We start from the raw sequence: 57,671 nt of genomic DNA on the forward strand, positions 1-57,671 counted from the left end.
TACTTATTGCGGTTTTAGCTTGGACAATAAAATTAAACGGAAAACACTTTCCGATTCAGAGATTAAACTGGAAGTTGAGGCATTAAAAAATATCGGATTCGACTATGTTTTATTGGTAACTGGCGAAGCAAATTATACTGTAAATATTAATTATTTTCTGAATGCCATTACTCAAATAAGAAAACATTTTTCGATTATTTCTGTTGAAGTTCAGCCACTTTCTACGGGAGAATATGAAAAACTTCATGAAGCTGGCGTATATTCTGTATTAGTATATCAGGAAACGTATCATCAGGAAGTTTACAAAAAGTATCATACTAAAGGTAAAAAATCAAATTTCGATTTTAGATTAGAAACTCCTGACAGAATTGGATCTGCGGGTATTCATAAAATTGGGTTAGGCGTTTTATTAGGTTTAGAAGATTGGCGTACAGACAGTTTTTTTAATGCTTTGCACATAGATTATCTTCAGAAGAAATATTGGCAAACAAAGTATTCCGTTTCTTTCCCGAGGTTACGTCCAGCCGAAGGTATCATCGAACCTAATTTTATTATGGATGATAAAGATTTAACGCAACTGATTTGTGCATACCGATTATGGAATGAAGATTTAGAAATCTCTATATCTACGCGTGAAAATGAAAAATTCAGAAATAATATCATTCCGATTGGAACAACAAGCATGAGTGCAGGTTCTAAAACAAATCCTGGCGGATACGTTGTTGATCCGCAATCATTAGAACAATTTGAGATTAGCGATGAACGTTCGGCTCAAGAAATAGCAAAAATCATTACCAATAGCGGGTATGAGCCGATCTGGAAAGATTGGGACAAAAGCTATAATAGTATTTTTTTGAGTAACAATTTCAACAATCTAAAATCAACAGTCTAAAATCTAAAATTTTATGAGTATTATACAAGATTTTTTACGTTATAACCGTCAAATGATGTTACCCGAAATTGGTGATATCGGTCAAGAAAAAATAAAACAAGCAAAAGTACTGGTTATTGGTGCAGGTGGCTTGGGCTGCCCTGTCTTACAATATTTAGCAACTGCAGGAGTGGGAACAATTGGTATTGCAGATTTTGATATAATAGAAATTCACAATCTACATCGTCAAATTTTATATACAGAAGAAGTTGTTGGTCAAGCCAAAACTTCGACTGCTAAAACTGTAGTCGAAAAACTGAATCCGTTAATTACTGTTATCCCTTTTGAAGAAAAATTAACTCCCGAAAATACATCTCAAATTATTCAGGGATTTGATTTTGTTGTAGATGGTTCGGATAATTTTAAAACTCGCTATTTAGTTAATGATACTTGTGTGAATTTAAACAAAACACTAGTTTACGGAAGTATCTTAAAATTTGAAGGACAAGTAGCCGTTTTTAATCATAATGGTGGTAAAAATTTACGCGATTTATTCCCTGAAATGCCCGATCCAAAAGATGTTCCTAATTGTAACCTTAATGGTGTTCTTGGCACATTACCCGGAATAATAGGCACGATGATGGCACATGAAACATTAAAACTAATACTGGGTTTACCTGCATTAAATAACGAATTAGTTCTTTTTGATACGATATACTGGAACTTTACTAAACTGAATTTCTAGAAAACTATAGTATCGCCAACATTAATAACAGCATTTTCCAGGCATATTAAATTTGTACCAAAGAAAACGGAATTATCTATTTTACGATACTTGCTCAATGTTTTTAATGGTTCTTTTTTTACAACGCCTTTACTAGGATCATTATTTACCATGATGCATCTTCCGCAAGGTTTTATATTTTTGAATTTACCATTTCCAATCTGAAATGCTTCAAAATTATCTTCTTCGTGTGCAACCGTAGTACTAATTACTATATTGGGTCTGAATCTTAAAACAGTTATTTTTTCTGCTAACTTTTCATTTAAATTATCCAAACTTTCGCTTCCTATTAATAAGTACGGATAACCATCGGCAAGGCTAACATTAAATGTGGTATCTAGTTTTGAACTAGTATGTTTTCTATCTCCAATATTAATGATTTTAACTAGTTTACAAGTAAATCCTAGTTGGGCAGTAAACCATTCTGAAGTAGTTTTTTTTACCTCAACAACTTCACTTTTATCATCCCATACCATCGAAGAAATAGGCGTGTCTAAATTTTCATCAATAAAAAATTCATGCTTTTTATCTAGATATGTTATTGTCATTTTCCCATCCGAAATTTGTGGGTAGAACTGACTTAAAAATGGATATTCTCTTTGGGTAATAAATTGATTAAACTCATCTACAAGCATCCATCTGCGGTCATTTTCAAAACCCATTTCTTCAGCCATAGCGCTTTTACAACTAATTCCTGCCAAACTTTTGATAGGATAGATATAAAGTTCTTTTACAATGTAACTAGTACTCATCATTATTTAAAGTTTGCATAAAAAAATCCCGTTCAATTTCTTGGCATCCTAAGCTTTCTAAATGCGGATTGTAAACCTGACAATCTAAGAGTTTATAATTCTCCTCTTTTAGTTTATTTACTAAAGCAATAAAAGCTACTTTGGATGCATTAGACACTTTTGAGAACATACTTTCTCCACAAAAAACATGTCCTAAATCTACGCCATATAAACCACCTACCAATACATCATTCTCCCATACCTCAACCGATTTTGCAAAACCCATCTCGTGAAGTTTACAATAAGATTCAATCATGTTATTAGAAATCCAAGTTCCGTTCTGTCCATCACGTTTTATCTTCTGGCAATTTGAAATTACATCTCTAAAATTCTGGTTGAAAGTTACTTTAAAAATATTTCGATTAAGAATATTACGCATGCTTTTAGTTACAATCAATTCATCCAAAAATAAAACCATTCTAGGATTTGGTGACCACCATAATATTGGCTCTCCTTCATTAAACCAAGGGAAAACTCCGCTTCGATAAGCTAGTTGTAATCGTTCTGGAGATAAATCACCTCCAATTGCCAAAATGCCATCATAATTGGCTTCTGAAACTGGCGGAAAAAATAAAACTTCGGATAAATGATACATTTTTAAGTAAAATATAAAACCCGACAAATTTGAAAAAATTGCCGGGTTTGTTTATTATAAAATCAAAACCTATTGATTAAAATGGTAAATCGTCTGGTTCGTCTTCGTTTAAGTTTGTTGCTGGAGCAAAAGCTTGTGCAGCAGGCATTGGAGGAGTTTGAGCTGGAGCAGCTGTATCTAATCTTTCGATTCTCCAACCTTGGATACTATTAAAGTATTTAGTTTCTCCTTGTGGATTAACCCATTCTCTACCTCTTAAGTTAATTGAAACTTTTACAGGATCTCCTGTTTTATAACTACTCAACAAATCGCATTTATCTTGAGTAAATTCGATCATGATGTGTTGAGGATATTGCTCTTCTGTAGTAACTACAAGTTCTCTTTTTTTGAATGATGCACTAACTTGTTGTTCTGGGTTAACAACTTTTACTTTTCCTGTAACTTCCATCTCCGTTTTTATTTAATTGTTATTTATTTTTTTTATTTTCTTAGCCAAAAGCACTTTCCAAGCCGATATTACATCGTTTTCATCAAGATACTTTTTTGCTTTTTGATGCACTTTGACCTCATCATCTGAGCTCAATACTCCCTTCACAGAAAAGTTTTCTTTCACAAATATACTAACTTCTTCTGTTGTAGGCAAGGCTTCAATATTACCTAATTTACCTAAATCATTCCCATCAAAAACAGGGCTTTCCTTTACATAATCAGGTATTGCATCTACTCCTACTCCTAGGGTTGTAAGTGGTTTTTCGACTTCAAAAAGTCCTTGGTTCGACCTTGAATACCAATTACTTCCTAAGCGAGAAACCAAATCAATTTTATGTTGATCAATCGCTCCGTTTTCATCTAAAATTGCTTCATGAATATGAATTTTTACCACTTCGCAAAGAATCAGATTTCCAGCTCCTCCTTCTGTTCCTAACGGAATAATTTGAGTTACTTTACATTCAAACTGTACTGGTGACTCTTTTACTCTATACGGTTTTACAATATCCGAAGGAATTTGTGTTAATCCAGATTTTATAAATTCGTTTACACCATCGGCATATTCTGTACTAGCAAGCGATGTTTGTTGTACAATATCATAATTAACTACGTTAATAACGACTTCGCGTGTAGCTTCGGCATTTATTAAAGTATGCTTTATAGAATTATCACGTACTCGACGAGAGGGTGAAAAAACCAAAATTGGTGGATTAGCGCTAAAAACATTGAAGAAACTAAATGGTGATAAATTCGGATTTCCGTCTTTATCTATAGTACTTGCAAAAGCAATAGGCCTTGGTCCAACTGCACTTTGTAAATAACCTTGCACTTTTGCGGTCGGAATTTCCTTTGGATCAATACTAATCATACTTATATTTTTCTAATCATTTTTAGAAGACAACAAAAGTACATAAATCGTTTAAGTTTCAAAAGAAGTCTATTCATTTTAAAAATAAAAATCTTTGTATGCATACAAAATATATACTGTGTTTATTTCGTTATATTTATACCACAAAATTTAATTTATGTTTTTTTCAGAAAGAAGAAATACAACCCGATGGATCATTATTTGCGCTTCCTTTTTGATTATTTCCTTAATTCTTTGGAATACTTATACCTTTTTTCAGATTTTTAAAAATGAAGAACGATTAAAAATGAATCTTTGGGCTAATGCTCAAAAAACATTGATTAATGCTGATGAAAATAGCGATGTCGAATTACCATTACAGATATTTAGCAACAACACTTCGATTCCTATTATTTTAACAGAAAAAGATAGTATCATAAGTGCAGTAAACATTGATGAAACTATTATAAAAGATAAACACAGGGCTAGTTCTATCTTAAACAAATTAAAACGAGAGAATGAAGCAATTGTAATCGAGTATGCTCCGGGAAAACATCAGGAACTCTATTACGGTAACTCTGAACTATTAAATAAACTTAAATATTACCCAATTGCTTTATTATTGATTATTTTCTTGTTTGGCGGTTTAGTTTACAACTTCTACAGAAGTACAAAAATGGCTACCCAAAATAAACTTTGGGCGGGAATGGCAAAAGAAACGGCACATCAAATAGGAACTCCTTTATCATCATTAATTGGTTGGGTCGAATTTTTAAAAACCGAAAATATTGATCAATCAATTACTTCTGAGATTGAAAAAGATATTGAGCGATTACAAACTATTACGGATCGTTTCTCTAAAATAGGTTCTACCCCTGTTCTCGAAAATAAGGATATTGTTCAGGAAACAGTAAATACTTATGATTATTTACAATCTCGTTTCTCTAAACAAGTTAATTTTTCCTGCCAGATGCCTGAGCATCCAATTATGGTTATGATTAACCCAATTCTTCATAGTTGGACTATCGAGAATTTGGTGAAAAATGCCATTGATGCAATGAAAGGAAAAGGTAATTTGTCACTAAAAATTGAGCAAGAGGGAAACTTGGTGAAAATAAATGTGTCAGACACAGGAATTGGGATTCCAAAAACCCAATTTAAAACCATATTCGAGCCTGGTTTTACAACCAAAAAAAGAGGTTGGGGATTAGGGCTTTCGTTAACTAAAAGAATTGTCGAGGAATATCATAGCGGCAAGATAAAGGTTTTACAATCTGAAATAGGAAAAGGAACTATTATCCAACTTAATTACAAAATAAATAATCTAACATAAAAAAGAAACCACAAATTCAATAATGAGTTTGTGGTTTCTTTTTATTTAAAAGGTACTTATTTAAGGCTATAAATTAGCCTGAATACTTTTAGCCAAAGCCTCAAATTCTTCTTTTGTAAGTGATACTTTATTATGGAAACGCATTTCGTCCATTTCGTTAAGCGGAATTAAATGTACGTGTGCATGAGGAACTTCAAGTCCTACTACTGCCATTCCTACTCTTTTACAAGGAACTGTTTTCTCTAAAGCTATTGCAACCTTTTTAGAAAACTGCATTAATCCTAGATATAACTCATCATCCATATCAAAAATCTTATTGATTTCTTGCTTCGGGATACAAAGCGTATGTCCTTTGGCATTTGGGTTTACATCTAGAAATGCCAAAAAATTATCGTCTTCGGTAATTTTATAACTTGGGATTTCTCCGTTTACTATTTTGGTAAATATGCTCATTTTATATTCGTTTATTTGGTTAATCGTTTAATCGATTTAACGATTAAACAGTTAAACTAAAAATTTAGTCTCTTGAAATTTCAAGGATTTCGAATTTCAAAACACCATTAGGAACTGTGATTTCAGCAACTTCTCCAACTGACTTTCCTAGTAAACCTTTCCCAATAGGAGATGTTACTGATATTTTTCCAGTTTTTAAATCAGCTTCACTTTCCGCAACAAGTGTATATTTCATTTCCATACCGTTGCTTTGGTTTTTAATTTTTACATTAGAAAGCACCAACGCTTTAGAAACATCTAACTGCGATTCATCGATTAATCTTGCATTCGAATACACTTCTTCTAATTTAGAAATTCTCATTTCAAGTAGGCCTTGTGCTTCTTTAGCTGCATCATATTCGGCGTTTTCAGATAAATCTCCTTTATCTCTTGCTTCGGCTATATCTTGGGATGCCTTTGGACGCATTACACTTTTTAAGTGCTCCAATTCATCTTTTAATTTTTTTAATCCTTCTGCTGTATAATAAGATACTTTACTCATAACTTCGTCGTTTATATAAATAGAAAAAATCCCATCGGGACGGGATTTCTTATTACAAAGATACTATTATTTTTAATAGTACATAATTATATGTTAATCATATAGATTTCAAATCTAATTAAATTAATTTTGTTTCACTAATTCTTTTTTTATAATAATGAAAAAATTCTGGCTTTTATCCCTGTTTGTTGTTCTGCTCATGTCTTGTAGTGATAGTCGTGACAGAAGTAAAAATCCTAATATTCCGAATTATTCTGTAAATCTTACTGTTGATACGAATTTGCCTGCCTATTCTAATCTTAAATTTATAAGTAATCCCGTTTATATTCCTAACTATGGAGCAAAAGGTTTAATTATAATGAAAGTTGGCGAAACTTCCTATAATGTTTTTGATGCAGCTTGTCCTAATCAACCTATATCAGAGTGTGTTGCCATGACGATTGATGGAATAAATGCTGTTTGTTCTTGTGACAAAAGTGCTTATAGTTTATTTACAGGATTGGGAGATAAAGAATACCCTATGAAACAATATCGTGTAGATATAGCTGGAAGTACATTACGTATATATAACTAAAAAAGAAAAAAAGAAAAGCCTGAAAGATTAAAATTTTCAGGCTTTTTTTATAATATAAAACTAAATTGATTTAAAACTTAAGCGTTAATCCTGCTAAGAAGTTAATTCCTGCCTGTGGATAATAAGATGGATAAATATCCCACATAGCTCCGTTTGAAACATATTTTTTATCCAGAATGTTATTTACCAAACCAGTAATTGTAATTGATCTAAAAATAGATTTTGGTTTTATCTCGTAAGCAATATTCAAATCGTTTGTAAAATAATCCGCTAGTTTCGCAGCTGGCAATTCTATATTATTCATGAATTGTTCTCCTACGTACTTTTGCAATAGCGAAACATACAATCCTTCTATTGGTTTATAAACAATAATGTTTCCTACTATTACTTCTGGTGAATAGGCAATACTTGTTGTACCATAATACTCTCCATCCACAGCCAAATCTACATTTTTGTTACTACTTAATGTAAAATTAGGTCTTATTATAAACTTTTCCGACAAGGCAATCGTAGCATCAACCTCTAGCCCTAAACGGTAACTTTTTTCGGTATTTGCACGGATTGGAGCTCCAACATCATCTAACCTTCCTGTTAAAATCAATTGATCTTTGTATCCCATATAATATACATTTGAAGTCAATTGTACTTTCTCTGAATTATATCTCCATCCTAATTCAAAGTCATTTAATTTCTCTGGCTTTACATTTCCTCCTTCATAATCTGTTCTATTTGGCTCACGATTAGCTCTTGCATAAGAGAAATACAAGGTGCTTTTTAAGTTGATTTCGTAATTCAATCCTGCTTTTGGATTAAAGAAATTAAAATTATCATCGACTAAACCAGTTTGTTTACTATTGGCTTTATACTGTACATTTCTATATTGCAAATCACCATAAAAACTAAATTTATCGGTTAATTGATAATTTGCTTTCGCAAAAATATTCCCGTCTGTTTTTACTGAATGATCATCGTAATAACGATCTCCTAGTTCTGTTTGAGCAGCATTTCTTGCCCAAATTACTTTACCAAAATGATCGCCTTCATATCTATTCCAGCCTCCTCCTAAAATTACATCTAACTTATCTGTAACATATTTTGCAGAAAAAGTAGTTCCATAAAAATCATTATCCAACCATTTCTGGCGAATTAAATCTGTTCCCGGAACTAATTCTCCTAAATCATTATACACCATCTTAGTAGGCTCAATTCCTCCGTAACCTTCAACTGGTTCATTATATTTATAATTCTCATAATATCCTTTCCCTTTTGTATAATGCGCAGCAAGATTTGTACTCCATTTTTCGGATATAAACTCACTCCAATGCAACTGATAATGGTTTTGATTATAATTATCGGTTTCATTATCATAAAAACGAATATTCCCTGATGCATCTTTAAACTTCCCTGCTGAGTTGTAGGTTCTGTTTGTATTTAGAGTTACTGCATCAATTCCGTTCCAAGCTTGGTACGTTTTTTCGGTTCCACCAAAAACCAAAGCTTTAATTAAAGTCGTTTTACCTACATAAGTTCCTTGCAAAAAATAAGATTTTAAATCGGTACTTGCTCTATCTATATATCCATCTGATTTTATAGTCGATAAACGTCCTGCAATTTCAAAATGGTCATTTAATAAACCCGTACTAAACTTAACTGTATTTTTTAATGTATTGAATGATCCAACCGAAGTAGCAATTTCTCCCGTAGCCTTTGTAGCATAACTATCGGTCAATAAGTTTAAACTTGCTCCAAAAGCGCTCGAACCGTTTGTTGAGGTACCAACACCTCTTTGTAGCTGTAAACTCTCTACAGAAGAAGCAAAATCAGGCATATTTACCCAAAATGTTCCTTGACTCTCTGCATCATTATATGGGATTCCGTTTATGGTAACATTTACTCTTGTAGCGTCACTTCCTCGTACACGTATTCCTGAATAACCTATTCCGTTTCCAGCATCCGAAGTCGTAACAACCGACGGCATATAGTTCATAAGAACAGGGATATCCTGACCTAAATTTCTGAATTTAATGTCTTTTTTATTTAAATTACTAAAACTAACAGGAGTTTTGGTTGTAACACGCACTGCCGAAACCAATACATTATCTAGCTGATTAACTTTGGTTGTATCTTGTACTTGTGCGAAAGAGTGAAGGGAATAGAAGAAAGAGAATAGAAAAAAGAGAGATGGCTTATAGTTTTTCAACTTTGAACCTTTGCAACTTAGTACCTCAGTACCTTTAATAAAAATAGTTTTCATCCGTAAATAATTACGAATAAAAGGGGGAATTATTCTTTTTGTTAAATTAATAAATGTTTCACGACAAAATATAGTGTGCACGCTAAAATTGTCGTTTTTTCCCTTAGCAACATTACTCGCTCAGGTTCTTTGGGTATGATCTCAGCTCGTTATTTAGAGCACCCCTTTGAGACGATGCAAAAGTAGAAAAGATTTTTAGATATATTAGATTGTTTGACTATTAGATTTTTTTAAATTGACTAAAATCAAAGAGCATTAATCTAAATCAGGCTTCCTACGAGATTGCTTTATCTCCGAAACGTTCTTTTTATCCTTGATACGTTTACGAATTACTGATTTTGGAACCTTAGTCGCTTTTCGAGGTTTCTGAATTATTAATGCATTCTTAATCAATTCTAAAAAACGTTTTGTTACAATACTTTTATTTTTTAGCTGACTTCTGTCTTCATCACAATTCAAAATTAAAACTGTATCTAAAGTTAATCTTGTCGCTAATTTTATTTCTAAAAGTATTTTTTCTTCTGCAGATAAAGCTTGTGAATTTCGTAAATCAAAGCTCAAAACTACCTTTGAGGATACTTTGTTTACATTCTGTCCGCCAGCGCCACTACTGCGAACAGCTTTATAAGTTAACTCTGTAACAATTTTTTCTATTTCCATTATTGTGGCTGATGAGCTGCTTTTAATAAATCGTTTACTGTTTTTACAGGATTAAAAGTAATTATCGGTACTGCAACAAAAACAGTTAACCATTTTGCCATTGCACCGTTCCACAGTCCTGGTAATTCGTAACTTTTTACCGTTTGTCCTAAATTACTCTTCTCAACTATAAAACCAGCATTATTATCTACAAATTGCATCAAATCAAATTTTTGGCTTTTATAATTTTTTATCCCACAAACTAAATCTACTGGGTTAAAATGAGTTGCATTTGCTAAAATAGCTGCTTGGTTTTTATCTTCTAAATCTACCTGTGAAGCTTCGACAATCTGAAGCGAAATAACTCCTTCTTCATCCTGAACCCAAAATGGCCCTCCTCCTGGTTCTCCTTCATTTTTTACCATTCCGCATACGCGAATTGGTCTATCTAGAACTTCTTTTATTCTATTTGCTTTATTTTCTAAAGTAAGTTCTTCAATATCTGCTCCTACTTCTATATTCAGATTCTGTTTTAAAAACAAAACTACCTCAGTAATCTTTTCTTCTGTTACTTCCTTATTTTCGATATCCCTTAAATATCCGAAAATCTTATTTTGTAATTCTATTAGAATCCCTGCCAAAGCTTTTTTATATAAAGCAATTTTCTCGATATGATTCTGGATTACATTATCGATGTTCTTAATAAAAATAACATCTGCATCTAGATTATTCAAGTTTTCTATTAAAGCCCCATGTCCGCCTGGTCTAAATACCAATTGCCCATCATCGGTTCTTACTGGTTTATTTTCTAAATCTACAGTAATTGAATCGGTACTTTTATTTTGATAAGAATAACTGATTCCGATTTTTGTTCCTGACTCTTTCTCAATTTTTGTTTTAACAGCATCAACACATTCTTCAAATTGACTTTGATGAATTTCTGAAACTGTAAAATGTAAATTTGAAACAGAATTTGAACTAGCGTAATAAGCACATTCATGCAAATGTTCCTCGATAGGATTTGCAATATGAGTTTTATATTGATGAAAAGGTAAAACTGCTTTTGGTTTATTAGCAAAATCAAAATAATCTGAAGCCAATAATATTTTTATAAAATAATAATTTTTATAATCTGTGCTTAAAGAATCAAAATCAGGATATACTTCTCTTAACTTTTTATCTACAGCTTCAAAAAAAGGAAACTTATCCATCCCTATAATAAAAAGAGATAACTGACTTTCTTTCTTTCTATTGATGTATGCATTAATACTCTCCTTTTCGATATTAAAATCATTTAGAAATGCACTCAAAAACTTAAACATCCTGCTTGCTGCTCCCGATGCTGGAACGAATTTTTTTAGCTTTAAATTCGATTTATTCCCATCAAATACAGCCGCTTTAGTTTCAAAATCAGCCTCCGATAAGTTCAAAATTCCGTTTAAAACTGTAGCTGGACTTATTAAGTTACTTTTGTTTATTCCGCTTTTAAAAATCTCTAATTGATTTTTAATTTTTTCAAAAGGAATTCCGTACTCATAAATCTGTACAAAATCGGCCGAAGAAAACCCTAATTCTTTAGCAATTGTCAAATTATTGATTATTTCTATTGCCTTAGCCAAGCGTAATTCTTTATTCCCTGATAAGGTTATATACGGTTTTCTAGTCTTTACTACTGTTTCTTTAAAAACTGAAAAAACAGATTCTCTTTCGTTTGGACTGTCCCGAATATCATCTTTCTCCCAAGGAACATCTATATCGGTAAGGAAAAATAAGTCGTATTCGTGTTCTAGTGCAGCTTCATTTAATAGTGGATTACAAAAACCATAGTACATCTCCGAGAATACTTTGGTTACCATAAGATTGGTATCGCAAAATAAATACTTATTTGCTAAAGCTAATTTTTCGTTTTCTAGTTTTGTTTGCCCATAAGCAATTGGCATCATATCTTCCTCAACACAAATATGCTGATTCTCTTCCCATCTTTCTTGAAGATAATCACGTGCAAACTCAGGAACCCACTCCGTTTCATAATACGAAGCAAGTTGCTTAGCCAAAGTTGTTTTACCAGTACTCTCGGGACCGAATAAAGCAAATTTTAATATTCTTGTATCTTGTTGTTTAAGATTTTCTTCCATTCTAAATAAGCTGAAATAGCCAAAATTGTAAAAATTAAATATTGGAATGATAACATTCCTAACCCACGATAAGCATATAAAGGCACCACAATAATGTCGCCAATAATCCAAAGGGTCCAATTTTCTATCTTTTTCTTTGCCATATACCACATTCCGGTAAAGAATATGCCTGAGGCAAGAATATCAATATAATTATCTTTATGTAACTCGTAATCGAAAAATTTATAGATACCAAAAACTACAAAAATTGTAATGACGAATAGTCCAATACCTATTATTTTTTCCTGATTATTGGTACGTGTAATTGGTAAATTATCTTCTTGATTTGTTCCTTTTGCCCAGTTGTACCAGCCATAAATACTCATAATCGAGAAATATCCATTAATCATCATATCGCCTAAATAACCTGCTATATAAAGCAAATAAACCGAAATTACTGTGGCTATTAATCCTGTAGGATATACCCAAATATTTTCTTTTTTAGCAAACCAAACACTTAAAATCCCAAACACAAAAACAAGAAACTCTAAGCCAATATGCCAAAGAGGAACATTTTTGTACGCATTAAGAAAAAAATCAATCATTGAATTTGTTTGTTTTTATTACTTAAATCAAGTTTTAGGATTCAAAAAAATGAACATCATTTTCAAAAGCTGTTCCTATAACTACTAGATCTGCCCCCATTTCATAGGCTTTTTGAATTTGAGACAAAGCTACAATTCCGCCGCCAACAATTAGTGGGATATTTATATTTTGAGAAATCAATTGAATCATTTCTAAAGGAACGGCTTGCTTAGCTCCACTTCCTGCCTCTAGATAAATTAATTTATTACCCAACATTTCGCCTGCTTGTGCTGTTGCTAATGCCAAATCGAGATTTGTTCTATCTAGAGGCTTAGTTTTACTAACGCGTGCAACTGCAGTTTCGTTTCCGCTTTCTATTAAAATATATCCTGTTGGAATAATCTCCAAATTCATTCTTTTTAATATTGGCGCTGCCTGAACCTGATATTCGATTAAATAATCTGGATTTCTACCCGACAATAACGATAAAAACAAAATTGCATCGGCTTGTGGCGAAATTTGCGATGGATCTCCAGGGAAAATTATAACGGGCAAAGTCGTTTTTAATTTTAACTGAAAAACTAAATCTTCGAGAATTGTACTTTCTACCAAACTACCTCCTACAAAAATATGTGTAGCGGGCGATTGATTTATTTTTTGCAGTAAGCAATCAAGATTTTGCCAAGTAATTTTATCTGGATCCAAAAGAATTGCAAGTAATTTTCGATTCTCGATTTTGGCCAATCGTATTTGTTTGTATATGTCTTGTACTTTTTGTTCCATAACGAGCGTAAAAGTAAAAGTTTTTTTATGCAAGAGAACTATTTCGAATCAATTATATTTGTGTATTCGCTTTAACTAACGAAAGAAACAAACCTATGATTGCTATTGAGTTACTGGAAAAATATGGTGCAGTACAGAAAAATTTCACAAAAACAGCTGTTATTTTTAAAGAAGGAAAACTTCCTGCATACTATTTTCAGATCCTTTCGGGCGAAGTAAAAATGAATAATTATAATGATGATGGTCGGGAATTTATTCAGGGCATTTTTTATAAAAACCAATCTTTTGGAGAACCTCCTTTATTCTTAAATCAAAATTATCCTGCTAGCGCTGTTGTTGTAGAAGATGCCGAAATACTTTGCGTTCCCAAGGAAAGTTTCATGAAATTACTAAATGAAAATCCTGCAATTAGCATTAAGATTATCGAAAACTTAGCACAACGTTTGTATTACAAATCGGTAATGGCTGCCGAAATATCTACTCATGAACCTGAACATCGTGTGCTAAGATTGATTGATTATGCTATTGCAAATTTTAATTTCAAGAAAGATTCAAACGGTTACCTCATCAATTTTACCAGACAACAAATTGGAGATTTATCTGGACTTCGGGTTGAAACTGTTATACGCGCTATAAAATCATTGGAGAAGAAAGGCGAATTAAAAATCATAAACAGGAAAGTATATCGGTAGTTTTGCTTTATGATTTGAGTCATAAATGTGAAGTATATGCAGGCAGTAACTTTGTTACTCTAAAATTATATATCATGACACTTTATAACTCAACATTCGAAATTTTTAATAAAAGTTACATTGGTTCTGCAACTATGGCAATTATAGGACAAAGCTGTCTTGGCGCTGCCGCAGCAATGTTTGTTCTGGCTAACGGAACTTCGGTAATACAAATGATTCAGCTTGGTGTAATTGTATTTGCTAGTATCATTGCCAATACTTCTATCCTGGCACAAATGAGCCATAAAACGGTTTTTAATCTTATTATAACAAGCGTCTTTTTTAGTATCTTGTTTATTATTATAAATAACATTTAGTTATGAGAAAACAAATAGAAAACAGGGAAGATATATCGCTTCTTGTTAACACTTTCTATACTAAAATAAGAGCCAATGATGAGATTGGCTTTTATTTTAATGATATGATTAAGGATTGGGAAGAGCACTTGGAGAAGCTAACTGATTTCTGGGAAACCAATTTATTTGCTGTCAAAAAATACAAAGGCAATCCTATTGAAGCACATAATAAGGTTGATGATCATTTTAATCATCAAATTTCATCGCATGAGTTCGGAATCTGGCTAAATGTGTGGTTTGAAACGCTGGAAGAACTTTTTGAAGGAGAAAATGTCGATACTCTTAAACGTAGAGCAAGAAAAATGAGTACGTTCCTTTATTTGAATATGTTTGAAAACCGTTCTAAGTCTTAGTTGTTATTGTGTAGATTATTACGCTAAGTTTCTCAAAGAAAGCACGAAGGGACACGAAGTTTTATTAAAGTCATATACTGAAAACTGAGACTTTTTTAGCACACAGATTTGGCTGATTTAGCAGATTATTATTTTGATTTCCTCTTATTGATTACTGCGACTGAAAACTGAAACTGTTTTTCACTGGAACTAAAAACTGCGACTAAAAACTACTTCTCCAGCGCGTAGACTAAAGTAAAATTCTCAATTTCTTCATAATACACTACAAAGTCTTTTACTAAATCATCAAAATGTAGGCTTGCTAATGTTTTACTTTCTTCTAACGAAAAGGGATTCACACGAATATGATCTTTAAAACTTATTCCTTTTTCGTTTCGGATTTTGAATATAGCTTCTTTTGCTCCCCAAATCACAGTAAGTTTTTTAATATATTCTTCTAACGAATCTGGATTTAAATAATCAAATTCTTTATCGACGAATTTATCGGCGATTCTTAGGATTTTTTCGCGTTGGAGTTCGATATCAATTCCTACGGTTTCTTCGCTAATAATTATTGCCGAAAAATTATGCGAATGCGTAATTGATATATGATTGTGACAGCTTAAATACGGCTTTCCGAATTGGTCGTAATGCAAATCCAGATCGGTAAAACCAGCTTCTTGCATTAGCATACGAACACTTAAGAATCCTCGTTTATGCAAATCAGATTTCATTCCGTTTAAACGAAGTTGTGTTTTTTCTTTTAAAACTACTTTATCAAGCAACTCTTCGAAAGACTCGGTTATCTTCCAAATTAAAATTTGTGTTGTTGGGTTAAACTGTATTGTTTGATATAAAGGCATTCGTTTTAATTGTGAATTATGAGTTGTTAATTATAAATTATGCATGGTATTAAAAATACGAAAATATAAATTATGTTTTCTAAAGCTTTTAAGTGATGTAAGTAAATTAATCCTTAAATTATATGAATTTAAATGACTTATATAATATGCTTAGGTCAATTTTAAATATATCTGGTCTTTCTAGCCCTGATGGTAACGGCATCCTATTGTGGCGGGGTTCGCCGCAATAGATATAGTGGACAGCAGGAAATAGCTTCGAATAAAAACCATTTAGCTAAAGTTCAAAAGATTAAGCAATTAAACATTTCACAAATCTTTTTAGAAAATAGTTAAATATAAAGTTATTACGTAAATTTGCAAAAAATTTATAATTACAAATATACTATAAATGAGTACTACAACTACGCCTTTTGTGGCTTTCAAAGTAAAAGATATCTCCCTAGCGGCTTGGGGAAGAAAAGAAATTGAATTAGCTGAAGCTGAAATGCCAGGTTTAATGGCTCTTCGTGCTGAATATAAAGACGAACAACCTCTTGCAGGTGCTCGTATTGCTGGATGTTTACACATGACTATCCAAACTGCAGTTTTAATCGAGACTTTAATCGCTCTTGGTGCTGAGGTTACTTGGTCTTCTTGTAACATTTTCTCTACTCAAGATCAGGCTGCTGCTGCTATTGCTGCTGCTGGAATCCAGGTTTATGCTTGGAAAGGTCTAGATGAGCAATCATTTGACTGGTGTATTGAGCAAACTTTATTCTTTGGTGAAGACAGAAAACCATTGAACATGATTCTTGATGATGGTGGAGATTTAACTAACATGGTTATTGACCGTTTCCCTGAATTGGTTCCTGGAATTAAAGGATTATCTGAAGAAACTACAACTGGAGTTCACAGACTTTACGAAAGAGTAAAAGCCGGAACTTTACCAATGCCTGCAATCAACATTAATGACTCTGTTACTAAATCTAAATTTGATAACAAATACGGTTGTAAAGAATCTGCTGTAGATGCTGTACGTCGTGCAACTGACTTAATGTTAGCTGGAAAAAGAGTTATCGTTTGTGGATATGGTGATGTTGGAAAAGGAACTGCTGCTTCTTTTAGAGGTGCAGGATCTATTGTAACTGTTACTGAAATTGACCCAATTTGTGCTTTACAAGCTGCAATGGACGGTTACGAAGTTAAAAAATTAAACACTGTAATTGCTAATGCTGATATCATCATTACAACTACTGGAAATAAAGATATCGTTCTTGGAGAGCACTTCGAGCAAATGAAAGACAAGACTGTTGTTTGTAACATCGGTCACTTTGATAACGAAATTGATATGGCTTGGTTGAACAAAAACCACGGTGCATCAAAAATCGAAATCAAACCACAAGTTGACAAATATACTATCGCTGGAAAAGATATCATCATTCTTGCTGAAGGTCGTTTAGTAAACCTTGGTTGTGCTACAGGTCACCCAAGTTTTGTAATGAGTAACTCATTTACAAACCAAACTTTGGCTCAAATCGAATTATGGAAAAACAGTGCTGCTTACAACAATGACGTTTATATGTTACCAAAACATTTAGATGAAAAAGTTGCTGCTTTACACTTAGCTAAATTAGGCGTTGAACTTGAAGTTTTACGTGATGATCAGGCTGCTTATATTGGTGTTCCGGTTGAAGGTCCTTTCAAACCAGAATACTACAGATACTAAATTGATTTTAGATTTAAGATTGTAGATCTTAGATTTTTAAAATTAAACTGAATATTAGAACCCTTGCAGAAATGCGAGGGTTTTTCATTTTAGATCCTTTTTCAAAATAAGTAAATCGTTTATTTGTATGCGCAAAAACATTTCTTATAAAAAAATTATACCTTTATAGAATAAGTACTTAATTTTAAAATAAAAATAAGTCTCAATTTCTCAAATACATAAACATTGTAATCTTGAAAAAAACATCTTATTTATTCGTCTTCTTATTTTTACTTATTCTCCCGCAAATTATTTTTTCTCAGGAAAAGAAACCCAAAGTCGTTTTAGTCTTAAGTGGTGGTGGAGCAAAAGGACTTGCACATATTCCGCTTTTACAAAAACTAGATTCTTTACATATCGTTCCTGATCTTATTGTTGGGAATAGTATGGGAAGCATTATAGGAGGTTTGTATGCAATGGGATATTCTGGTGATAGTATCGAGAAATTAACTAAAAATATTTATTGGGATAAATTACTTGGCGGAGGTCAGTCATTAAGATCTGCAAGTGTAGAGGAAAAAAGAGAATTCCAGAGATATTTAGTTGGAATAGGAATTAAAGATAAAAAACTAAACAGCGTAGGTTCGCTTTTAAATGATCAAAATTTAAGAGAATATCTCTCAGAATTAACTTATCCTGTATATAATATCAAAGATTTTGATAGTCTGTCAATACCTTTTAGAGCCATGGCTACTGATCTAGCCGAAGGAAAAGAGGTTATACTAAGCAAAGGTAGTTTAGCTTATGCCATGAGAGCAAGTATGTCATTGCCTGGTATTTTTAAGCCTATGCCATACGAAAAAACAGTACTAGTCGACGGAGGAGTACTGAATAATTTCCCGACAGATGTAGCCAAACAAATGGGTGCTGACATTATTATTGGTAGTGATGTAGGTGGCGGAATGGAACCAATAGATAAACTGAACAATCTTATAACGATATTGACTCAAACCAGTATGTTCCCGAGTAATATTAAGAATCCTGCAAACCGAAAGCTCTGTGACATCTTAGTAGATCACTTGCCAAACTTACGTTTTTCTACGGCAGATTTTTCTGATAGCCAAGAAATCTACAAAGATGGTAAAATTGCAACAAATGAAAATCTTCCGGCTTTAATCGCATTATCCGAAAAACTAAAAGGATATACTCAACGAACTCACGAATTACCAAACATTCCTTCAGAATTTGTTCTTGACACCATTGTTTACAAAAGAATCAGCCCCGAAAACCTTGCTCTGGTATTAGGAAGAATGAACCTTAAAACACATGTAAAATATACCACCAAAGATTTAATAGCAGGAATTAACAGAGCCATGGGTACCAATCTTTTTGACGAGATTACATACAACTATTTCATTAAAGACGGCAACAAACTAGGCGTTACAATATTTGGACATGAACGTGCCAAAAACCAACTAAATGCATCCGTACATTACGACACTTACCGAGGTGTTGGAATCATTTTTAATTACACCGCCAGAAATGTTCTTGCCAGAGCTTCTCGTCTTCTTGTAACCATCGACATAGCTGAGCAACCAAAAGCACGAATCAATTATCAGAAAAATTTCGGTAAAAATCGAGATTGGTGGTGGTCATCTGAGCTTTATGGGGCCTTATTAAGGGAAGAAATTTATTTTAACGGCAAAGCCTCAGATAATGTACTTTATAATTCTCTTGAATTTAATAATGAAATCAACAGAAATTTAAATTCCCTTAAAAGTTATTTTGGCTATGGTTTACACTATCAATACTCTAATTTAAAACCAAAATACGAAAGAGAATACAATCCTAACTCAATCGATTTTAAGGATTACTCCATAAACAACATAGAATTAAACATGCATTATTCTTATAATGATATGGATAAAGTTTTCTTTGCCGAAAATGGAACAATTATAAAAGCAAATGTAACCCGATCATTGTTTACAGATGTCTACATCTCTTTGAACGATCCGGATCAAACAAGCATATCTGGTTCAACCAATGGTTATACAAAATTTGGTTTCAGTTTTGAGAAGAGAGTACTCTTAAAAAAGAAAATTACAGGAATCATTGGGTTCGATTCTTATTTTATTTTTGAGGATAAACTTAATGATGATCAAATCTCATATTCGGATTTTGGTTATGCTTCAAAATATTTTTTAGGAGGAATTATACCAAGTTCTGGTAGTAATCGTTTTGCATTTCCTGGCCTTAATGAAGACGAGCTCAATGTTTCGCAATATATGGGCTTAAAACTAGCTTCTCAAATAAATCTTATGGGAAAAATCTATCTAACTCCCCATTTTAATATAGCAACTGTTGGTTTTGAGTCTTTTGATAAATACATAAACAACGTATTTACCCCAAAAGGAAAATGGGATGATGGCTTCGACCCTAGCCTAGTGATGTCTGGAGGAGCAGCTATTTCCTATCAGTCCATTTTGGGTCCTATTCATTTTGATACTTCCTGGATAAATAATATCGACAAAGTACGCTTGTTTTTTAGTGTCGGATTGTCACTTAATCCTTAAAAAACCTCATAAATCTAAAATTTATAATTTGGGCGTGCCACCATTAAAAAAAAGAGCCGATGAGCATTACGTTCATTGGCTCTTTTATTTAATGCTGTCGGGCTATCCGGGCTACTTTGGTAGCCTCCTCCTATCCCTCACGCGGCCGGTAAAAACTCATAAAAATTGATCAAATATTCTACTTTATTTTTGAAATTTAAGTATATTTTTGAAATCCAAAACCCAATTATGAGATCCCTTTTTATTACATTGATTATAATCATATTACCTCTTTTTACTAATGCACAAGCCCCTGAAATTTTTAAAGAGGCGTCAAGAAATATAGGACGCCAACAAGCAGAAAAGATTCTTTATCCTATGCAGAAACAGTATCCCGAACTTCCAAAAACACCTTCCTTCAAACCTCTTTATCGAAATCGCATAGAAAATGCAGAAGCCAAATTAGTAAGAGAAGAACGAAAACTGAAAAAACTAGAAAATCAAGCACAGGAAAAAAAAGATGATTTAAAAACAAATCAAGAAAAATTACTAAATCTTGAAAATGCTCCGAAGAATACTAATGATTCTGATTACCAAAAAAATATTGAAAGACACAAGGAGCAAATAGCTAAAATTCAGAATGAACTAAACAAAGTTAAAATCCTGATAGAATCAAGGTCAAAAAAAATAGCAGACCTTGAAATAGCGATGGAAGATGCTAAATTCAAAAGAGAAGAAGATTATTAATAATATCTCAAACCCGATAGTTTTTAAAAACCTATCGGGTTTTGTTTTTAATACAATTTCAGGAAGTAATTCCTAGATTATATTTATATATTAGCTATGAAACATTATAAAAGATAAAAAATGTTTTAAAATCAAATCAGGAATTAGTTGATGATATCAACATAATGAAATTGAATATTTTAAAACCTCAACCAATCTATAATGTAAATAAACCCGATTAGATTAATTACGATTAAAATATGATTAAAAAAGTTATATGTGAGCAACACGGCTCAAAAGATATGTCTTTTGCCTGTATTCATCTTGCGATGGCAATAGACAAAAAAGAAAAAGTTGGCTTTTTTTATTCCGAAGCAGGAGAAGACTTACCTCAAATTGCTTGGTGCGGATCATGCGAACAATGGCTACTAGATAATGGCGAAGAATGGAATCAAGCATTTGAAGATTTAGCCGATTTTAAAATACTATGCTCCGATTGTTACGACGAAGCCAAAGACATTCAATTCGCAACTGATAAAATATAAACAAACATGATTTCTACTGAAGATTTTAAATTATTACCTAATAAAAATTCATTACAAAATATCTGCAAAGCAATTTCGATTCTAGATGCCATTATTTGTCAAGAATGGGAATATCGATACTACTCCTACAATTCTAAATGGGGAGAAGGTGAAGAATTTTGCGAAATGAGAGATGGTTCTGGAGATTTAATAAATATTCTTTTTCTTGAAAATCGTTGTGTAATAAATGGTTTTGCACGCGAATATCAGCATAACAAAAAAAGTGATTTGACTAAGAACCTTCCTGAAATTTATAATGATTTCATTTTTGGTGAACCTGTTGCATCTTTTGGAACAACATTTTGTTTGTGGACAAATGAAACCGAAAATTGGGAAGTTGGAACAATTGAAGATTATAATGACAACTCCGCCGAATTCCTAGACATTTTTGATGGGAATCCGCAAACCTATATCAATTGGGCAAGCGAGTATTTTGATGAATCTTATAAAGAAACGGGAATCCCATTAAAAACTGTAACCGAAATTTATGAAGGTAAAATCTTGACTAAAGAAATGGTTTTGTCTATTGTAGACGAAATTGAAGATTGGAAATTACTAGAAGAAGATTTAAAAGAAATAAATTACGAATACGATTTTAAATAGACTAACCGCAATGAAACGCTTTTTTATCCTCTGTACATTTCTCTTTGTAAGCTGTACGTTATTTGCTCAAAATAATGATACCTGGACTGCCTTTTGGGATAAAGACACTACGCATACCGGATATAAAGATAAAAATGGCGTAATTAAAATTGAACCTAAATTTATAGGAATGACAATTGCCCATAAATTTGATGATATCATTGCAGTTTCAGAAGAAGAAGAAAATCAAAGCTGGAAGAATTATTACCTAACAAAGACTGGTAGAATAGTTGGTAGAGATAGTTTGTACATATTTGACAATGGCCCTGATTGCGAAAACGAAGGTTATATACGTTTTAGAGATCCTAAAACAGATAAAATGGGAATGTTTAATGGTAATGGAAAAATCGTAATTCCTGCTGAATATAATAACTTAAACAAAGTTAAAAACGGAATGATTATCGTTTTAAAAGGCGCCGAAAAAGTAAACGATACTCATGATGGAGGTTGCAATCACTTTAGTTGGAGTGGCGGAAATGATTACCTTATTGATACAAATAATAAAGTCCTAATTGAGAATTTTACATATAATAATGAACTCAATTTTTATTCTTTACAAAAATCAAAAGAACCAAGTTTAGACCCAATAAGAGAAAATTTTCTTGGTGTAGATGGGCAATATTATTCGTTTATAAATTATGACAAAGAATTTAAATTGTGGCTGAAAAACGATTTACTATCCGATTTATCCAAAAAGAATCTACTAAAACATTCCTATGAAGAAATCTTCTATTGGAAAGAACCAATTGGCTGGATAAGTGAACCAAAAACTAAGTTCATTAATAAAAACTACAAACTCATAAAAGATAAATTAGTAGAACTAAACAATCCTACATCTGATTATTTTGTTACAACCGATGGATTAAATCAATTTATCTATGAAGCAGACAAATACAATGAATATTTTAATAACTGTAACGAATCTAAAGACTGGAAATATCCAATAAAGAGTATTATTACTCAACGTGATAAAAAAAATTCCACACAAGATCATTTTGATTTTTTAAGAACCGAAAATGGGTATCAGCTGATAAGTGTTTCTATAGGAAAAGGGGAACTTAAATAGTTTTTAAATTATTGGATTTTCAGCATCCTTCTCAGCAAATAAAGTATGACAAAAGAAGATTTTAAAATCAACCTAGAAAAAGCCCTTGACGGTCTTATAGATTTTACACAGGAAATGGTAATAAACAAATTACCGCACGATTATAAATTCATAATTAAAACCAATTGTTCATACGATGGAAATGAACTAGAAAATGATGAAGAAATTTATCCCGATGATAAAATCGATGAATCAAATTCTATTAATCCCGCTACAAAATTGACTGCAATTGATTATTTATGGAGGAATGGTAAAGTCCCACAATGGATAAATGTTCAGGTTAGTAGTTGTGACTCCAATTTTAGCTATATAACATTAGAATGCTGCGGAAGATATTCGGCTTTTTTAAATCACAAAGATGGCCCTTTTCGTGGATTAGGACCTAGTATACCTTATCGCTATTATGATCCAATTTCTGAAAAACTGCTACAGAAAGTAGACTTAAATGAAATAAAACAAGCATAATCGTGTTTTATTATAGCTATACTTTTTTTTATAATCAGGAAATAGAGATTAAAACAGAGAAATATGAATACAAAAAATACCTATCAGGAAGTTACCAAAAAATCAAGAATCTATGTTGACTTTAATGAAATGATCGACTTCGATTTGGTTTTATTATCTCAAAAAAACACAAAGTTAAATTCCGAAGATATTGAAGTTGAACTAATTGAAGGAATGAAAATTGATATTTATATGGCAGATGAGCAAGCAGATGGTTTTAAAGACAATTTAATTGCAAGTGGAATTGTAGAAAGGAATCGTTCTGGTTTATTTGAAATCTCAAAATGGTGTTGCCGAATTGATGAAGATGGAATTCAACATGAAAGTGAGGAAATCGAAAAGAAATTAAGATCTAAAGACTCAACTAGAGTTATAAATACATTATTAGAAATAACTTTCCATAACCAAAACTGGGAATGGGTTCAGGATTTATGCATTGAATTACTCGAAAATAAAAATCCAGATATAAAAGGTTTGGCTGTAACTTGTATTGGTCATATTGCCAGAATACATGGAACTATAGATAAAGAAAAAGTTCTAAAAGCATTTGAAAACAGAAAGAACGACCATACTATTAACGGAAGAATAGAAGATGCAATTGATGATATTAATATGTTTGTGACAGATAAAAAATAAAGTAATATTCAACAAATTCTTCTTTTCACTAAAATACAAAGGCTAACTTTGTAAAAACGTGAATTATGAAAAACTTTTTATTTTTAGGAATTGCCATTATATTTGAAATCATTGCAACTTCGGCATTAAAAAAATCAGAACAGTTTACGCAACTTATTCCAAGCATAATAACATTTATAGGATATGCAGGAGCATTTTACTTCCTTAGTTTTGCTATAAGAACAATTCCTGTGGGTGTTGCTTATGCAATTTGGTCTGGAGTTGGCATTGTATTAATTACCATTATCGGAGCTGTATTTTTTAAACAAACTCCTGATTTACCAGCAATAATCGGATTGGCATTAATTATAATTGGCGTTGTTGTTATCAATGTTTTTTCTAAAACTACATCACATTAGGCTAAAAATTAAACTACAAAAAAACTTTTGATAGTATCAAATGATACTATCAAAAAGAATAAAATCATAATACATCTATCTTAAACATCTACTAATGAACTTAAGAAAAGCTACTATTTCTGACCTGAAAGAAATGCAGGAATTATATATCGAAACTATCAAACATGTTTGTAAAAACGATTATAATTCAGCTCAAATAGATGTTTGGATTTCGGGAGTTAAAAATACGGAACGCTGGGTTGACGTTATCAATACACAATTTGTTTTATTGGCTATCATTCAAGATAAAATTGCTGGTTTCGGAACTTTGAAAGATGGCAATTACATTGACTTCTTTTACATTCATAAAGATTTTCAGCGACAAGGAATAGCCGATAAACTCTTAACCGAATTAGAACTTGAAGCAAAAAAGCAACATACTAAAACAATAACATCTGACATAAGTATAACCGCCAAACCTTTCTTTGAGAAAAAGGGATTTATTGTAAAAGCCGAACAAAAGAATATCCGATTAGGTATTGAACTTATCAATTACAAAATGGAAAAAGAGTTACAGTAGCGCTACAAATCTCTCGCAAAGTCGCAGAGACACAAAGTTTTAATTTTAAAGTTTACCAATCTTTGCTGATTTTCTGTGTGGTCCTTCGACTTCACTCAGGATGACAATATTGCAAAAAAAACTTTGCGTCTCTGCGTCTTTGCGAGCAAAAAACATAGCATACTTTGCGCCCTTCTACTTCGCTCAGGATTACAATATTGCAAAAAAACTTTGTGTACTTTGCGTAAATCTTTGCTTACTTTGCGGTTAACAAAACACAATTCGCTTTCTGTTTAAAAAAACACAGCAAGTTTCGGATTTTATGCCCGCAAAAACCAATCGATATTTGCATTATAAAATTGAACGAAAATGAACACACAGGAAAACATTAATTATAATCGCATTACCGATGCAATAGATTATATCAAAGCTAACTTTAAGGAACAACCCAACTTAGATGAGGTTGCCGAAAAAGTACATTTAAGTCCGTTTCACTTTCAGCGTTTGTTTACCGAATGGGCAGGAACGAGTCCGAAGAAATTCTTGCAATATATAAGTGTTGAACACGCCAAAAAAATCCTCAAAGAAAACAATCAGGCCACTTTATTTGATGCCGCTTATGACACGGGACTTTCTGGAACAAGTCGTTTGCATGATTTATTTGTGAACATCGAAGGAATGACTCCTGCCGAATATAAAAACGGCGGTAAAAACTTAGCTATTAATTTCAGTTTTGCCGAAAGTCCGTTCGGGAATATTATTGTTGCTTCGACTAGTAAAGGAGTTTGTTATATGGCTTTCGCCGAAGATGAAGAAACCGGATTTAATCATTTACAATACAAATTCCCAAATGCAACATTCTCTCGAAAACTAGATTTAGTACAACAAAATGCTTTGTTTATTTTTCAGAACGACTGGAGTAAATTATCCGAAATAAAACTGCATTTAAAAGGAACTGATTTTCAATTAAAGGTCTGGGAAACGTTGCTCAAAATCCCTATGGGGCAACTCTCTACCTATGGTTCTATTGCCCAACAAATAGACAAACCTAATGCTTCCCGTGCAGTAGGAACTGCCATAGGTAGTAACCCTGTAGCATTCCTGATTCCGTGTCACCGCGTTATTCAATCATCAGGAACTTTTGGCGGATATATGTGGGGAAATACCCGAAAAACAGCCATTATCGGTTGGGAAGGTGTACAGGTAAATCCTGCAATATAAAGTCACACAACGTACATCTGTAGAGACGCACCGCAGTGCGTCTACGCAAAGATTGTTAACAAAGATTCTTCGTGGAAATACGTAATGTTAGACGCACTGCGGTGCGTCTCTACAGGATAAAAATTACGGTAAAATATATTACATTTTTTTTACACAGATTCTGCTGCGTTTTAAATCATTCTAATCTTTTTAATCTGTGGCAAAAATAGAACAATCTTTGCGTAGACGCACTGCAGTACATCTTTACAGATATACTGTATGTGAATGATTCGCCATGATAAATTCAATAACATCTAAAAAAATTTATGCAAAATATACAATCAAAAATTGCTTCTCTTAATTGGGAAAGCATCACCGAATCTATGCACGAAAATGGATATGCAATAATTCCTAATGTGCTTAATAACGACCAATGTGAAGATTTAAAATTCGATTATGATAATCCTAATTTATATCGAAAAACAGTTGTTATGGAGCGTTATCGTTTTGGTTTGGGCGAATACAAATATTTTAACTATCCGTTGCCTGATTTAATCCAAACGGTTCGTTCTACTATTTATCCTAAACTTGCTCCAATTGCAAATGCCTGGATGAAGGCATTAAATATAAACACTATTTTTCCTGAATCTCATGAAAAATTATTAGAACAATGTCACGTCAATAATCAACTTAAAGCGACTGTTTTAATTTTGAAATATGGTAAAAGCGGTTTTAATACCTTACATCAGGATTTGTATGGTGACATTTATTTTCCAATTCAGATTGTACTTTTCTTAAATGAACCTGATCAAGATTTTACTGGTGGTGAGTTTGTATTAACGCAACAAACTCCCAGAGCACAATCGAAAGCTATTGTCTTGAAACCTAAAAAAGGTGATGTTCTGGTTTTTACCACCAATTTTAGACCTGTAAAAGGTTCTAAAGGTTATTATCGTGTGAATATGAAACATGGTGTGAGTGAGATTCATTCTGGCGAGCGACATACGCTGGGGATTATTTTTCATGATGCGTTGTCTTAATTTTAAGGTTCAAAGGTGCTGAGGTACTAAGGTACAAAGGTTTTAACATACAGTATATCTGTAGAGACGCACCGCAGTGCGTCTAACATCACGTAAATTAATCCATAAGAACAATCTTTGTGTAGACGCACTGCGCGTCTACACAGAATAAAAATATAATAACATTATGATTGAGCACAATAATATTTCAAATTTAGATTTACGAAATAAGATTAAAAATGCAGAAATTTACTTTGGTGGAAACCGAAAGCTAAAAATTTACGGATCACTAAAATGCGCATCTGGTAAAAGAATGAAACGCGAAAACCGAGTTTTCTTTTTATCTGAAAATGAAGCCAAACAAAATAGCTTTAGGCCTTGCGGACATTGCATGAAAGCTGAATATAAAAACTGGAAAAATGGACTTATTTAATCCCGAAATAGACGAAACGACCAATTTATTACCTAAAGATGGAACTGTAAATTATTACGGAAAATTATTTTCCAGAGAAAATTCAAATCACTATCGAGATATTTTACTCAATACAATTGAATGGAGAAATGATGAAGCCATTATCTTTGGGAAATTAATAATTACAAAACGCAAAGTGGCTTGGTATGGAGATTCTCCTTTTGAATACACGTATTCTAACACTACAAAAAAAGCGCTTCCGTGGACAAAGGAATTACTCGAATTAAAAACTATTATCGAGGAAAAAACAGGCGAAACATTTAATTCTTGTTTGCTTAATTTATATCATTCTGGCGACGAAGGAATGGCGTGGCATAGTGATGCCGAAAAGGATTTGAAAAAAAATGGCGCGATTGCTTCGGTAAGTTTTGGTGCAGAACGAAAGTTTGCGTTCAAACATAAAGACACCAAAGAGACTGTTTCATTAATCTTAGAACACGGTAGTTTATTGGTTATGAAGGACACTACTCAAACCCATTGGTTGCATCGATTACCGCCAACTAAAACAATATCTAAACCTCGAGTAAACTTGACTTTTAGGACTATTGTTTCACAATAAAGTACAATTTATAATAATCCGCATTTTTTGTAGATATCTAATATTACTGATTCTTTTCCTAAAAGATAATTATCTATATCATGAGGAAATTTTTCTGCCATTTCTATTTTTATCTGGCTATATCTGTCCCTATCATCATCATTTAATCGAAGATGATTTCGGAAAGTAACATGTCTTTTTAACTCCTTAGATTCTTTGTTGCATACATATAAATGATGTTCCATAAGATGTTCTTTATTTTTATAACTAAAGGCATCTCTACCTTCAATCCCTAAATTGCCTACATGTTCGTAATCAAGCTCTTTAAGCTTTTGTTTCACTATCAAAAACTTATCACTCTCGACTACAATATCTATATCTATAATCGGTTTTGCATACAAGCCCTCTACAGATGTACTACCAACATGCTCTATTGATAATACCTCATCTTTTATAACTGTAAGTAATTCTCTTTCGATTTTTTTAAATTCATCTGCCCAAGTAGGATTGTACGGAACAACAATTATATTCCAATTTTCAGCACCAATCATATCTTTTTTTGCAAATATAATAATTGGTTATTAACGTTTCTTCGGTAAAACATTATAATAGGAAACTGACAATGCATCTTGTAACATGGACTCTGGAACTTTAACCAGATCTACAATTGTCCAGCCTTGTTGTCCCCATTTATTAGGAACTGGGTAAAAGAATTTTTCGCTTGAAGCGCAAAAAACAGATTGCTCGATTTCGTTAAATTTCAATACGCCTAAGTTTTTATTTACATCGAGTGTTGCAAATATTTTCTTCTTCACCCGAAAAGAAGTTTTTTCAAAGTGTGGTTCTTCCGTTGCTTCTGAGAATGATAAAGCTAATTTTCTAAATTCATCAATACTTACCATGATTTCATTTATTTATTAAACTTAACATGTTCTATCCCTCGCCTCCGGGAATACTAGGTCTGAGTTAAATATATTTTACCAACCTTGATTTAGTCCGTTTTTAAGAACCTCATCATATTTTTCTTTATCAAAAGTATATAAATTTGGAGCTTTGTGCGCTACATTACTTTTCTTTTCGTCGAGCTTATTCAAGATTCCGATGTTGGTAATTTTTCGGAGAAAGTTTCTTCTATCGAGTTTTCTGTCCAAAATCGTTTCATATAATTTTTGAAGCTCTGGAATTGTAAATTTTTCGGGCAATAAATTATATCCTACGGGTATTAAATTTAACTCATTTCGGAGTGTGATTAATGCTTTATCAAGAATTTCTTTGTGATCTAAGATTAATTCTGGGACTTCTTTATGATCAACCCATTCTATTAATTCTTCTTTTTTACTTTGTTGCGGAACTGTTTGCAAGAAATCGACCAAGGCATAATATCCTACGGTTACAAATCGCTGTGAAAGCCATTTTCCTGCTTCTCTGGGAATTTTCAGATGCTCTAAAATTGCATTGCCAAAATGGGTATCGTTTCTTTTTACTTTACCAAAAGTTGCAAATTGTCTCAAAAAAATACCTTCTACTCCTGTCCTGATTTTAAGTACTCTTACTGCTGCATCATCTATATCTTCATCTATTGGGACAAATCCGCCGGGTAATGACCATTTATTTTCATACGGGGTTTTAATTAGCAAAACTTTAAGCTGATTGTCATGGAAACCGAAAATTACACAATCGATAGAAAGTCCTGGCTGATAATCTTCATGAGTATATATAGTGGTATTTATCATGCAATTATTATTTGTTCAAATTTTATTCGACATAAAATAAGTGTGCAATTTAGCTTATTTTCAATAAAAGAAAATCAATCTTATTTTCTAACACTGTTTTTGCAATTAAAGCAAGCTATAGTACAGATTATTTATGCCTTAAAAAATCATAAATTAATGTCAAATTTACAATCAAATATAAAACGACTTAAAAAAAATAAGTACATTGCGTCATAATAACACATTTAATGCTTCGCTTGTTATTTTTCCTCAAAAAATAAATTAATAAGCTAATTATAAGACATTAATGTGCCGTTAAAGAATTACTGTTTTGTAACAATCAAATAAAAAGACAGTCATATAATTAATTGAAAACATAACTAATTATATTATGAGCATCCCAACTCTAGAAAAACTGAACAAGAAGCTTATTAGAAAAATATGTTCTTCTTTTGGATTAGTATCAAAAAACGATCTTTTAGAAGAATCGTTAAAATATAGCATTAAGCAGGAAAAAATTTCTGATCAACTTTTGAGTAATGTTGATCCTAAGGACAAAAAAGCAAAAAAAGATGCATACGAGCAAGCCATAAATGAATCCTACAAAGGAATTGGAGTTATGGATTTTATGAATACTTTAAAATAAAAAACGGGCAAAATATATGTTTTGCCCGTTTTTTATTATTGAAAATTGCTGTTACTATTTCACCAATTCGAAATCAGATTTCACACGAATATCTGCCGAAGATGACCCTATCATCAATTCAAAATCTCCAGGTTCTGAGCCCCATTCTATTTTATCATTATAGAAAGATAGTTTTTCGTTATCTATTGTAAACTGAATCGTTTTGGTTTCTCCTGCATTTAATTTTACTTTCTGAAAATCTCTAAGTTCTAAAACTGGTCTTACAACTGATCCAAATTTATCTTTTAAATACAATTGTACCACTTCTTCTCCTGCTACTTTTCCAGCATTTTTTAACTGAAAAGAAACTTGAATTTTCTCATTGCTTTTCATTTTGGTTGTAGATAATTTTAAATCAGAATAATCGAATTTAGTATAGCTTAATCCAAATCCGAAAGGGAATTTAGGACTGTTTTTTAAATCTGTATAAGCAGAAACATATCCTTTTGCATCGTCATCTTGTGCTGGTCTTCCTGTGCTATAATGATTGTAGTAAATAGGAATTTGTCCTACTTCTCTCGGGAATGTCATTGGCAATTTTCCTGAAGGATTGTAATCTCCAAATAATACATCTGCAATAGCATTTCCTGCTTCGCTACCTAACCACCATGTATAAAGAATAGCTGGTACATTATCGGCGGTCCAATTAAAAACAAGTGGTCTTCCTGCGTTAACCAAAACTACAACTGGTTTTCCTGTTGCCTGAATCGCTTTTACTAATTCTTCCTGAACTCCTGGTAAGTTTATGTTGCTTCGGCTTTTGGCTTCTCCGCTCATATCATGTCTTTCTCCAATACTCAAGATTACTACATCGGCTTGTTTTGCTGTTGCTATTGCTTCGGCAAAACCATCTTTGTTATCCCCTTCTACTTCACATCCTTTGGCATATAATAGTTTGGTATTCTTCCCTACTTTATTTTGTAATCCGTCCCATTGCGAAACCACCCATTTGTTATAATCTACTTCTGGTAATTCAACTGCCCAGAAACCCATATTGGCTTTGTACTCTTTTACCATTGGCCCTATAAATGCAATTGTTTTTGTGCTTTTAGAAAGTGGTAATATCGCATTGTCATTCTTTAATAAAACGATACTTTTTGCTGCAACTTCACGCGCTGCTTTACGGTGTTCTGGATTATTTAATTCTTGTTTCTCTCTATCTGGATTAGAGTATTTGTATGGATCTTCAAATAATCCTAACTCAAATTTCTTGCGCAAAATTCTTTTTACAGCATCATCTACTAAGTCTATCGAAACTTTGTTTTCTTTTATCAATGCTGCCAAGTTATATCTGTATGCATTACTTTCCATGTCCATATCGCTACCCGCAGTAATTGCAGCTAGTGCAGCTTCTTTAAGATCTTTAGAATAGCCATGTGCAACCATTTCTCCTATTGATCCCCAATCTGAAACTACAAATCCTTGAAAGTTCCATTTTCCTTTTAAAATATCTCTTTGTAAGTGTACATTTCCTGTTGCTGGAATTCCGTTAATATCATTAAATGAATTCATAAATGTTGCTGCTCCAGCATCTAGTGCTGCTTTAAATGGTGGCAAATAGGTTTCCCACAACATTCTTTCGCTCATATCTACCGAGTTATAATCTCTACCTCCAATAGCGGCTCCATAAGCCGCAAAATGTTTTACGCATGCCATTACTGAGTTTAAACTTCCTAGTTTATCGCCTTGAAATCCTTTTACTCTGGCATAAGCTATTCTGGAACCTAAATAGCTATCTTCTCCTGCTCCTTCCATTACACGTCCCCAACGCGGGTCACGACCAATATCGACCATTGGAGCAAATGTCCAATGAATTCCGCTTGCCGCAGCTTCGGTCGCTGCAACTCTAGCCGAAAGTTCTATCGCTGCCAAATCCCAACTTGCAGCTTCTCCTAACGGAATCGGGAATGTGGTTTTAAAACCGTGTATTACATCCTGACCATATAACAATGGTATTTTAAGACGCGATTGCATGGCCAATTCCTGATATTGTCGGGTGTATTTTGTTCCAACTACATTAAGCATTGAACCTACTAAACCTCCTTTAATTTCGGCTTGTTTGTTTGGGTTTATTGTAATAGGTCCTGTTGCAGCATTGTTACCTGTATATTGGTTAAGCTGCCCAATTTTTTCCTCTAGCGTCATTTTTTTTAACAACGCATCTACTTTCTGATCTATTGTTTGCTGTTGTGCTATCGCAAAAAACGAAATCATCAAACAAGTTAATGTGGTAATTCTTTTCATGAAATAAATATTAAATTGGTATTGATTTTTCTACCAAACGTAACTTGCCACCGAACCTGCGTCTAATGAAGTTGCTATTTGTTTTTGATTGTATTTAATGTTGAATGTTTCAGCTTTTTCGCCATCATTTTCAACTATTAAAACAATGTTTCCTTTTGGGGTTTTAAAAGCTACATTGTGTATGTTGCCACTTATATTACTCGCAATTCGTACGGAACCTTCGGGTACAAATTTGGATGCATGTGCAATAATATAATATCCTACTTCTCTCTTTATTACTCCATCTTTATCTATCATCAATGCGCCTTTGCACGTACTGCATCCGCCTGGAGTAAATGGTTTATAAAATTCATCATTGGCTAAGCCCCAAGAAAGCGCATTCTTGCTCCAATTACGCATCGAACTTATTACAACATTTTTTACATTCCATTTTAAATCTGTCTCAAAGCTGCTGCCTGATCCTGTATATTGTTCTGTAAAATAAATATTTTTATTGGGATATGCATCATGTACGGTCGATAGTGCGCTAATATCTCCTTCGTATAAATGAAAAGCCGAACCATCTACAAATGGTAATGCTTTTGCATCTTTTAAAATCGTTAAGGGATATTCGGGTTTGTTACAATTATGATCGTAAGTCACAATTTTGGTTTTGATTTTTGCTTTCGCGAAAGCGGGACCTAAATGATTCCCAATAAAATCTGCCTGCTGTTCTGCAAGCATTAATAAACTTGGATTATTTCCTGGATGTAATGGTTCGTTTTGAGGAGTTATGGCATCAATTATAATCCCTTCTTCTTTCATTTTCTGAATGTATTTTACAAAATAATTCGCATATACTTCGTAATACTGTGGTTGCAAACTTCCTCCTTTTGTACTTCCGTTATCTTTCATCCAAACTGGTGGTGACCAAGGCGATCCCATTATTTTTATATCTGGATTTATAGCAATAATTTCTCTTAAAAGCGGAACTAGCGCTGTTGCATCTGGACCTAGATTAAAATGTTCTAGCTTTAAATCTGTTTTTCCTGCTGGCATATCATCATAAGAGAATACCTCAGCATTAAGATCTGACGCTCCGATGCTAATACGGAGGTAACTAATTCCTACCGAATTATCTTTTGAGCCAAAGAGTTCTTGTAATAATGCTGTTTTTTTTGATTTCTCTAATTTATTAATGGCTTCGGCACTTCCGCCTGTTAATGAAAATCCAAAACCATCTATTGTCTGGAATTTCTTCGAAGCATCTATTTCTATCGTTGGGTTTGTATTTGTTACAGTAGTAAAAACTAATGCTTCAGTTTGTTTTTGAAGCTTTACCGATTGGTCACTTTTGGTAACCCAATATTCCACTTTATCTGTTTTGGATGTTGTAGTTGTAGTCGCATTTTTTGTTGAGCCGCACTTTATTTGCATTGCAATAAGTGGCAGCAAAATCAAAATTTGCATGGTATTATTTATTTTTTTCATGGTTTAGTTAATTTCTATTAAAACAGGGAAATGATCCGATGGGTATTTTAAATCTATTGAATCACTTAAAACTGCATGCTTTTTTATTTTTAGATTGTTATTTTTAGAAACAAAAATATAATCTAGCAATAGCGTAACTGGTTTGTCATGCTTAAATTCATTAAAGGTTCCTGATGGTCCAAATGGCTTTTCTTCTGAAATTTCACGGGTATCGTTCATTATTTTTTTCAAAGAAATAATACGTTCTTCATTGGGTTCTGTATTAAAATCTCCCATAAGAAATACTGGATATCCTTTGGTATTTACTGCTGTCATTTTGGAAAGAATTAGTTCTAATCCTTTGGTTCTTGCTTCTTCGCCTATGTGATCTAAATGTGTATTAAAAACCCAAAATGTTTTTTTAGTTTTTAAGTCTTTAAAAAGTGCGTACGTACAAACTCTATTATAAGCTGCATCCCAACCTTTTGAGATTACATCTGGAGTTTCTGAGAGCCAAAAGGTATTGGCTTGTTGTACTGTGAATCTATCTTTTTTATAAAATATAGAAGATGATTCGCCCTTTCCTTCTCCTTCGCGAGCGACACCTATATGATTATAACTTGGTAATGCCGTTGCAATATCATTAACCTGATTGGGCATTGCTTCTTGTACTCCAAAAATATCTGGGGCATAAAATTGTATTTGTGATGTAAAAAAATCTTTTCGGTTTGGCCATGCATTTTCTCCATCTGAAGCAATATCTAAACGGATATTATAAGTCATGATTTTTAAATTTTGTCCATAAATTCCATTAAAAGACAAAAACATTACAAGGGCGATTAGTTGGTTTATTTTTTTCATAATTAAAGGTTTTAATCCATTAAAGCTCCAGTTTTATCCGAAGCTTTTAATGGAGAAAACTAATCTAACAAAATATTAATTACAAACACTATTATAGGTTTTACTTTACGTTTTTTTAACAACTTACTTCTTTGTAATTGCAAAATCTAGGTAATTCAAATTGAATCCTCCTTTATCAAAAACAACTTTAATTTTGTTTTCTCCTTTTTTCAGCTTTACGCCCGAGAGTATAATTGTTCTCCAAGTTGTATCATTTCCTGTTGCCGGAAGGGTGATTGTTTCTGAGATTTTTCCTGTTTCATTCTCCAGATGTAATTTGCCTTCTTCTTTTTCGCTTGAGTATCTAATGGCAACATCATATGTTGCTGCCGATTTACTTGTTGCTGTAAATTGTAACCATTCGGTATCTTCGATAAATGATACCTGATATCCATTTGAGGAATCGTCTTTGCATGGCAATATATCAACTCCGTCATTTCGCATTGTTTTTCCTTTATTCCATTCTTCAAATGTTCCAGTTTCTACACGATAATTCACAAAATCTTTATCGGAATATGCAAATCCGTTTGTTCCCAAGTCATATTCGGTTGCAAATATTTTTGCAGGTAAAACTCGTTTTTTATAACTTTTTGTTTCATTTGTTTGTACTTGACGAAACATTGCGTCAAGTACGCCTGCCTTTATTGTGGTATTCTCTAACTTAAAATTTTCGGCTAATTGCATCAATGCTTTTTCTGCAAAATCGGGGCTTGGTTTTTCACCTCCATCTTTCCAATATAATCGTAGTTTTTCATACTCGGGTGTTTTGGTAACTGAAGCGATTCCTGCAATATTTTCGATTTTTTTCATTGGCCAAAATGCCCAACCTATATTATTTGTTTCGAATAAAGTAATGGCGTCTTTAAACCAAACATTGGAGTTTTCGCCACCTTCTCCCATCCATATTGGCACATTATATTGTTTTCTATAATCTAGCATTTTCTGGATTGATGCTGTCGTGTTATAATTCCAATATTTATGAAAACTCATTGCCATATTATCATCCCATAGCGGAAACATTCCGTTGTAATTATTTCCCCAACAATTTCCTTCGATAATAATCATGTGATTTTTATCGACTTCGCGGATTGCTTTTGTAATGGAGACTAATAGTTCACGTAAAGGCGCGTTTGAGGTTTCATCGCAACCATTTTTATTTGTTCCTGTAAAATTCCAATTTGGCTCATTTATAATATCATAAGCTCCCATCCATGGATTGTCTTTATAACGTAGAGCTAATTTTCTCCATAATGCGGTCATTTTTTTACGATTGGCTTCGCTTTCCCAAACTGATGGTTTTGTATCATCATAATCAGAGATTGCAGCATCTTTTCCTTGTCCGCCTGGTGCAGCATGAAGATCCAGAATAAGATATATTTTATTTTCAGCACACCACTTTAGCAAGTTATCGGTCATTGTAAAACCTTCTTCTATCCAAGTAATTTCACCGTTCTTTTCTGCTTCTATTGGCGGTGTGTATAAATTATAATGCATTGGCAAACGAATGGAGTTAAATCCCCAAGCTGCCAATGAGTCAACATCTTTTTTGGTTATTCCGTTGGCTCTGTAGGCTTCGTAAAATTTTTCAGTTTTTTCGACTCCGATTAAATCTGTAATTTTTTGTTTTATCACATATTGCGGACTTGCAAATGGTTCGGTTTGAATCATGTATCCTTCCTGAACCATCCATCCTCCTAATCCTAATCCTCTTAATACTATATTTTTACCTTTTCCGTCTACAATATTTTGTCCGCTTTGGTGCAAAAACCCTTGTCCAAAAGAGGTCAATGAAAACAATACCAGTAATGGCAAAACTATTTTTCTCATATATCTATTTTATTTATATAAATTCTAGATCTAATCTTTATCTCCTTTCGTGTTAGCGCAATCCTTAAAATTTTATTTACCACATAGAAACATAAATTTTATACTCTCAAGAAAGACGTTTCACTTATTTAAAACACACATAGCTAACTATGTGAAAGAAATGTTTTTCTTTTTGTCTTCTTTTAGGAAGAAACCTATGTTTCTATGTGCTAAACTAATTCTATCCAAAAGGTTTATTTATCTATATTATTTCCAAGTATAAGTTCCTACTGATCCTCCGTCTAATGAGGTTGTAACCCACTTACCATTAAATTTTATATTGAATATCTCAGTTGTATCGCCATCGTTTTCTACTATCAATACTTTTTTACCTGTTGGGGTTATAAAAGCTACATTTTGCAAATTCCCACTTATATTACTAGAAATTCTTATGGAACCTACGGGAACAAATTTAGAAGCATGGGCTATAATATAATAGGCTAAATTACGATTAAAACTACTGCTAGAATTTACGGTTAATGCGCCTTTGCAAGTATTACAGCCTCCCTGTGTATGTGGTTCAAAAGAACCGTTGTTGGCCAAGTTCCATTCTAATGCATTCTTACTCCAATTACGCATTGAACCAATAATTACATTTTTGAGATGCCATTTTAAATCCCCTTTAAAATCTCCTGTCGAAGAGGTGAACTGCTCTGTGAAATACAAATTTTTATTTGGGAACGCATTATAAACTGTCGAAAGTGCATTGATATTTCCTGCGTATAAATGAAACGCTGATCCATCTACAAAAGGACTTGCGATAGGATCTCCTAAAATCGCCATGGCATATTGTGTATTATCACAATTGTGGTCATAAGCAATAATTTTGGTTGCGAGATTGGCTGCTTTAAATGCTGGGCCTAAATTGTTTTTGATAAAATTTGTTTGTTCTAAAGCGGTCATTACCATACTCGGATTATTCCCACCATGCAATGGTTCGTTTTGTGGAGTAACTGCATCAATGGTTATCCCTTCATTTTTCATTTGCTGAATGTATTTTACAAAATATTTTGCATACACATCATAGTATTGTGTTTGTAGGCTTCCGCCAACAAAACTATCTTTATCTTTCATCCAAAGTGGAGCCGACCAAGGTGTTGCCAATATTTTAATACTTGGATTAATTGCCAGAATTTCTTTTAAAAGTGCAATTACTCCGTTTTTATCAAGGTCTAAACTAAACTTAGCCAAATCTAGATCGGTATCGCCTTTTGGCAAATCATTATAGGTAAATGCTTTCTCATTTAAGTCGGACGCTCCAATACTTATTCTTATATAATTTATTGAAATAGAAGTTTCGGTCGAGCCAAATAATTCCTGTAATAATTCCTTTTTTTTCTGGGTACTTAATTGGTTAATTACCTGTGCACTTCCGCCTGTTAAGGTATATCCAAATCCATCGATGGTTTGGTATTTCTGAGCTTCGTATACCTCAATATTTGTGTATGAATTTGTTGTGGTATTAAACCCAAGAATTCCGTTTTGTTTGGTAAGCAATACTGTCTGATCTCCTTTGGTTAACCAAAAATCTACATCATTAGTAACTACAGTGGGCGGATCTGGTTTTACTGGCGGATTTGGTGCTGGATCGACAGTATCGCTAGTGGAAGAGCATTTTACCTGCAATACGATTAGTGCAGCAAAAAATGCAACTTTTATAATTTTACTTAAATACTGTTTCATTTTATTTTTTTTATAATTTCTTAATAAACTAAAGTTTGCATTGCATGTGCCGGAATTGTAATTGTCTTTTTCTCGGATGCTGTTATTAAATTATATGTTATTTCTTTATCGCTTTTGTTCATTACTACTGTTGCAATTTTTCCATCTGTATTAATAAATGATGTACTTAACAAAGCATCTGTACTTACTTGGGTTATGATTCTTTTGGCATTTGGACGAATAAATTTTGAAAAGTGTCCTATATAATAGTACATCGGTGTGTATATTAATTCATCGGTATTGGTGTTGGCATGAATTGGGGCAAAACAAAAATTACCTACATGGTTTGGTCCTCCATTCTGATCCAAGAGAATATTCCAATCTGTCCAGCCTACTGTTCCGTTATTAAAATCATTAATCATGTTGATTCCGTATCGCTCGGCATTTCCCCAGAATTGATATTTTGTAGCATCAAATTTTTCAATACAACCTTCGGTAAATAATAAGTTTTTATTTGGGTAAGCTGCATGTACTGCTCCAACCGATTCAAATTTAGGTGGCCCTCCTGCCCAGGTTTCGTACCAATGAAATCCTATTCCCCAAGCATATTTAGAAACTTCGGGATCTGAGAAAACAAGACGAGCTCTTTGCTCCAACATTTCGCCACGGTTATGATCCCAGATTATAATATTTTTAGATGCTAATCCTTCTTTTGTCATTGTTGGGCCTAGATAATCTCTTAAAAAATCTCGTTCGGCTTCTGAAGTATATATGCAAGATTCCCAACTTTGGCTTGCCATTGGTTCGTTCTGAATGGATAATCCCCAAATAGGTATACCTTCTTTTTCATATTCGCGAATAAATCTTACGTAATAATCAGCCCATGATTGTGCATATTCTGGCAATAATGTACCTCCTCTTAGCATATTATTATTACTTTTCATAAATGCTGGTGGACTCCACGGACTTGCAAAAAGGGTTAATTTTCCTCCTGCTGTTGCAATCGCTTTTTTTAATAACGGAATACGATATTTACGATCATGCTCTACAGTAAAGGTTTTTAAATCTTTGTCCCCTTCTTGAATATAGGTATAACTACCACTGCTAAAATCTGAACTATGTATTGTGGTTCTTGCCAATGAATAGCCTATTCCTTTGTCGTTATCATAATAAGCAGTAAGAAATTCTTGTTGTTTTTTTGGGCTTAATTTAGCAAAGACTTCTGCACTTGCATCTGTAATGGCTCCTCCGATTCCTAAAAATGTCTGATCTGTTTTTTGAGGATTTACAGTTATTGAAATTGTATTGTTTGAATTCTCTTTTGCGGAAGCGAGAATTAAATTATCTGTTTTAGATAGTTTAAATTTTGTATTCTCGGCTGTTGTAAAGATTTCAATTTTTTGATGATTTTGATTGTGTTCGTTTTTTGAGTTGTTATCTGTCACATTTGATGATGAACAGCTTAATGCAAAAACTATTATCAGTATAGGTGAAATATTTTTTATCAGTTTTATAGTATTGTTCATCTAAGTAGTTTGTTTTTTTTAAATAAAACCAGAAATTAAAAATGAATGAACACATTCAATTTCTGGCTTTTATTATAATTAATAGACTAAAGTTTGAATTGCACGAGCAGGTATTGTAACAACGGTTTTCTCTGATGCGATAATTAAATTATAAGTCACACTTAAATCGGTTTGGTTCATTACAACTGTAATCATTTTGCCATCGGTATTAAGAAATGAGGTACTTAGCAAAGAACTTCTACTTACTGCCGTACTTACTCTTTTTGCATTTGGGCGAATAAATTTTGAGAAATGCCCGATATAATAATATGATGGTGTATAAATTAATTCGCCTGTACTTGTGTCGGCATGAATTGGGGAGAAACAAAAATTCCCCACATGATTTGGCCCTCCATTTTGATCTAAAAGGATATTCCAATCTGTCCATGCAACAGTACCGTTATTAAAATCATTAATCATAGCGATTCCATATCTTTCGGCATTTGGCCAAAATTGATATTTAGCAGCATCAAATTTTTCGATACAACCTTCAGTAAACATTAATTTTTTATCTGGATAGGCTTGGTACACTTGTTTTACATTATCAAACATTGGTGCTCCACCAGTCCATGTTTCGTACCAATGAAAACCCATTCCCCAAACATATTTTGAAGCCTCGGGGTCGGAATAAATTACATTGGCTCTTTGGTTCATTAAATCACGATTATGATCCCAAGCAATAATTTTTTTGTCTCCTAACCCTGCTTTTTTCATTGTTGGCCCTAAGAAGTTTTTTATAAAATCTCTTTCTGCTTCTGCCGAGTAAATACAAGATTCCCATGTTTGCGTTGCCATTGGTTCGTTCTGAACCGATGTTCCCCAAATAGGCATTCCTTCTTTTTCGTAAGCTTTTATAAATTTTACGTAATAATCTGCCCAAGCCTGATTGTATTCTGGTAATAGTGTACCGCCTTTTAGCATGCTTTTATTACTTTTCATAAATGCTGGCGGACTCCAAGGCGCGACATATAAAACCATATTATTGTTAGCAGTTTTCATCGCTTCTTTAATCATTGGTATGCGATATTGCTTGTCATGATCAATATTAAAAGTTTTTAAATCTTTATCTCCTTCTTCGATATAGGTATAGCTTCCACTGCTAAAATCAGAACTATGTATTGTGGTTCTTAGCAATGAATAGCCTATTCCTGTTTTTGTATCGTAGTACGCTTTTAAAAATTCTGCTTGCTTTTCTTTTGATAATTTGGCAAAAACCTCGGCACTTGCATCTGTAATTGCGCCTCCAATTCCCATAAAGGTTTGAAAGGTTTTTTTAGGTTCTACAAAAACCGAAATTTCAGTTTCTAATGGTTGTTTTGATGCTGAAAAAACGAGATTATCTGTTGGTGTTATTCTTAATTTTGAATTATCTGCTGTTGTGTAAACTGCAATTTTTTTTCCATTTGTTGTAAACTCTTGCTTGTTTTTTTGCTGCTGCGAAAAAGCGGTCAACGTAAATAATAAGCAAAGAATTTTATAGCTGTTTTTTTTCATTATTTAATTTTTAATATGCAAATTCTAACAACATTTTCGATGTCAATAAAACATACCTTTTGTGTCTAAGTAATTTAAAAATAGCCCATAGTCATAAAGAAGATGGGCTATTTTACAACCTAACTTAAACTTATTTAACTCAATTCTTAATTATTATTTCCCTCTAAATTCTACTTCTGTAATTGTCATTCCAGTCGGAGTAAATCCGTTACCACCACTTCTTATTACTAAATAGATTTTACCTGATTGTGTGAATTTTACAACATTACTTACCTTGCCTGTAGCACTGTTTTTAACACATCCTACAATCGATAATTTTCCTGCAAATGCGTCTTTCCCGCAACCATCTCCAGAACTCATTCCCATAACTTTATTATCGCCATACTCAACTCCTGAAACCGGAACTGTTTTTCCTGCAAATACTTCAAACCATGTATCGGTAGATCCGCTTGTTGCAGATATATACATATCTATAGTATATTCTTTATCTGCTACAACATCTATTGCCTGATAGATTCCCTCTTGATTCCAAGTAGTTCCGCTTGCATTTATAGTTGCACTTCCTGGGCTAAATGTCCAGGCAGCTAATCCGTTAGTATTAAGATGTAAATTTGTCCATTGTGCTTGTTCAGCAGCGTCTAAGAAGCTACCTCCTTTTACTAAATTTCCTTTTTCTGGATCAGATTTAGCTACAATAATTTCTTTGGTTGCAGTACCTGTAGTTCCTCCACGGCCTACGGCTGTATGTACTACTGTATATTTTCCTGCATCTGGTAAAGAAATTTCAAGATCCATTTTGCCAAAATACTCTGCCTTTCCTACTTTCCAATAAGAATTTAAAACATTGTCTGTCGCGGATTGCAACAAATAAACATTCACCTTTCCTTCTACTGGAGTAATTGTAAATGAAGGATCCACACTTGCAGCAGTCAATCCGTTGCCTGCTCCTGCTGTGTCTGGCTCACAACTTATTAATGAACCTAATGTTCCAAAAGCAAACATTAGGTATATACTTTTTTTAAAAATTATATTTAAATTCATATGATCTTTATTTAATCGTTATAATTAGGGTTCTGAACAATTTTAGTATTTTCTAATTCTTTAAAAGGAATTGGCCAAATTTCATTTTTACCTGCCTGAAATCCTTTAGATGCCAATGCTGCAGCAGCTTTTCCTGTTCTTACTAAATCAAACCAACGGTGTCCTTCTCCAGCTAATTCTTTTCTTCTTTCTAACGCGATTGCATCCATAGAAACTGGAACTGGTCCTAAACCTACACGTGCTCTTACGGCATCTAGTAATGCTTGCGCTCTTGCTCCTGTAGCTCCTAGTGCTTCTGCTTCCATCAAGTAAGTATCTGCTAAACGAATTGCATATACATCTTGTTTGTAATTTAAAGCTGTTGCTCCACTACCTGTAGATGTATCTGAGTTTAAAGGCATGAATTTTTTTAAGAAATATCCTGTATCATCATAGTTAGGAGCCCAATCTGCTTGTTTAGCCGCTTTTAATGCTGCCATATCAAGAATGGTAGCATCAAAACGAGGATCTCCTTTTAAAACATCATACAAACCTTGTCTTACTGTACTAAAACTCCATCCCGAAACATAATCTGGTGCTGTAGAATTTGCTGATCTGTTGTATCCTCTAGGTCCTACCATAATACAAACAGAGTTTCCTTCATCTTTTCCTCCACCCCAAAAGCCCCAATCGGCATTACTTTTATCGGTATGTACAATTTCAATAATCGATTCTGAATTAAACTTGTTGCTTATCTTCCATAAATCAGCAAAATCAGCTACCAGTTTATATCCGTACATACTTGTTCCTCCAGGAGTACCATTTACATCAACAAATTGCGCTGCTGCTAATGCGTTTTTTCCATCGTATAAATAAACTTTTCCTAACAATGCTTTGGCTGCTCCTTGTGATAAGCGACCTGCTTCGTCTGTCATATTTGTAATTATAACAGGTAATCCCGGAAGTGATTCTATTAAATCTTTTTCAATCTGTGCATATACTGCTTCTGGTGTTGCTTGTACTACATTAAAAATATCTGTCGTTTTTATTGGCTCTAATATCAATGGGATATTTCTGAAAGTACGAACCAATTCAAAATAATAATAAGCTCTTAAAGCTTTCGCTTCGGCTGCAAATCTTACTTTTTTAGCTTCATCCATAGGAACTGCTGGTAACTTTTCTAGCAATACGTTTGCTCTAAAAATTCCTTGATAAAAATCTCCCCAAAAGCTACCTGGTATTGTTGATTGGCTAAGCGAATAATCTCCAAATGCATGTATTCCTGCTCCATCTGTAGCACCTCCTCCAGCTGCATTAAAATCATCTGAACCTGCATTTAACATACAGATCATATTTTCAAACCCTTTAGACTGTTTACCAAGTATATCATAAACGGCTACTAATCCTGCATAAGCCTGGCTTTCATTCTGGTAATAGTTTGCTTCTAGTGAAGTTCCTTTTGGCTCTACAGTTAAAAAATCCTCACCGCACGACAGGACAGTAAAAAGTACTCCGCAAACAACAAGTGAATATTTTATATTTTTTAGTTTCATGATTCTCATTTTTATTAAAATTGTAAATTAACTCCCAACATTATAGTTCTAGCCTGAGGGTAAATACCTCTATCTATACCTATAACATTTCCTGTAGTACTGTTTGCTCCGATTTCAGGATCATATCCGGTATATTTAGTAAAAGTGAATAGATTCTCTCCTGTTAAATACACTCTGGTTTTCTCTAAACCAATTTGTCCGATAGTCTTAACTGGCAATGAGTATCCTATCTGAACTGTTTTTATTCTTACGTAATCTCCTTTTTCAAGATAGAAATCTGAAGGATTGTTAAAGTTTTTGTTGGTATCATCAGATGTTAATCTTGGGTAGGTATTAGATGTCCCTTCTCCTGTCCAACGACCTAAAGCGGTAGTCTGATAATTAGAGTTCTCGATATCTAACCTACGTAATCCCTGAAAAATTTTATTTCCGGCAGCTCCTTGAGTAAAAATCATTAAATCGAAATTTTTATAATCTAAGTTTACTGTAAATCCGAAAGTGTATTTTGGTATTGGGCTACCAATAAATGTTCTGTCATCTGAAGTAATTTGACCATCTCCATTTATGTCTTGCCAACGGAAATCTCCAGGTTTAGCATCTGGCTGAATTAATCCTCCTGCTGCATTTTTATAAGCATTAATTTCGTTTTGGTTCTGGAAAATTCCTGCTGTCTTAAATCCGTAGAAAGATCCATAAGGTTGTCCAACTTGCGTTCTTGTAATGTCATAAGTCATCGCTTTAAATTGTTCACCTGTTGCCAAGAAATCAACTCCACGTCCTAGATATGTTACTTCATTTTCCAGATAAGATACGTTTGCGCTTAAAGACATATTAACCTGTCCTAATTTTTTACGGTATCCTAATTCTAAATCGATACCTTTATTTTGCATATCGGCTACGTTTCCTGTTGGATTTCCTGAACCAACATAACCTGGTAACATGATTTCCTGAAGGATTCCCGTAGTTTTTTTAACATACCAGTCTACAGATAAATTAAAATCAGAAAAAATAGTAGCGTCTAAACCTATATTTGTTTGGCTCGTTTCTTCCCATTTTAAATCTGGGTTTGATGGTGCATTCGGGCTATTACCAATAGTTACAGATCCAGATGTTCCTATAGTATAGTTACGACCATCTCCTACAGTTGCCAAATATTTAAAATCTCCAATATTATCGTTACCAGTTACACCGTAACCTCCTCTAAATTTTAATTGATTTACTACTTTATTTTCAACCCAGAAAGCTTCTTTAGATGGAACCCATCCTAATGAGAACGAAGGGAAAGTACCATATTTATTATTTGCTCCAAATCTTGAAGATCCATCTCTACGAATAATACCTGTTACTAAGTATTTCTCTTTAAAATCATACGTTAATCTAGAGAATAAAGAGGTTACTCTGTGCTCATTTCCTGTAGTTGCTGTAGCATTTATTTGATCTTTTGGAAGGTCAAAATTAAAAGATGCATCATCATGAGTATCTACTGGTAAATTAGTATATGTAATTGTTGTACCACTATTTCTATTGTCTACATAAGCTCCCTGACCTAATAATACACTAAAATTATGATCGCCTATACTTTTTGTATAAGAAGCAATATTCTCAATATTCCACCCAAAACCTTGATTTGTATTTCTTGAAAGGTTATTTACTTGTGTAATATTAGTTGAGTTTAAGTAAGCAACTGGTGCAAAGTTTTCATAACCCCAATAAGCAAGTTTCCCTCCTAATGTAGTTCTGAATTTTAATCCTTTTATAGGTTCAATTTCTAAATATGCATTTCCAACAAAATTGTCTGCCCAATTGTAATTTCCTAATCTTGTTTGAGTATACGCTAATGGATTAGACATTTCTTGTGTAACCATAGTCGAAACACCGTAAGGATTTCCAAAAGGATCTCTTAAGATTCCTTTACCATGACCATCAATCCCCACAGAATATGGTGGCAATGCAGCCATTCTAGGATCAGTTACGATAGCAGGAGTAATTGGATCTAAATTTATTGCCGAACTTAATGGTCCTCCAAACTCACTATTTGTATTTCCTAATCCTACCGTTTTCTCTCTAGAGAATCCTAATGTCTGACCGAAAGTGATCCATTTAGATATTTTATGAGTTGAGTTTAAACGAATGTTTTTTCTGTTATAACTCGAAATATCCGTTGTTACTATTCCTTCTTGATCCAAAAGTCCAAAAGAAGCATAAAAAGTAGATACATCATTTCCTCCTGATAAACTTAGCTCTTGACCAATACGTGCTGCACCATCATTAAAAATAACCGATTGCCAATCTGTACCCGCACCTAATGCATTAGGATCTGGAAAAGGTAATGTGAAAGTATCTGTTGGAGATTTTTTAACATATCCATTTGCATACTTCTCATTTCTTAAAGTTGCATATTCAGTAGCATTTAAAAGGTTTAATTTTCTTGCTGCCGAAGAAAAACCAGTATAACCATTATAGCTAACACTCATTTTACCTGATTTTCCTTTTTTGGTAGTAACAATAATTACCCCAGCTGCAGCTCTAGCTCCGTAAATTGCTTGAGAAGCGGCATCTTTTAATACCTCGATCGATGCAATATCCGACTGGTTTAAATATCCAATTCCACCAGCATCAACCACGACTCCATCTACAACCCATAACGGATCATTGTTACCTAAAGTAGTAATACCACGCACACGAATTGTAGATGCTGATCCTGGTTGCCCAGAACTCGCAGCAATAGTAACTCCAGAAACTCTACCTTGCAAAGTTTGTTCAACTCTTGATATCGGTAAGTTTTCGATATCCTGAGCTTTTACCTTTGAGATTGCTCCTGTAACTACACTTTTCTTTTGAGTACCATATCCTACAACAACAACCTCATTTAACGTTTGTGATTCTGGACGTAATTGTACAACTATTTTATTTCTACCATTTATTGGTTCATTAATAGTTCCATAACCTATAAAAGTAATTATTAAAACACCATTAGAAGGTGCCTGAAGTTGAAACTTCCCATCAAAATCGGAAGATGTTCCCTTCCCCGTTCCTTTTATTAAAACAGATGCTCCTGGTACTGGCATACCACTTTCATCATTAACTATTCCGTTTACTGTAACGTCTTGCGCTTGAGCGTAAATTGAGAATAGAATAGATGAAAAACAAAAAATAAGTAATTTTGTTAATTTCATTTTTCTAAAAATTTTGGTTAATTAATTAGTAATTCGAAACAATAATAATGAGTTTTTTTAACTATACGTAATTAATAATCACTACAAAAACACATCAAATCTGAAATTAACACTAGACAAAAACACATCAAAAAAAATATAATAATTTGATTTACAATTATTTAAAAATTAAATTACGCTATTTAAAAAAAATATAAAATTAAAATAAACACTACATTCAATATAAATCGATTACTTTAGCTTTTACAAGGTAATTTTTCAAAATCAAAACAGCAATAAGTATAAAATTTTAAGGATTTTGAAGCAGTTTAAAAATCAAAATAAAATATGTAAGCCTATTATAATGTAATTATGAATTTCACAAGATTTAACTTCATAGCAGTTTATTTTTTATTCTTTTCGAGCATATTATTAGCTCAGGTTAAAAATATCGGGGTTCCGGATATCCGAAACTATAAACGAGCAGAATACAAAGGGGCTACCCAAAACTGGAGTATTGACCAAGATAAAAACGGAAATTTATACTTTGCCAACAATAGTGGTCTTATACAATTTGATGGATCCTCCTGGACAAAATACCTCTTACCCAACTCTACATCGGTACGATCTGTAAAAGTGGATAAATCTGACAGAATATATGTGGGTGGCTATAAAGAACTCGGCTATTTTGATGCAGATGCTAAAGGAAAATTAAAATATACCTCTTTATCAAAACTCATCAAATCAAAAAGCGCTCAGGAATTAGATTTTGTATGGAGAATTCATATTGTTAAGGACGAAGTAATTTTTCAATCCTTTGCCAGAATTTATATTTTTAAAGACAATAAGCTTAAAACAATAGAAGCTCCTAAGCGTTTTCAGTTTTCTTTTCAAATTAATAATACTGTTTACCTACAAGACAATTCTCTGGGTATTTTAGAATATAAAGACGGAAAATTATATCCTCTAAAAGGCACAACTGCTCTAAACAATACTGAGGTGTGGGCTATGTTTAAAATGCCAAATAATAAACTCTTAGTTGCAACTCTAGAAAAAGGGCTTTTTATCTATAGTAATCAAACTCTGACTCCTTGGGATACGGAAGCCAATACTTTTATCAAAAAAAATAGTTCATTAGGAGGAGTTTCCATCAAAGACAAATTCATAGTATTAAATTCTGTTTTAAATGGTATTATTATATCTGACCTTAACGGAAAAATTATTCAACATATTGATCGCAAAAAAGGCTTACAAAACAATACTGTACTTACTTCCTTTATAGATAGCAAAAACAATCTCTGGCTTGGTCTTGATAATGGTATTGCATTTATTAATGAAAGTTCTCCATTTACATATTTTGGTTTTAGTTATGATATAAGTACTGTATATGCATCTGTAATTCATGATGGATATTTATATGTAGCAACAAATCAAGGTGTTTTTTTCCATGCCTGGAATACTGCTTTTAAAGAAGGTGCCTTCTCGCTTGTAGAAGGAACAAATACGCAAACATGGAATATCCAAGTTATTGGTAATGAATTAATATGTGCCAATAATAGAGGTGCTATAATTATAAAAGGAAATAAAGCCGTAAAATTGTTAGATAAGAATGGTTATTTCGGTTTTAGAACAATTCCCAATCATCCAAATTTTGTTATAGGATCTAATTATAATGGATTTGCATTGTTTGAAAAAACAGCAAATGGTTTAGTATTCCGAAATCAAATTGCAGGATTTAATAAATCTTCTATTTTGTTCGAATTAGACAATGACTATTTATGGCTAAAAAAAGATGAATTTTTATATCAAATGAAATTATCTGATGATTTAAAAAAATTCCAATCCATAAAAATAATTCGCAATTTATCAAAAGAAAAAGGCATCGGAAGTATCCAAAAAATAAACAACAACATTTATTTTCAAACAAATAATCATTTCTATAAATATTCTAAAGAGCAAGAAGTTTTCTATAAGGATAAAAAAATGACAGCGCTTTTTAAAGATATCCCCGTGATAAATTCCCTTTATGAAGATTCAAAAGGCAATCTTTGGTATGTATTTAATGAATCTATGGGAGAACTAGTTAAATCTCCAGACGGAAATTATAAAAATGTAGTTGCCCCATTTTCAAACCTAACTGGCAATCTGGTAACCAACTATCTCTCAGTTAACACTATTGATCCTCAAAATATATTTATAGGATTAACAGATGGTCTGGCGCATTATGATTCTCAATTAATAAACAATATTGTAACCAAACCGAACGTGTTCATTCGAACTTTTACTTTTACAAATGACACCTTAACATTCGGTAACCAAAAGAAAATCTCTGAAAAATATCTAATCCCGTATGCTTCAAATCATGTAAAATTTACTTTTTCTTCTCCTACTTATGAGAATCTTGAGAATGTAGAATACTCTTATCAATTAGATCCTTTTGATGAAAAATGGAGTAATTGGTCAACAATTTCAGTAAAGGAATATACCAATTTAAGAGAAGGCAATTATAAAATGAAAGTTAAGGTAAGGAATAGTTACGGGATACAATCTGAGGTAGATGTTATTCCGTTTACCATCTCGCCTCCATGGTATAGACATATTGTAGCTTACATCTTTTATTTCTTACTCGTATTAGTAGCTATATATTTTATTTCCTATCGTATAAAAATGAAGATTAGAAAAAATAAATATTACGAAACAATCGAACAAAGAAGACTTTACTTAGAAAAAGAATCTAAAATAAGACAAGAACAATATCAATTAGAAAAGGAAATTGAAAAATTAAAAAACGACAAATTACAAATAAAGATCCTCACAAAAGACAAAGAACTAGTTAACAATTCTTTGCAAGTAGTAAAAAAGAACAAAATCTTAAATGGAATCATACATAAACTGAAAGAAATTGACATTGAAACATTTGATGAGTCTACAAAGTTTCAGTTTAATAAACTAAACAAAAGTATCGTTAAGGAAGTAAATACAGATAAAAGCTGGAAGGATTTAGAAAAGCATATCAAGAATGTTCATTTTGAATTCCTAAAACGCTTAAAAGAAAAATATCCTAAAATTTCTCCTAGAGAACTAGATTTAGCAACCTATTTATTAATGAATATGTCGACCAAAGAAATTGCCGAAATCATGAATATTTCAAACGGAGGCGTTGAACTAGCTCGCTATAGATTAAGAAAAAAACTAGAATTAAATAAAAAAGAAAACTTAATAGGATTCCTAATGAGTATTTAAACAAAAAAAGCATCCGACAAATCGGATGCTTTTTTGTTATTTATCATTTTTACTTTTAAATAAAATTTAAAACTCTTTCCAGAGCCATACCTCTTGAACCTTTAATTAGCATCGTTTGCTCATTAAAAGTAGTATTCCCTAAATAAGCTGCAAAAGCATCGAACGAATCAAAGAAATGGAAGTTCTCTTTACCAGCTTTATGCTTAAAGAAAGAAGGTCCTATAAAATAACAATTTGTTTTATTTTCACCCAAAAGTGATGTTACAATAGTTTTATGTTCTTGGTCACTTTCAGAACCTAGCTCAAACATATCTCCCAAAATCATGACTTTATTTTGCTTTTCTAATTGAATAAAATTCTCAATTGCAACAGCCATACTACTTGGATTTGCATTGTATGCGTCCAAAATAATTTCATTTGTTCCCTTTACCAATAATTGCGAACGATTATTCTCAGGTATATAACTCTCTAAAGCATCTTTTATAGCAGAATCATCTATCTTAAAATACTTCCCTATCGCCAACGCTGCACTTATGTTATTAGCGTTATATAACCCGATTAAATGCGAAGTAATAGTTTGGTCATTAAATCCTAAAACAACAAAAGGATTTGCTGTAATAGTACTTACAACAACATCTCCGTTAGTATTTTTATACCCAAATGAAAATTTCTTTATTGCACTTGTTTTCTCTACCTGAATAGAATCGTCAAGATTAACAAAAGCCATTTTTTCATGAGCAGAAAGATAAGCATACAATTCGCTTTTCCCCTCTATAACTCCCGAAATGCCTCCAAATCCTTCTAAGTGTGCTTTTCCAAAATTAGTTATATATCCAAAATCTGGTTGAGCTAATTCACATAAAAACTCTATTTCTTTTTTATGATTAGCTCCCATTTCTACAATACCAATTTCGGTTTCTTTTGTAAAAGTCAACAGCGTTAAAGGAACACCAATATGATTGTTTAAATTTCCAACGGTTGCTTTTGTATTATACTTTTTAGAAAGCACAACATTAATCAGTTCCTTAGTTGTCGTTTTTCCATTACTTCCTGTTAAAGCAATAATAGGTAATTGTAAATAGGCACGGTGAAACTTTGCTAATTCTTGCAATGCAATCAAACTGTTTTCGACCAAAATAGTTCTTTGATCAATAAAATAAGATGCATTATCGATAATTACAAATAACGCTCCTTTTTGCAAAGCCTCTTCTGCGAATGTATTTGCATCAAAATTATCTCCTTTTATAGCAAAAAACATTGAATTTAATTCAATTTTACGAGTATCTGTCGAAACTGACTGGCATTGTAAAAACAAATTATGAATGTGAGCAATATCCATTTTAAAACAGATTTAAAACAATAAAAGCCCTAATCAAAGGGCTTTTATTACTATTATTAAATTTCTTAATTTCTAGGTGATTTTCTTTTTTCAGATTTAGGTCCTACTCTTGACATTGCACATCTGAAACCTATGTAATCAGTTGCCATATCTTGTGGGAAATATCTTCTTTGAGCTGGATCTAACCAATATGCTCTATCTCTCCAAGAACCTCCTTTGTAAACTCTAACATTATCATTTACTAAAGTCGTTCTTTTGCTTGACTTGTCATATTTTCTAACCATGTTACCTAAACTATCTGTTGTAACGTTATGTTTAGGAGAATTGTACATTGCTTGTTTTGCTTTATCAGCAGCAGTTTGCTCTTCTTCTGAAGCTCCGAAATCATAATATTTAGATGATTGTTTGTCTCCATCTCTATAGTTAATGTTATCACTTGTAGAGAAGTTTTGTCTCAAATAAGTTTCTTGCTCATCAACAGGAACTTGTGCAATATCTCCAGGGAAATTTCTTGCTACAATTTTACCATTGCTTAAAGTATCATATTTGATAGTTTCTTTAGTAACGATTTCTACTTTACCATCTTTACCAATTTTATTCTTAGCATATAAGTTACCTCTAAAGTAGTTAAAGTCATTCGCTTCATTATCGATAAGAGGTCTGTAAACATCGGCAACCCATTCGGCTACATTTCCAGCCATATCATACAATCCAAAATCATTTGCAGGATATTTTTTTACTTCGTTTGTAATATCTGCACCGTCATCAGACCATCCAGCTATACCACCGTAATCTCCATTACCTTGTTTAAAGTTTGCCAATTGATCACCTCTTGTTGCTCTTTTTCCAGAACGAGTATAATCTCCAGACCAAGGATATTTCTTTTGTCCTTTGTAAATATTGTATTCTCTTTGTCCAACATCTGCAGCTGCAGCATATTCCCACTCTGCCTCAGTTGGTAATCTATATTCTGGTAAGATAATTCCAGAAGAACGCTGTGCATAAACATTTTTAGGCTCTTCAGCAGCATCTCCTTTTTTAGTTCTTCTTACTTTTTTACCTTCTTTTAAAACAATCTCTTCGTTTCCTCCAAATGTAGATGTAGGAGCGATTAAATATGTTTCAGTATTAAAGTTACTTTCAGCACTTACATCATCTGTTTTAGCGCCTTTTTTAAGATATCCATTTTTTTCAAGAACCGCTTCGTTTACACGGTTAGTTCTCCATTTACTAAATTCAACTGCTTGAATCCAGTTTACACCTACTACAGGATAGTTAGCGTATGCAGGATGTCTTAAGTAGTTATTGGTCATAGTTTCATTATAACCTAGACGGTTTCTCCAAACTAAAGTATCTGGCGAAGCTCCTTCATATATATGTTTATAATTTTCTTCTGTTGGTGGGAATACTTTTTTCAACCACTCAAGGTATTCTAGATACATCATGTTAGTCACCTCAGTCTCATCCATATAAAAAGACTGTACGTGTTGTTGTGTTGGTGTATTATTCCAATCATGCATAACATCATCCTGAACTTTACCCATTGTAAACGTCCCTCCTTCTACAAAAACTAGCCCAGGTCCTGCTTGTTGTTTTTTGTTAGAAACATTTTGAGCTGTTCCATTAATACTATTAACATCCCAACCCGTAGCTCTTGATGCACTCGAACTAGATTTTTTACTACAGCTAGCCATTCCCAGAACCAATGTCATAGATAACATTAACTGTAAGGCCATAATTTTGTTTACTTTCATACTCTTTAGTAGGTAATAATTTAGGTGCTGCAATATAATAATTAAAATTAATTCGCAACATCAATTATAAAACAATTATAAATATTCCATGTACCAGATTCTTGTCAAATCATCTCACATAACTCGAACGCAAAAATATACTTTTTATTATTTACTATAACACTAAATACCATATTTTTACTTGGTATAATACAACTATATCATTTTTGTTAAAGCACGCAATGAAAAAGACCTTATTAACCTGTTTTATCTTACTATATATCAGCTCTTTCGGACAAACGAAAGATGATGTTATTATAAATTGGCTCGATAAAAAAGACATGTATTTTGGAGACTTTAAAGTCAATGCCCCCCTATTTTCGGGCAATAACTACCAATTAAACTCCGATACAAAGACAATTTTATATGCTTTAAACCTGACGCAATTCAATTATTCTGAGAACAGCGTCGTCCAATTATCTAATATAGTTTACGAAACGATTTCAGAAAATCAGCTGGGTGATTTAACATTAAAAAACATCCCAAAAACTATTAATGAAACGTTAAAAATATCTTCCGCAAGAGGAATCAATCAAGCTTTATTAACCCTATCACCAATAATTAATGATGGGACTGGATATAAAAAAATAAAATCTTTTACCTATAATATAATAACCAATTCTCAGAACAATACTTCTTCAAGAACATCACTAACCCGAAAGAACGCTAACATCTCCAATTCTGTTTTATCATCTGGAGATTGGTATCGATTTTATATTGAAAAATCGGGTGTGTATAAAATTTCCAAAAGCTTCTTGCAAAATTTAAGCCCCGACTTAATAAAAACAAATCCTAAAAACATAAAAATATTTGGGAATGGCGGCAGAATGCTCCCTTTATCTAACGCAAGTTATTACCCTAATGACTTAACAGAAAATGCAATTCAGATTATTGGGGAAAATGATGGAAGCTTTGATAATGATGACTACATTTTATTTTATGCCGAAGGCGTTGATACTTGGAATGACGAAAGCAGAACCTATAGCAATTTATTCGACAACAAATCTTACTACTATATAACAGCTCAAGGAGGTAACGGGAAAAGAATTACTCAAATGCAACCACCATCCGGAAGCAGCACTATAAACCTATCCACATTTGACGACCACCAATACCATGAAAAAGACCTCATAAACATAACTCACCTTGGAAGAGAATGGTATGGCGAAGCTTTTGAAATGGACAACGAACAAGAATTTGATTTTAGCTTTCCAAATATCGACACTTCAATTCCTGTAAAAATACAAGTCAAGACTGCATCTGCTTCATACACGAACACATCTTTTAAAGTTGCGGCTAACGGACAAGATATAGGAACTATTAATTTCCCTGCAATAACACCTAATTCTGAAATTAAATTCTTTACGGACTCCTTGCCCTCAAACAAAACATTTACAGAAACCGAAAACATTAAAATAAAACTTAATTATAACAATAATGGCGTTCCTGGATCAAAGGGATATCTAGATCAGATTAAATTAATTGCTAAACGAAAATTACAAGGATATGGAAAACAATTTCTTTTTCAATACGATTTAGCCAGCTCCAGCTTCGGGATTGCTAATTACGACATAACAAACACATCTGGCATTGTTCAAATTTGGGACGTTACCGACATATATAATGTAAGCACTCTTGAAAACTCAAATCAAAACGCAATTAGCTTTAAAGCACAATTAGGAGAAATAAGAAAATATGTAGCTCTTGATCCATCCGACTACTACATTCCGTTTAAAGACAACAAAACCAAAATCCCTAATCAAAACTTAAAGGGAACACTTTTAAAAAATAATCAAGGCGCTTTTCAAGATATAGATTATGTAATCATCACTCCATCTTTTTTACTGAATCAAGCCGAAAGATTAGCAAATTTTCACAGATCTCATTCTAATTTAAGCGTAAAAGTGATTTCAACTGAATCAATTTACCAAGAATTCTCATCTGGAAAACAAGACATAGCAGCCATTAGAAACTGCATTAAATATATTTATGACAATGCCTCATCTCCAGACAAAAGAATTAAATATGTCAACCTTTTCGGAGATGCTTCTTTCGATTATAAAAACAGAATCAATAATAACGGAAACATTGTACCTATATATTACTCTTTGAGAAGCAATACTACAGGAGAAGCCTCATTTGCATCTGATGACTTTTATGGATTAATGGATAATGACGAAGGTAATATAACCTCATTTTTTGGAGGAATAGACCTTGCGGTAGGAAGAATGCCTGTTAACGACACAAAACAAGCAAACGAAATGGTTAATAAAGTGCTGGAATATCATGATATTAAATCCTACGGAAACTGGAAAAACAACTTCGTATTAATTGCTGATGATTCCGATAAAGCAACGGATACTACACTACAAAGCCGACAAAATAAATTAGCTGATGTAATAGGTACCGAAAAACCTTTTTTCAATATTGATAAAATTCTCTTAGATTCCTACACACAAGAAGCTTCAGCAGGAGGATCAAGATATCCCAAAGCACGAACTGACCTATTTGATGCTTTCGAAAAAGGAGCACTCGTTTTTAACTATCTAGGTCATGGTGGTGAAGATGGTTTAGCTGGCGAACGCATTTGGTCAAAAGCTGATGGACAAAATCTAAACAATCAATATAAATATCCATTATTTATAACTATAACCTGCGAATTCTCAAGATTTGACGACCCTACAAGACCTACAGCTGGCGAATATACTTACTGGAATCCTAAAGGAGGTGCCATCGCTATGCTCACAACCATAAGATCCATCGGACAGTTTAGCGCTGAAAACTTCAATGATATCTTATCAAAAAATTTATTATCATACGGATCTAACCAATATACAACTATTTCTGAATCATTGCGATTATCTAAAAACAGCAATCCGAGTTCTGCCAGTAATGTTATTGTATATATAGGTGATCCAGCACTAATGCTTGCTATCCCCAAACCAAAAGTAAGACTAACTAAAGTAAATGATGTTGTTATTTCTCAACCAATTGACGACTTAAAATCACTATCAAAAATTAAATTATCCGGAGAAATAACAGATGAAAATAATATTTTACTATCTAACTATAATGGTGAATTAACTACTGCGATATTTGATAAATTAATTATATCTTCGACACTCAATAATGATGGCTTTAGTCCCCCAATGCAATTTAACACTTTGGGAGAAACTATTTTTAGAGGAAGTGCATCTGTAACCAACGGTTTATTTGAGTTTAGTTTTGTAGTACCAAGAGACATCCGAATTCCTGTAGGAAACGGAAGAATCAGCTTTTACGCAAAAAAACAACAACTTCTTGAGAACCAAACCGGTTACGATACAACCATAAAAATAGGCGGAATTAATGAAAATGCACCTCAGGACAATAATAGTCCAAAAGTGCAGTTATATATGAACGATGAAACATTTGTATCAGGAGGGGCTACAAATGAATCTCCTTTTTTACTTGCAAAT

General features: G+C 32.9%; 51 protein-coding genes (2 of these 51 cut by a window edge). 24 read left to right on the top strand and 27 right to left on the bottom strand.

The window, feature by feature from the left end; translation table 11 throughout:
* Window positions 1–892: the 3' portion of a 2-iminoacetate synthase ThiH gene (thiH, locus tag IW20_RS14485; protein ID WP_051885777.1), read on the top strand. It extends 266 nt beyond the left edge of the window; the window shows 892 of its 1,158 coding nt (coding positions 267–1,158); its start codon lies off the left edge, out of view; it ends in the stop codon at window positions 890–892.
* A 13-nt stretch (window positions 893–905) separates the two neighbouring features.
* A complete protein-coding gene (locus tag IW20_RS14490) occupies window positions 906–1,616 on the top strand; it encodes a HesA/MoeB/ThiF family protein (RefSeq protein WP_035623658.1) in 711 nt (236 codons plus the stop codon).
* Here the strand turns inward: IW20_RS14490 and IW20_RS14495 are convergent.
* The 4 genes from IW20_RS14495 to IW20_RS14510 all read right to left on the bottom strand — a co-directional run bounded on the left by IW20_RS14495 (window position 1,613) and on the right by IW20_RS14510 (window position 4,398).
* Window positions 1,613–2,410, bottom strand: a complete 798-nt coding sequence (locus IW20_RS14495) for an MOSC domain-containing protein (RefSeq protein ID WP_240478494.1) — start codon at window positions 2,408–2,410, stop codon at window positions 1,613–1,615. The genes IW20_RS14490 and IW20_RS14495 overlap by 4 nt on opposite strands.
* Window positions 2,397–3,041, bottom strand: a complete 645-nt coding sequence (aat, locus tag IW20_RS14500; protein ID WP_035623663.1) for a leucyl/phenylalanyl-tRNA--protein transferase — start codon at window positions 3,039–3,041, stop codon at window positions 2,397–2,399. Before aat ends, IW20_RS14495 begins: the two co-directional genes overlap by 14 nt.
* A gap of 76 nt (window positions 3,042–3,117) precedes the next feature.
* Window positions 3,118–3,489 carry a DUF3127 domain-containing protein gene (locus IW20_RS14505; protein ID WP_035623666.1) on the bottom strand — a complete coding sequence of 124 codons (372 nt, stop codon included), beginning with the start codon at window positions 3,487–3,489 and terminating at the stop codon, window positions 3,118–3,120.
* Between the two features lie 12 nt (window positions 3,490–3,501).
* Complete coding sequence (locus IW20_RS14510; protein ID WP_035623669.1) at window positions 3,502–4,398, bottom strand: flavin reductase family protein; 897 nt, start codon at window positions 4,396–4,398, stop codon at window positions 3,502–3,504.
* A gap of 157 nt (window positions 4,399–4,555) precedes the next feature.
* On the opposite strand from IW20_RS14510, the gene IW20_RS14515 reads away from it, so the two are divergent.
* A complete protein-coding gene (locus IW20_RS14515) occupies window positions 4,556–5,710 on the top strand; it encodes a sensor histidine kinase (protein ID WP_035623672.1) in 1,155 nt (384 codons plus the stop codon).
* Window positions 5,711–5,776: 66 nt separating this feature from the next.
* Here the strand turns inward: IW20_RS14515 and IW20_RS14520 are convergent, their stop codons facing one another.
* Together IW20_RS14520 and greA are read right to left on the bottom strand one after the other, a co-directional pair.
* The gene (locus IW20_RS14520) at window positions 5,777–6,163 is read right to left on the bottom strand and encodes an HIT family protein (RefSeq protein ID WP_035623675.1); all 387 of its coding nucleotides are present in this window, start codon (window positions 6,161–6,163) and stop codon (window positions 5,777–5,779) included.
* A 64-nt stretch (window positions 6,164–6,227) separates the two neighbouring features.
* The gene (gene greA / locus IW20_RS14525) at window positions 6,228–6,704 is read right to left on the bottom strand and encodes a transcription elongation factor GreA (RefSeq protein ID WP_035623677.1); all 477 of its coding nucleotides are present in this window, start codon (window positions 6,702–6,704) and stop codon (window positions 6,228–6,230) included.
* Between the two features lie 157 nt (window positions 6,705–6,861).
* Between greA and IW20_RS14530 the strand changes: the two genes are divergently transcribed.
* Complete coding sequence (locus IW20_RS14530) at window positions 6,862–7,278, top strand: Rieske (2Fe-2S) protein (RefSeq protein ID WP_035623679.1); 417 nt, start codon at window positions 6,862–6,864, stop codon at window positions 7,276–7,278.
* Between the two features lie 70 nt (window positions 7,279–7,348).
* Here IW20_RS14530 and IW20_RS14535 read toward each other — a convergent pair whose 3' ends face one another.
* From IW20_RS14535 to IW20_RS14555, 5 genes are all read right to left on the bottom strand, one after another.
* Window positions 7,349–9,532 (bottom strand): TonB-dependent receptor, encoded by a 2,184-nt coding sequence (locus IW20_RS14535; protein WP_035623681.1) that lies wholly within the window; start codon window positions 9,530–9,532, stop codon window positions 7,349–7,351.
* A 255-nt stretch (window positions 9,533–9,787) separates the two neighbouring features.
* Window positions 9,788–10,192, bottom strand: a complete 405-nt coding sequence (gene arfB, locus IW20_RS14540; RefSeq protein WP_035623684.1) for an alternative ribosome rescue aminoacyl-tRNA hydrolase ArfB — start codon at window positions 10,190–10,192, stop codon at window positions 9,788–9,790.
* Window positions 10,192–12,306, bottom strand: coding sequence for a DUF4301 family protein (locus tag IW20_RS14545; protein ID WP_035623686.1), 2,115 nt, complete (start codon window positions 12,304–12,306; stop codon window positions 10,192–10,194). The genes arfB and IW20_RS14545 overlap by 1 nt, the downstream gene beginning before the upstream one ends.
* Window positions 12,267–12,890 (bottom strand): nicotinamide riboside transporter PnuC, encoded by a 624-nt coding sequence (pnuC, locus tag IW20_RS14550; protein ID WP_035623689.1) that lies wholly within the window; start codon window positions 12,888–12,890, stop codon window positions 12,267–12,269. The genes IW20_RS14545 and pnuC overlap by 40 nt, the downstream gene beginning before the upstream one ends.
* 34 nt (window positions 12,891–12,924) lie before the next feature.
* Window positions 12,925–13,653: a phosphoglycerol geranylgeranyltransferase gene (locus tag IW20_RS14555; protein ID WP_035623692.1), complete on the bottom strand. Its 729-nt coding sequence runs from the start codon at window positions 13,651–13,653 to the stop codon at window positions 12,925–12,927.
* Between the two features lie 95 nt (window positions 13,654–13,748).
* Between IW20_RS14555 and IW20_RS14560 the strand changes: the two genes are divergently transcribed.
* The 3 genes from IW20_RS14560 to IW20_RS14570 all read left to right on the top strand — a co-directional run bounded on the left by IW20_RS14560 (window position 13,749) and on the right by IW20_RS14570 (window position 15,093).
* A complete protein-coding gene (locus IW20_RS14560) occupies window positions 13,749–14,345 on the top strand; it encodes a Crp/Fnr family transcriptional regulator (RefSeq protein ID WP_035623694.1) in 597 nt (198 codons plus the stop codon).
* Between the two features lie 74 nt (window positions 14,346–14,419).
* The gene (locus tag IW20_RS14565) at window positions 14,420–14,701 is read left to right on the top strand and encodes a hypothetical protein (RefSeq protein WP_035623697.1); all 282 of its coding nucleotides are present in this window, start codon (window positions 14,420–14,422) and stop codon (window positions 14,699–14,701) included.
* Window positions 14,702–14,703: 2 nt separating this feature from the next.
* A complete protein-coding gene (locus tag IW20_RS14570; protein ID WP_035623700.1) occupies window positions 14,704–15,093 on the top strand; it encodes a group III truncated hemoglobin in 390 nt (129 codons plus the stop codon).
* 209 nt (window positions 15,094–15,302) lie between these two features.
* On the opposite strand, the gene IW20_RS14575 is transcribed toward IW20_RS14570, so the two are convergent.
* Window positions 15,303–15,935 (bottom strand): 4'-phosphopantetheinyl transferase family protein, encoded by a 633-nt coding sequence (locus IW20_RS14575; RefSeq protein ID WP_035623703.1) that lies wholly within the window; start codon window positions 15,933–15,935, stop codon window positions 15,303–15,305.
* Window positions 15,936–16,323: 388 nt separating this feature from the next.
* Here IW20_RS14575 and ahcY point away from each other — a divergent pair, with 388 nt between their 5' ends.
* The 14 genes from ahcY (at window position 16,324) to IW20_RS14650 (ending at window position 28,554) form a co-directional block, all read left to right on the top strand.
* On the top strand, window positions 16,324–17,640 hold the full coding sequence (ahcY, locus tag IW20_RS14580; protein WP_035623705.1) for an adenosylhomocysteinase: 1,317 nt from the start codon (window positions 16,324–16,326) through the stop codon (window positions 17,638–17,640).
* A gap of 233 nt (window positions 17,641–17,873) precedes the next feature.
* Entirely contained in the window at window positions 17,874–20,192 is a 2,319-nt protein-coding gene (locus IW20_RS14585; protein ID WP_035623707.1) for a patatin-like phospholipase family protein, read from the top strand.
* 165 nt (window positions 20,193–20,357) lie between these two features.
* The gene (locus IW20_RS14590) at window positions 20,358–20,918 is read left to right on the top strand and encodes a hypothetical protein (protein WP_123869516.1); all 561 of its coding nucleotides are present in this window, start codon (window positions 20,358–20,360) and stop codon (window positions 20,916–20,918) included.
* 239 nt (window positions 20,919–21,157) lie between these two features.
* Window positions 21,158–21,442, top strand: a complete 285-nt coding sequence (locus tag IW20_RS14595) for a hypothetical protein (protein WP_035623711.1) — start codon at window positions 21,158–21,160, stop codon at window positions 21,440–21,442.
* A 6-nt stretch (window positions 21,443–21,448) separates the two neighbouring features.
* On the top strand, window positions 21,449–22,084 hold the full coding sequence (locus tag IW20_RS14600; RefSeq protein WP_035623714.1) for a hypothetical protein: 636 nt from the start codon (window positions 21,449–21,451) through the stop codon (window positions 22,082–22,084).
* Window positions 22,085–22,094: 10 nt separating this feature from the next.
* Window positions 22,095–23,189 carry a WG repeat-containing protein gene (locus IW20_RS14605; RefSeq protein ID WP_051885779.1) on the top strand — a complete coding sequence of 365 codons (1,095 nt, stop codon included), beginning with the start codon at window positions 22,095–22,097 and terminating at the stop codon, window positions 23,187–23,189.
* 45 nt (window positions 23,190–23,234) lie between these two features.
* Window positions 23,235–23,693 (top strand): hypothetical protein, encoded by a 459-nt coding sequence (locus IW20_RS14610; protein WP_035623716.1) that lies wholly within the window; start codon window positions 23,235–23,237, stop codon window positions 23,691–23,693.
* Between the two features lie 63 nt (window positions 23,694–23,756).
* Window positions 23,757–24,368: a hypothetical protein gene (locus tag IW20_RS26705; protein ID WP_240478495.1), complete on the top strand. Its 612-nt coding sequence runs from the start codon at window positions 23,757–23,759 to the stop codon at window positions 24,366–24,368.
* 65 nt (window positions 24,369–24,433) lie between these two features.
* On the top strand, window positions 24,434–24,766 hold the full coding sequence (locus IW20_RS14625) for a DMT family transporter (RefSeq protein ID WP_035623719.1): 333 nt from the start codon (window positions 24,434–24,436) through the stop codon (window positions 24,764–24,766).
* A gap of 94 nt (window positions 24,767–24,860) precedes the next feature.
* Window positions 24,861–25,325 carry a GNAT family N-acetyltransferase gene (locus IW20_RS14630; protein WP_035623722.1) on the top strand — a complete coding sequence of 155 codons (465 nt, stop codon included), beginning with the start codon at window positions 24,861–24,863 and terminating at the stop codon, window positions 25,323–25,325.
* A 348-nt stretch (window positions 25,326–25,673) separates the two neighbouring features.
* Window positions 25,674–26,525 carry a bifunctional helix-turn-helix domain-containing protein/methylated-DNA--[protein]-cysteine S-methyltransferase gene (locus tag IW20_RS14635; RefSeq protein WP_035623725.1) on the top strand — a complete coding sequence of 284 codons (852 nt, stop codon included), beginning with the start codon at window positions 25,674–25,676 and terminating at the stop codon, window positions 26,523–26,525.
* A 305-nt stretch (window positions 26,526–26,830) separates the two neighbouring features.
* Window positions 26,831–27,544 carry a 2OG-Fe(II) oxygenase gene (locus IW20_RS14640; RefSeq protein ID WP_035623727.1) on the top strand — a complete coding sequence of 238 codons (714 nt, stop codon included), beginning with the start codon at window positions 26,831–26,833 and terminating at the stop codon, window positions 27,542–27,544.
* 166 nt (window positions 27,545–27,710) lie between these two features.
* Window positions 27,711–27,956 carry an Ada metal-binding domain-containing protein gene (locus IW20_RS14645; RefSeq protein ID WP_035623730.1) on the top strand — a complete coding sequence of 82 codons (246 nt, stop codon included), beginning with the start codon at window positions 27,711–27,713 and terminating at the stop codon, window positions 27,954–27,956.
* Window positions 27,943–28,554 carry an alpha-ketoglutarate-dependent dioxygenase AlkB family protein gene (locus tag IW20_RS14650; protein WP_035623734.1) on the top strand — a complete coding sequence of 204 codons (612 nt, stop codon included), beginning with the start codon at window positions 27,943–27,945 and terminating at the stop codon, window positions 28,552–28,554. The genes IW20_RS14645 and IW20_RS14650 overlap by 14 nt, the downstream gene beginning before the upstream one ends.
* A gap of 8 nt (window positions 28,555–28,562) precedes the next feature.
* Here IW20_RS14650 and IW20_RS14655 read toward each other — a convergent pair whose 3' ends face one another.
* From IW20_RS14655 to IW20_RS14665, 3 genes are all read right to left on the bottom strand, one after another.
* Window positions 28,563–29,084, bottom strand: a complete 522-nt coding sequence (locus IW20_RS14655; protein WP_035623737.1) for a GrpB family protein — start codon at window positions 29,082–29,084, stop codon at window positions 28,563–28,565.
* A 30-nt stretch (window positions 29,085–29,114) separates the two neighbouring features.
* A complete protein-coding gene (locus IW20_RS14660) occupies window positions 29,115–29,435 on the bottom strand; it encodes an MmcQ/YjbR family DNA-binding protein (protein ID WP_035623740.1) in 321 nt (106 codons plus the stop codon).
* A 75-nt stretch (window positions 29,436–29,510) separates the two neighbouring features.
* Complete coding sequence (locus IW20_RS14665) at window positions 29,511–30,266, bottom strand: NUDIX hydrolase (RefSeq protein WP_035623744.1); 756 nt, start codon at window positions 30,264–30,266, stop codon at window positions 29,511–29,513.
* A 370-nt stretch (window positions 30,267–30,636) separates the two neighbouring features.
* On the opposite strand from IW20_RS14665, the gene IW20_RS14675 reads away from it, so the two are divergent.
* Window positions 30,637–30,891 carry a hypothetical protein gene (locus IW20_RS14675; RefSeq protein WP_035623750.1) on the top strand — a complete coding sequence of 85 codons (255 nt, stop codon included), beginning with the start codon at window positions 30,637–30,639 and terminating at the stop codon, window positions 30,889–30,891.
* A 54-nt stretch (window positions 30,892–30,945) separates the two neighbouring features.
* Here IW20_RS14675 and bglX read toward each other — a convergent pair whose 3' ends face one another.
* The 10 genes from bglX to IW20_RS14725 all read right to left on the bottom strand — a co-directional run bounded on the left by bglX (window position 30,946) and on the right by IW20_RS14725 (window position 47,859).
* Window positions 30,946–33,174: a beta-glucosidase BglX gene (bglX, locus tag IW20_RS14680; RefSeq protein ID WP_035623752.1), complete on the bottom strand. Its 2,229-nt coding sequence runs from the start codon at window positions 33,172–33,174 to the stop codon at window positions 30,946–30,948.
* A gap of 30 nt (window positions 33,175–33,204) precedes the next feature.
* Window positions 33,205–34,644: a glycoside hydrolase family 30 protein gene (locus IW20_RS14685; RefSeq protein ID WP_035623754.1), complete on the bottom strand. Its 1,440-nt coding sequence runs from the start codon at window positions 34,642–34,644 to the stop codon at window positions 33,205–33,207.
* Window positions 34,645–34,647: 3 nt separating this feature from the next.
* The gene (locus IW20_RS14690; RefSeq protein WP_035623756.1) at window positions 34,648–35,484 is read right to left on the bottom strand and encodes an endonuclease/exonuclease/phosphatase family protein; all 837 of its coding nucleotides are present in this window, start codon (window positions 35,482–35,484) and stop codon (window positions 34,648–34,650) included.
* Window positions 35,485–35,607: 123 nt separating this feature from the next.
* Window positions 35,608–37,350: a cellulase family glycosylhydrolase gene (locus tag IW20_RS14695; RefSeq protein ID WP_035623759.1), complete on the bottom strand. Its 1,743-nt coding sequence runs from the start codon at window positions 37,348–37,350 to the stop codon at window positions 35,608–35,610.
* Window positions 37,351–37,596: 246 nt separating this feature from the next.
* Window positions 37,597–39,072 (bottom strand): glycoside hydrolase family 30 protein, encoded by a 1,476-nt coding sequence (locus IW20_RS14700; RefSeq protein WP_035623762.1) that lies wholly within the window; start codon window positions 39,070–39,072, stop codon window positions 37,597–37,599.
* Window positions 39,073–39,092: 20 nt separating this feature from the next.
* Window positions 39,093–40,577 (bottom strand): glycoside hydrolase family 30 protein, encoded by a 1,485-nt coding sequence (locus IW20_RS14705; RefSeq protein WP_051885780.1) that lies wholly within the window; start codon window positions 40,575–40,577, stop codon window positions 39,093–39,095.
* 78 nt (window positions 40,578–40,655) lie between these two features.
* Window positions 40,656–42,110: a glycoside hydrolase family 30 protein gene (locus IW20_RS14710; protein ID WP_035623765.1), complete on the bottom strand. Its 1,455-nt coding sequence runs from the start codon at window positions 42,108–42,110 to the stop codon at window positions 40,656–40,658.
* Window positions 42,111–42,263: 153 nt separating this feature from the next.
* Window positions 42,264–43,151 carry a hypothetical protein gene (locus IW20_RS14715; protein ID WP_123869518.1) on the bottom strand — a complete coding sequence of 296 codons (888 nt, stop codon included), beginning with the start codon at window positions 43,149–43,151 and terminating at the stop codon, window positions 42,264–42,266.
* An 11-nt stretch (window positions 43,152–43,162) separates the two neighbouring features.
* Window positions 43,163–44,683: a RagB/SusD family nutrient uptake outer membrane protein gene (locus IW20_RS14720; protein WP_035623770.1), complete on the bottom strand. Its 1,521-nt coding sequence runs from the start codon at window positions 44,681–44,683 to the stop codon at window positions 43,163–43,165.
* A 14-nt stretch (window positions 44,684–44,697) separates the two neighbouring features.
* Complete coding sequence (locus tag IW20_RS14725; protein ID WP_035623772.1) at window positions 44,698–47,859, bottom strand: SusC/RagA family TonB-linked outer membrane protein; 3,162 nt, start codon at window positions 47,857–47,859, stop codon at window positions 44,698–44,700.
* A 351-nt stretch (window positions 47,860–48,210) separates the two neighbouring features.
* On the opposite strand from IW20_RS14725, the gene IW20_RS14730 reads away from it, so the two are divergent.
* Window positions 48,211–51,081 carry a triple tyrosine motif-containing protein gene (locus IW20_RS14730; protein WP_035623773.1) on the top strand — a complete coding sequence of 957 codons (2,871 nt, stop codon included), beginning with the start codon at window positions 48,211–48,213 and terminating at the stop codon, window positions 51,079–51,081.
* Window positions 51,082–51,136: 55 nt separating this feature from the next.
* Here IW20_RS14730 and IW20_RS14735 read toward each other — a convergent pair whose 3' ends face one another.
* Window positions 51,137–52,420 (bottom strand): UDP-N-acetylmuramoyl-tripeptide--D-alanyl-D-alanine ligase, encoded by a 1,284-nt coding sequence (locus IW20_RS14735; protein WP_035623776.1) that lies wholly within the window; start codon window positions 52,418–52,420, stop codon window positions 51,137–51,139.
* Between the two features lie 65 nt (window positions 52,421–52,485).
* Window positions 52,486–54,174, bottom strand: coding sequence for a gliding motility lipoprotein GldJ (gene gldJ, locus IW20_RS14740; RefSeq protein WP_035623779.1), 1,689 nt, complete (start codon window positions 54,172–54,174; stop codon window positions 52,486–52,488).
* 221 nt (window positions 54,175–54,395) lie between these two features.
* Between gldJ and porU the strand changes: the two genes are divergently transcribed.
* Window positions 54,396–57,671, top strand: the 5' portion of a protein-coding gene (gene porU, locus IW20_RS14745) for a type IX secretion system sortase PorU (RefSeq protein ID WP_035623781.1). 567 nt of this gene lie beyond the right edge of the window; the window shows 3,276 of its 3,843 coding nt (coding positions 1–3,276); it begins with the start codon at window positions 54,396–54,398; its stop codon lies off the right edge, out of view.

It is taken from the genome of Flavobacterium hydatis (genome assembly GCF_000737695.1).
Taxonomy (GTDB): Bacteria; Bacteroidota; Bacteroidia; order Flavobacteriales; family Flavobacteriaceae; genus Flavobacterium; species Flavobacterium hydatis.

Coding starts and splice junctions, on each gene's coding strand:
- IW20_RS14490 (WP_035623658.1), top strand. CDS start 906: ATGAGTATTATACAAGATTTTTTACGTTATAACCGTCAAATGATGTTA.
- IW20_RS14495 (WP_240478494.1), bottom strand. CDS start 2,410: ATGATGAGTACTAGTTACATTGTAAAAGAACTTTATATCTATCCTATC.
- aat (WP_035623663.1), bottom strand. CDS start 3,041: ATGTATCATTTATCCGAAGTTTTATTTTTTCCGCCAGTTTCAGAAGCC.
- IW20_RS14505 (WP_035623666.1), bottom strand. CDS start 3,489: ATGGAAGTTACAGGAAAAGTAAAAGTTGTTAACCCAGAACAACAAGTT.
- IW20_RS14510 (WP_035623669.1), bottom strand. CDS start 4,398: ATGATTAGTATTGATCCAAAGGAAATTCCGACCGCAAAAGTGCAAGGT.
- IW20_RS14515 (WP_035623672.1), top strand. CDS start 4,556: ATGTTTTTTTCAGAAAGAAGAAATACAACCCGATGGATCATTATTTGC.
- IW20_RS14520 (WP_035623675.1), bottom strand. CDS start 6,163: ATGAGCATATTTACCAAAATAGTAAACGGAGAAATCCCAAGTTATAAA.
- greA (WP_035623677.1), bottom strand. CDS start 6,704: ATGAGTAAAGTATCTTATTATACAGCAGAAGGATTAAAAAAATTAAAA.
- IW20_RS14530 (WP_035623679.1), top strand. CDS start 6,862: ATGAAAAAATTCTGGCTTTTATCCCTGTTTGTTGTTCTGCTCATGTCT.
- IW20_RS14535 (WP_035623681.1), bottom strand. CDS start 9,532: ATGAAAACTATTTTTATTAAAGGTACTGAGGTACTAAGTTGCAAAGGT.
- arfB (WP_035623684.1), bottom strand. CDS start 10,192: ATGGAAATAGAAAAAATTGTTACAGAGTTAACTTATAAAGCTGTTCGC.
- IW20_RS14545 (WP_035623686.1), bottom strand. CDS start 12,306: ATGGAAGAAAATCTTAAACAACAAGATACAAGAATATTAAAATTTGCT.
- pnuC (WP_035623689.1), bottom strand. CDS start 12,890: ATGATTGATTTTTTTCTTAATGCGTACAAAAATGTTCCTCTTTGGCAT.
- IW20_RS14555 (WP_035623692.1), bottom strand. CDS start 13,653: ATGGAACAAAAAGTACAAGACATATACAAACAAATACGATTGGCCAAA.
- IW20_RS14560 (WP_035623694.1), top strand. CDS start 13,749: ATGATTGCTATTGAGTTACTGGAAAAATATGGTGCAGTACAGAAAAAT.
- IW20_RS14565 (WP_035623697.1), top strand. CDS start 14,420: ATGACACTTTATAACTCAACATTCGAAATTTTTAATAAAAGTTACATT.
- IW20_RS14570 (WP_035623700.1), top strand. CDS start 14,704: ATGAGAAAACAAATAGAAAACAGGGAAGATATATCGCTTCTTGTTAAC.
- IW20_RS14575 (WP_035623703.1), bottom strand. CDS start 15,935: ATGCCTTTATATCAAACAATACAGTTTAACCCAACAACACAAATTTTA.
- ahcY (WP_035623705.1), top strand. CDS start 16,324: ATGAGTACTACAACTACGCCTTTTGTGGCTTTCAAAGTAAAAGATATC.
- IW20_RS14595 (WP_035623711.1), top strand. CDS start 21,158: ATGATTAAAAAAGTTATATGTGAGCAACACGGCTCAAAAGATATGTCT.
- IW20_RS14600 (WP_035623714.1), top strand. CDS start 21,449: ATGATTTCTACTGAAGATTTTAAATTATTACCTAATAAAAATTCATTA.
- IW20_RS14605 (WP_051885779.1), top strand. CDS start 22,095: ATGAAACGCTTTTTTATCCTCTGTACATTTCTCTTTGTAAGCTGTACG.
- IW20_RS14610 (WP_035623716.1), top strand. CDS start 23,235: ATGACAAAAGAAGATTTTAAAATCAACCTAGAAAAAGCCCTTGACGGT.
- IW20_RS26705 (WP_240478495.1), top strand. CDS start 23,757: ATGAATACAAAAAATACCTATCAGGAAGTTACCAAAAAATCAAGAATC.
- IW20_RS14625 (WP_035623719.1), top strand. CDS start 24,434: ATGAAAAACTTTTTATTTTTAGGAATTGCCATTATATTTGAAATCATT.
- IW20_RS14630 (WP_035623722.1), top strand. CDS start 24,861: ATGAACTTAAGAAAAGCTACTATTTCTGACCTGAAAGAAATGCAGGAA.
- IW20_RS14635 (WP_035623725.1), top strand. CDS start 25,674: ATGAACACACAGGAAAACATTAATTATAATCGCATTACCGATGCAATA.
- IW20_RS14640 (WP_035623727.1), top strand. CDS start 26,831: ATGCAAAATATACAATCAAAAATTGCTTCTCTTAATTGGGAAAGCATC.
- IW20_RS14645 (WP_035623730.1), top strand. CDS start 27,711: ATGATTGAGCACAATAATATTTCAAATTTAGATTTACGAAATAAGATT.
- IW20_RS14650 (WP_035623734.1), top strand. CDS start 27,943: ATGGACTTATTTAATCCCGAAATAGACGAAACGACCAATTTATTACCT.
- IW20_RS14655 (WP_035623737.1), bottom strand. CDS start 29,084: ATGATTGGTGCTGAAAATTGGAATATAATTGTTGTTCCGTACAATCCT.
- IW20_RS14660 (WP_035623740.1), bottom strand. CDS start 29,435: ATGGTAAGTATTGATGAATTTAGAAAATTAGCTTTATCATTCTCAGAA.
- IW20_RS14665 (WP_035623744.1), bottom strand. CDS start 30,266: ATGATAAATACCACTATATATACTCATGAAGATTATCAGCCAGGACTT.
- IW20_RS14675 (WP_035623750.1), top strand. CDS start 30,637: ATGAGCATCCCAACTCTAGAAAAACTGAACAAGAAGCTTATTAGAAAA.
- bglX (WP_035623752.1), bottom strand. CDS start 33,174: ATGAAAAGAATTACCACATTAACTTGTTTGATGATTTCGTTTTTTGCG.
- IW20_RS14685 (WP_035623754.1), bottom strand. CDS start 34,644: ATGAAAAAAATAAATAATACCATGCAAATTTTGATTTTGCTGCCACTT.
- IW20_RS14690 (WP_035623756.1), bottom strand. CDS start 35,484: ATGAAAAAAATAAACCAACTAATCGCCCTTGTAATGTTTTTGTCTTTT.
- IW20_RS14695 (WP_035623759.1), bottom strand. CDS start 37,350: ATGAGAAAAATAGTTTTGCCATTACTGGTATTGTTTTCATTGACCTCT.
- IW20_RS14700 (WP_035623762.1), bottom strand. CDS start 39,072: ATGAAACAGTATTTAAGTAAAATTATAAAAGTTGCATTTTTTGCTGCA.
- IW20_RS14705 (WP_051885780.1), bottom strand. CDS start 40,577: ATGAACAATACTATAAAACTGATAAAAAATATTTCACCTATACTGATA.
- IW20_RS14710 (WP_035623765.1), bottom strand. CDS start 42,110: ATGAAAAAAAACAGCTATAAAATTCTTTGCTTATTATTTACGTTGACC.
- IW20_RS14715 (WP_123869518.1), bottom strand. CDS start 43,151: ATGAATTTAAATATAATTTTTAAAAAAAGTATATACCTAATGTTTGCT.
- IW20_RS14720 (WP_035623770.1), bottom strand. CDS start 44,683: ATGAAACTAAAAAATATAAAATATTCACTTGTTGTTTGCGGAGTACTT.
- IW20_RS14725 (WP_035623772.1), bottom strand. CDS start 47,859: ATGAAATTAACAAAATTACTTATTTTTTGTTTTTCATCTATTCTATTC.
- IW20_RS14730 (WP_035623773.1), top strand. CDS start 48,211: ATGAATTTCACAAGATTTAACTTCATAGCAGTTTATTTTTTATTCTTT.
- IW20_RS14735 (WP_035623776.1), bottom strand. CDS start 52,420: ATGGATATTGCTCACATTCATAATTTGTTTTTACAATGCCAGTCAGTT.
- gldJ (WP_035623779.1), bottom strand. CDS start 54,174: ATGAAAGTAAACAAAATTATGGCCTTACAGTTAATGTTATCTATGACA.